The following is a 57,671-nucleotide window of genomic DNA, read 5'->3' as shown; positions in this document are numbered from 1 at the left end:
CTCGAACAGCAGTTCGGCATCGGCCGGTGCGGTCAGCCAGCTGTTCTCGCCCAGTTCGTATTCCAGTTGGCCGGCGCCCCAGCCGGCGCAGCCCAGCGCGACCACCGCGTTGCGCGGCCCCTCGCCGCGCGCCATCGCCTCGAGCACGTCGCGCGAGGTGGTCAGGTACAGGCCGTCGGCGAACGCCAGGCTGGAATCCCAGCCGTGCGCGCCGTCGTGGATGACGAAGCCGCGCTCCGGATGCACCGGCCCGCCGCTGAGCACCACCTGCTCGCGCAGCGTGGCGTCGATGGTCTCGATGCCCATCTGCTCCAGCACTTCGCCCAGGGTGTATTCGGAGGCGCGGTTGACCACCACGCCCATCGCGCCGTTCTCGTCGTGCTGGCAGATCAGCGCCACGCTGCGGGCGAAGTTGGGATCGGACAGCGCCGGCAGCGCGATCAGCAGTTGGTTGGCCAGAGGCGTGGGCAAAGCGGACATGGCCCCATTCTATCGTCCCTCCCGCGTGCGCGCTGCCCGGGCTGCGGCGGGCTGCCATAATCCGCCCGACCGCGGCCGCGACCGGTCGCCCAGGAGCACGCACGCATGGACACGCCCCCCGACCTGCCACGCCAGACCCGCGCCTTCATCGTGCTGGTGGCCCTGCTGCAGGGCGCGCTGCTGTACCTGGCGCAGCGCGGCGCCGAGCGCGGCCTGTGGCCGTTCGGCTCCCTGGGCGGCCAGGTGTGCTGGTACACCCTGGTGCTGACCGTGCCGACCATGACACTGCTGTCGGTGCGGCACCTGGGCGCGCTGCGCCTGTGGCAGCACACCGTCGCGGTGGCGGTGCTGGTGGCGGCCCTGTCCGCCTGGGCGGTGTGGAACGCCACCGGCGCGCCCGGCCTGCGCGCCGGCCAGGTGCTGGGCCCGTTCGCTGCGACCGTGGCGCTGGCGATGTTCGTGCTGCTGCCGTGGCTGCAGTGCCGGCTGCAGCACGGGCGCTGGCAGGCGCCGTACCGCGACCTGTTCGAGCATGCCTGGCAGAACGCGCTGACCCTGGCGCTGGCGCTGCTGTTCGTGGGGATCTGCTGGCTGGTGCTGTGGCTGTGGGGTGCGCTGTTCGCGCTGGTCAAGCTGACCCTGTTCCGCGACCTGTTCCGGCAGACCGCCTTCGTCTACCTGGCCACCGGCACCATGTTCGGCCTGGGCATCCTGATCGGCCGCACCCAGCAGCGCGCGGTGCAGGTGATGCGGCAGATCCTGTTCGCGATCTGCACCGGATTGCTGCCGCTGCTGGCGTTCGTGGCGGTGCTGTTCGCGCTGAGCCTGCCGTTCACCGGCCTGCAGCCGCTGTGGGAGACCCGCGCGGCGGCCAGCATCCTGATCGCCGTGGTGGCCACGCTGGTGGTGTTCGTCAATGCGGTGTACCAGGACGGCACCGCCGACGCGCCCTACCCGGCCTGGCTGCAACGGGTGATCGACGCCGGGCTGCTGAGCCTGCCGCTGTACGCAGGGCTGGCGCTGTACGCGCTGTGGCTCCGAATCGCGCAGTACGGCTGGAGTACCGAGCGCTTTGCCGGCGTGCTGGTCGCGGTGGTCGCCTGCGGCTACGCATGCGGTTATGCCTGGGCGGTGCTGCGCCCGGGCGCGCGCTGGCTGCAGCCGCTAGCGCCGGTGAACCGGGTGTTGTCGTGGGTGGTGATCGGCCTGGCGCTGGCGACCAGTTCGCCGCTGCTGGACCCCTACCGCCTGGTCGTCGGCGACCAGTTGCAGCGCCTGGCCGATGGCCGCACCAGCGCCGCGCAACTGGACCTGGCCTACCTGCGCTTCGACAGCGGCCGCCGTGGCTATCGGGCGGTACAGGCGCTGCGCGAGGTGCCCGCGTTCGCCGACGATCCGGTGCAGCGCGAGCGCCTGCAGCGGATGCTGCAGCGCCAGCAGCGCTGGGGCGGCGACAACGAGGATGCGCCGCGCAGCACCGATCCGCTGCAGGTGCGCCAACGCATCGTGCCGGCCGCCGGCAGCGCCGAGCCCGACGCCGCCTGGTGGCAGGCGCTGCTGGCCGGCAAGATCGAGGACGGCAATTGCCGGCGCGAGGGCGCGCAGTGCGTGGCGCTGCGCCGCGACCTGGATGGCGATGGCCACGACGACGTGCTGCTGTGCAATGCCAGCGCCGGCTACGGCGTCGAATGCCGGATCCACACCGACCCGGGCAGCGGCTGGCGCGACGTGGCGCGGACGCATTTCTTCCCGCGCCACGGCGACAACGCCGAGGCGCTGTACCAGGCACTGCGCGACGGCAAGCTGCAGGTGCTGCCGCGGCGCTGGCCCGACCTGCAACTGCCCGGCACCCAGCGGACCGAGCTGTACCCCGCCGACCCCAACGACCAGATCGACTGACGGACACCCGCCGCATGAGCAGCTACTGCGATATCGCCCCCGGGCACCCGGTGCACGGCCACTACCACGACCACGAGTACGGCGTGCCGCAACGCGCCGAAGCCGACCTGTTCGAACGGCTGGTGCTGGAGATCAACCAGGCCGGGCTGAGCTGGGAGCTGATGCTGAAGAAGCGCGCCGGCTTCCGCGCCGCCTACGCCGGGTTCGACGTGGACACGGTGGCGGCCTTCGGCGAGGCCGACGTGCTGCGCCTGCTCGGCGATGCCGGGATCATCCGCAACCGGCTCAAGGTGCAGGCGGCGATCCACAACGCGCAGGTGATCCAGCGCCTGCGCGCCAGCCACGGCAGCTTCGCCGCCTGGCTGGACGCGCAGCATCCGCGCAGCAAGGCCGAGTGGATCAAGCTGTTCAAGCGCACTTTCCGCTTCACCGGCGGCGAGATCACCGGCGAGTTCCTGATGAGCCTGGGCTACCTGCCCGGCGCGCACCGCGAAGACTGCCCGGCGTTCGCGCGCATCGCGCAGCTGGATCCGCCGTGGATGCGCAGCGCATGAACGGCGCCGCAGCGCCTGCTGCGCCTGCGCGCTTCGCCGCCGCACCACGGTGGATGCCACGGATACGGCCGACATCGTGGGCGACGGCGGCGCTGCTCGCACTGGCCGCATGCCCGGCGCCCGCGCATGCGGGCGCCCCCGGGACGGCGACGCTGCCGCAGGTACTCGAGCAGCTGCGCCGCGAGATCGAGGCCGAACCGGCCAGCAACCCCACGCCGATCGACACGGTGCTACAGCGCCATGAGGACACCACTGGCGTGAGCTTCGACCTCGCCGCAGCGGGCGCCGCAGCCGCGCCACTCGTGCAACCGGCCGGTGTCACCGCAGACGAATGGCAAGCGGTGCGCACATACATGGGTGACGCCGGCACCGCGCAGGACGACGTTTCCGAAAACGGCGACGACCACTACACCCTGCTCGATCTGGACGAAGACGGGCAACGCGATCTGGTGATCACATCCTATGTCGGCGGCACTGGCCTGTTCACCGAGATCACGGTGCTGCGCCGCGACCCCGTACACGGCTTCCTTGCCCTGCCCAACACCGCACCCGACACAGCGCCGGCGACAGGCACCTTCAGCATCAACGGCCGCGGCAGCGATCAGACCCTGTACTGGCTGCGCATCGACGGCCGCAGCTATGCCGCCTATCGCGACGGCGACTACTTCCAGGACACGCTGACGCTGTCGCGCCCGCTATCGCCGCTGCCACAAGAGCACAGCAGCTCCCGCGTGCTGCAGGTGCGCTACCGCTATCGGCATACGCTGGCGCCTGCGCCAGATACTGCGAACGCCACGACCGAGGAGCAGGACGCCGCACGCTGGCTGACGCAGCACCCGCAACTGCGCGCGGTCGCGGACCGGGAGTTGCAGCGCCTCGGCTTCGACGCACAGGGCCGGCAACGCCGGCCGAACCCGGACGCGCGCTGCCCGGTTCCAGCAGCGACCAGCGACCCCGAAGAACGCGCGCAATGGCCGTGGCACGGGCCCGGTCACTATACGTTCGACTACGTCGCCGACATACGCCTGCGGCAAGGATCGGATTGCTACAGCGCCAGCATCGTCGCCTTCCGCAGCAGCAACCTGACCTCCTACGCTGCCTGCTGTGCGCTGTGGCTGTACGCCGCGCCCGGCGAGCAGGCGGTGACCTTGCCGCTGCTGTCCAAGCGCGAGCGCAGCAGCGTCAGGCTGACCGCGGCGGCTCCGCCCGCGCAGTGAACGTGGGCGGATTACCGCGGCTCCGTCGCCACCTGCTCGCGCGCGATGCAACGGAAATGCGCCCCCGCTGGGTCACGCCGGAAACGGCGGCGTTGGCACGCGAGCACGGATGGTGCGGGGGGCAGCCCCATACCGCCGGCAAGTGGTTGGCGTTGAAGGAATCTGAGCGCCGGCGTCCTCTACCGCTCGCGCACGGCGTGGCGGTCGGCATCACCCCGCCAGCCGCGCCTGCCAGAACGGCGCCTGCGCCCAACGCCGCTCGCGCGCGTACAGCGCCCCGCGTTCGCGCAGGTAGGCGCGGAAGCGCGCGAACACGCCCTCCTGGTACGCTGCCAGCGGCGCCGGGCCAGCTCCCTGCAGATGCGCTGCCAGTGCGTGCGCGGCGGCCTCGCCGTCCTGCAGGGCCTTGACGATGCCGTGCGCGGTCAGCGGATCGTAGGCGCTGGCCGCGTCGCCCACTGCCAACCAGTCGGCGCCCACCACGCGGCTGAGAATCGCCGACGGCCCCAGTGCGGCGATCAGGCCATCGGCCTCCGGCGCGCGGGCCGCGCCCTGCGCCAACCATTGCGCGACGTGCCGGGTCGTTCGCGCCGCTGCCAGCCACACGTCGCGGTCCAGGTACTGCCGTTGCCGGCGCGGCTCCAGCGCCAGGGCCAGCATCAAGCGCTCATGCGGCAACTTCGCCGCATACCACCAGCCGTCGGCGCAGGCCTCCAACAAGGCCTGCGACGGAATCGCCTCGGCCTGCTCCAGCGCGAACACACCGGCGACGAAGGCCAGGCAATCCACCTCGTTGCGGGCAACGCCCAGCCGCCGCACCGCCGCGGCGGCGATGCCGCTGGCGTCCACCAGGAACCCGGCGCGCAGCCGGCGCACGCCGCCCTGCTCTTCGTGCAGTTCCAGCACGTGATCGCCATCGGCGGCGCGGCCGACCGCGCCCAGGCGCAGGCCGCGCAGCAGCGTACCGCCCTGCGCCGGCACCGCCGCGGCCAGCATCGCGTCGAAGGCGGCGCGGTCCACGTGCCAGCCCTTGCCGTGGCCGGCGACGATGAAATCGTTGTAGCCCAGCTCCGGCCGGCCCCAGCTGGCGCAACTGCCGGCCGAGGCCAGCGGCCGCTGCGCCAGGAACGCGTCCCACACGCCCAGCCGCTGCAGCGCGGCACTGGCGGTCGGCGCCAGCGCCTCGCCCAGCCGCCAGCCTGCGGCGCGGCCCATGTCGACCACGACCACGTCCCCGACCCCGCGCGCGGCCAGCGCCAGCGCCGTGGCGCAGCCGGCCGCGCCGCCGCCGACGATGGCGACGGTGCAGCGGTCGTGCGCGCTCATCGGCGTGTCCCGCCCAGAGACGTCCATATGCTCCCGAGGTGCGTGCTCATCACACCTTCGGATCGACCGGCATGTTCGCCATCGGCCACGGCGCCACGAACTCCTGGCCCGGATCGAACTGGCTCGCCACTTCGAGGAACAGCTCGGCCGGGTACGGCGGCTTGCCGGAAACCTGCGCGATCTGCGCGCCACTGATGACGAAGCCCACCTTGGACCAGTTGGCGACGAAGTCCGCGTACGCCTGGAAGCGTCCGGCCCTGGTCGGATACGGACTGTCGGTGCCGACGCCGCGGACCGAGTACACCTGCGGCCCCAGGTACCAGGTGTTGTCGTCCGGATCGACCTGGCACAGCGCCGCCGGGTAGACCGCGAACGGCCGCTCGGCCGGCCACGACCAGAACAAGGTGTTGTTCGGATTGACGGTCTGCTGCCCCGGATTGGGATCGGGCAGATGGGTGGCGCAGGAGTTGTAGTCGGTGTGCCAGGGCACCGACATGAACTTGGACAGGTCGCCCGGCTCCACCAGGTGCTGCTGCAGCGGCACATAGCCGAAGCTCAGGAACGCGCTGCCCTGGTTCGCCTTGCTGTAGTCCAGCGGCGCCTGGTTGATGCGGAACGGTCCGCAATCCTGGGCCTTCCAGTCCTGCACGTAGAGGTTCACGTCGCGGATCGGGAACGACACCTCGATGCCCGGGCTGTAGCGGCCGCCGAGGCAGTTCTGCAGGGTGACGCGGTCCAGCGCTTCGCCAGGGCCCAGCACAGGTGCGCCGCCCTGCACGTAGTTCTTGCCGTGCCACTGGCTCAGCAGGAAGTATTGGGTGGAACTGACGCTGAGAAAGCTCTTCTGCGCATCGCCCAGCGACAGCGGCATCATCGGCGAGCCGGTCTCGGTGTCGGCGGCGGAGGCCGGGTCGCGGATCAGCGTCTTCAGGTTGGGAATCTTCGCGCTCGGATCGTCGGTGGGCTGGATCTGCCCGATCATGTCGTGGCCCTTGACCGCTCCCGACGGCAGATTGGTGTTCCAGCGCTGCAGCATCGCCGCGTGGAAGATCGGCTGGATGTCGTCGCTGAAGGACGGCTGGTAGGTGGCGACGAATGCGTTGTTGGCGTACAGCGACGGCACAAGGCCCAGTGCGCGCACCCACACGTCGTAGACGTCGTCCCAGGTGGACACCACGTTGCGGGTCTGCGGCGCATAGCCCGGATCGCCGGTGACGTACCAGGCACCCTGCACGCTGGCGGTGGATCCGTCGTTGAAGATCAGCACGGCATTGACCGGGCCATCGGCCGCGTCGTCGTACCACAGGCCGTTCTCGGTCGCGTCCTCCAGCGGCGGATAGCTGCCATCGGCCCCGATCACCGCCGAGGTGCGGGCGAAGCCGCCGGCCACGATCAGCGCGCCGTTGGCCTCCACGCGCATGTCGCCCAACGAATCGAGCTTGCCGAGCGGTTCGTGCAGCGTATGGAACATCGAGGGAAAGCTGACCGGATAGGCCGGCTGCGGGTGGATCGTGCCGCTGGCATCGGCGTAGCTGGCGGTGCTGGTCATGTCGAAGCCAACCACGGCGCTGCCCGCGGCGGCGGCGCTGAGCGCGCGCGGGCCTGCATCGATCACCAACTGCCGCAACCGTGTCGGATCGTTGGGATCGCTGGGATTTGCGGCATCGGGATAGTTCGGGTTGCGCAGTTCCAGCAGCCCGGGCTCCTCGTAGGCGCCGATGCCGCGAAACTGGCCGCCCTGGCTCACCGTCGAATAGTTGTTGAGCTTCTTGTTGGCCAGATGCACGGTCCACACGATGTCCTTGACCGTCTTGCCGTCGATCGAGCTGCCGACGTCCACGCGCACGCCGCCGCCGTTGGGATACGTGCCGGAACTGCCGCTGGGATAGGCGTAGATGTGGAAGCGCGCGGCCTGGCGCTTGACGTTGCCGGCGGCGTCGCGGAACTGCTCGGCGATGATCGGCGTGGACTCGGTGCCGGGCTGCACCGGCAGCCCGCCCATCAGCCCGTCGGCACCGCGGGTGCCGGCCGCGGTCACCGGTGCGAGATAGAACTCCTGGCTGTCGCCAACGCGGCCGATGCCGATTGCCGGATGCACGCGAAACACGTTGCTGGTCATGGTGACTTGCTCCTGATCCGGATGAGAGGGGCGCGCCTCAGCGCGGCGTGGCCGGCCGCGCCGCCGGTGGGGCCTTCTGCGGCAACTGCGCCTGGAAGTAGTCGTTGATCACCACATGGCTGATGTTGACGTTCAGCCCCGGCAACGACTGCGCGCGCGGATCGGGCGAAATCACCTGGGTGGTGTTGTGGCAGGCGAAGCAGTTGTTCTGCGTGCTCTGCACCTGGGTGAAGGTCTCGATGGTGGAATTGGACAGCTTGATCGAGCCGGTGAGCAGCGGCGGCGCACCTTCGGGTGTCGGCGAGGGAATGCATTCCAGGGCCGAACCCGGCTGGAACGTGCAGTTGGGCGCCAACGCATCCTTGGCCACGAACCAGATCGCGCCGACCTCGAAGTAGTTCTTCCACACGTCGTTCAACTGGCTCTGCACCGAGGTGTTCATCGACTGGATGTTGGCGATGTTGCAGTCCTGGCCGCTCGGGCACGGCTTCTGCCCGCCGTACGGCACCATGCGGCAGACCTGGGTCACCGGACTCAGGGTCTGGGTCTGCGCGTTCAAGGTCAGCGCACCGGCACCGGCGGCGTTGACGTTGCACTGTTCGATCGGGGTACCGGCCTTGTAGAAGGTCCAGTCCTTGTCGGAGACGGGCTGGCCCGGATTGAGCGACGTGTCCACATCCGGTGCATTGTCGCGGTGCTCGAACGTGGCCCAGATCATCTCCGGATGTCCGGCGACCGTGCCGCCGATGTGGAAGCCGACCAGCGCCACGGTCTGGGTTTCGGTGTCGCCGGTGGCGATGATCTTGCCCTTGCGCATGCCCAGCTTGGCGATCTGCGCCTGGCGGGTATAGAACGTGGATACGTCCTCGCCCGGCTGCACCACTTTCCACGCCGCCTTCAGGGTCATGCTGCCGACCGGAAATGCCGCCTTCGGATCGAAGGCTCGCAACGCCTTCGGATCCTGCAGGTGATTGCTGGCGATGAACTGGCCGAACACGTCGTTGGAATGGATCGAGTAATAGACCGCGCGCCCATGCCGATCCACCAGCACGCCGTCCGGGCCCGCCTGATCGATCAGTTCGACGGTGCGCGCCTGCTGCGAGCGGCCGATCAACGGATCGAGGACGCCGTCGGCCACGCCGCCGATGCCATCGCTGGACATGCTCAGGAAGCGCGGCTGCCCGCCCACGTCCTGGGTCAGCCACAGGAACGTATTCCACGACCACTGATGGAACTCGCAATTGCTGCTGGACGCGAAGCCCGCCGAATCCGGCGCCGGCGTTTGCGCATGCGGGAACCACGACGGCGCCGGCGGCCCCGGCGGCGTGCAGGCCGCTGCGCTTGGCGCGGGCCCCGATCCGGATCCCGCCACGGGCGTGGGGGTCGGCGTGACCGTCCCGCCACCGCTGCCGGGCTTCGATCCCGACCCAGGATTCACGGCAGAGCACGCCGCAACCACCACACAGACCAATGCTGCGAATCCCATCGCACGTTTCATCGCACTGCCCCTCGTTCCGTGGAAAAGCTGTAAGCGCCGGCATCCGTCGCGGCGCGCCGGACAGGCAGCGCCGCGCCGCCGCGCAGGCGCGGCGTCGAACATCATGGTGAACGTCATGCAGGTGGGATCGCGCTCCCCGCGACCGCGTTGCGCCGTCCGTGCGCACTCATCCTTTCTTCGACAGCAGCATGCGCTGCGTCACACTTGGACAGCAAGGCTGTTTCGTAGACACCGCGGCAATTCCGTAGACACTTGCCGTCATGCACGGGCGACGCCGTGCCCAGCACAGTGCAGCGGCACGCCGATGGACGGCGGGCATTGCATGCATGTCCTGCATGACCAAGCGCAACACGGGCGGATCGCGCGACGTTCGCGCCCCCGCAAGGAACCCCTGCGTACTGCGACGCGCGCGTCGCCGATCGCGCGACGGCGACCGGCGGCGGACCTCACACGCCCATGTAGCGGCCGGCGCGGTGGTTGAACATCAGCACCAGGCTCAGCACCACCGCGCCGATCGCCGAGTACAGCACCTGCTGCGGCGCCAGCAGCCAGAACGCCACCGCCATCAGCGCCGCGTCGAAGCTCATCTGCACCTTGCCCGCGCTCCAGCCGCGGCTGCGTTGCAGGTAGACCGCGAGGATGCCGACGCCACCGAGGCTGGCGCGGTGGCGGATGAAGAACAGGATGCCCAGGCCGACCAGCGCGCCGCCGACCAGTGCCGAGAACAGCGGCGTCATCGTCGCCCACTGCGCCCAGCGCGGCAGCAGATCGGTCAGCAGGCCGCAGGCGGCGACCGCGACGAAGGTCTTGAGCGTGAATTCCCAGCCCATGCGCCGCACCGCCAGCCAATAGAACGGCAGGTTGACCAGCACGAACATCAGCCCGAAGTTCCAGCCCAGCGCGTAGTGCAACAGGAAGGCCACGCCGGCCATGCCGCCGATCATCAGCCCGCCATGGGCGAACACCGCCAGCCCCAGCGAGGCCACCAGGGTCGCCAGCAGCATGCCCTGCACGTCCTCGGCCACGCTGTGGCGCAGCGCGCGCGCATCCTGCACGGTGCCGGCCGAATCCGGCGGCGGGGTCAGCGGTCCGGCGGTGACGACGGTGCCGTCGTCGGGCAACGGGTCCAGGTCCGGACGCAGATCGGAATCGGGAAGGCTCACGGGAGGGGCACAGCGTGGGGGGCGGTATTAGACACCAGCCAGGCAGTGGTTGCACATGAAACTTTGACGACTCGCAGCGGCTCGTGCCTGCGACGTGTCGGTAGCCGGATGCCGACCCTGTGGCCTCCCCCGATTCCGCTCAGCGTTCGTGACCTATCGCTGTGGCAGAGCGATGTGGACGGGGAGGCCGACGGTCACCGCCCTCACCATCGAGATCACCACCAGCAGCACCACCGGCCCGGCGATGGCCAGCCACGTCCACGTCCAGGCGTTGAACCGCTCCGCCGCGCCGCGCGGCAGCCCGCGCGCCTGCTTGAACCGCGCCAGGCGCTGGTTGACCAGCACGACCGGCGTCCACGTCAGCAGCGTCAACAGCGACAACGCGGAGGGCCACGCGCCCAGCAGGCTCAGGCAGACATAGGCCAACGCCGGCCCCAGCCAGCCGACCAGTGCGCCACGCTGCGCGCCGATGATGCGTTCCAGCCCGCGAAAGCAGGCGAATACCCAAAGCAGCGAGAACACCGAGCGCCACACCGGCGAGATGCGTCGTCGCCCGGACAGCAGGCGCAAGGCGCGCCAGTTGCGGTAGAACCAGTACAGCGCATACCAGCCGAAGCTGGTCGCGCACAGCAGCGCCAGCTTGGCCGCCGAGGGCGCGAACAGCGTGGACAGCGGGTCGGCGGGTGCCGAGGCGCTCTCGGTGTCGGGCAGCGTGGCGACGGGAGCGGCGTAGGGGTTGTCTGTTTGCATGGCTCGCATTCTGGCGCACCGTCCCCTCATCCGCCCCTTCGGGGCACCTTCTCCCGAGGGGAGAAGGGAGCAAAAAAGCCCCTCTCCCACCGGGGCGACAGGGTGCGGCCTGCGCGCCACTGGCGCGCGCACCCTGGAGCGCCCGCGCCGCAAGCGCGGGCCGGGGCGCGGAGCGGGGGTTGGGGTGAGGGTCCGACGCGAAGCATCTCGCGGAGTTCGAGTGCATGAGGCTGCGCCCGTACCCTCATCCGCCCCTTCGGGGCACCTTCTCCCGAGGGGAGAAGGAACAGCAAAGCCCCTCTCCCACCGGGAGAGGGGTTGGGGTGAGGGTCCGGCGCGAAGCGCCCCGCCGAAACAGAAACACGAGACTTCGCCCGTACCGTCATCCCCCTTCGGGGGGCACCTCCCCCCGAGAGGGCGCCATGGTTACGACGGGAAACGGAGAACACTTAGCGCACAGCCACCGCGCGGCGCTGCCGCTTGTCCGCGTACATCTCCGCATCGGCGCGTTCGAGAAGTTCCTCCAGCGCCTCCGCGTCCAGATCCCGGCGGTGGCACAAGGCCAGGCCGAAGCTGGCCGACAGTGCGGTTGCGAATCCGTCGTCGTCGCCGGGCTTGGCAAGCGCACCGCGCAACGCGTCGATCAGCCCCTGCGCCCTCTCCGGCGTAGTCAGCGGCAGGTAGAGCGCGAACTCGTCGCCGCCCCGGCGCCCCAGCAACTGGCCCGGCCGCAGGCAGCGCCGGCAGCGCTTGACGAAGGCACGCAGCGCCGCATCCCCGGCGGCGTGTCCGAACTGGTCGTTGATCGCCTTGAGGTTGTCCATGTCGGCGACGATCACCGCCAGCGGACGCGGGTCCTGCGCGGCCAGTTGCAGATCGTTGAGCACCTGCTCCAGGAATCCGGTGCGCGACAGCGCCGCGGTCACCGGATCGCGCACCAGCGCATGGCGCAGCCGCGTGTTGTCGGCATAGAGCCCGGGGACGGCCAGGCCGAAGTAGCTGTTCGCCGCCAGGCTGATCATGGCGAACTGCAGCGCGAGCGCCTGCGCCTCGAGCCGCAGCAACGGCGTGGCGACGGCGATCAGCAGGCTGAAGGCCGCGATCGCCACCAGCGCCTGCAGCATCCCGTGGGTATGCACGATCCACAACTGGATCACCACCACCACGAACAGCGCGAACACCACGGCGGGCTGCCGCGGCAACGCCGCCGCCAGCGCCATCACCACCAGGGTGACGCCGAGCAGCAACGCGAGCTTCACCAGGTAGGCAGAGACGCTTCCGGCCGGCGCGACCATCCCCGACAGGCGCGGGATACCCGGCTGCGGCACGATCTGCAGCCACTCGGCCAGGCGCAGCACCCCGACGATCGCCAGCGGGCCGAGCGCCAGCAGGCCGGCGTAGTCGCCGATCGCCCATGGGATCAATTGCGCCAGCATGCTCGGCAAGTCGATCGCGCCGGTGACGGCCAGCCCCGCGCCGCCCAGGCAGGCAGACAGCAGCGACGCCACGCCGCCCCCCAGGATGAAGCAGGTAACCACACGTGGCAGGCTGCTCGAGGACACCCCGCGGCCGACCAGGCGCAGCAGCCAGGCCAGCCCACCCCAGACGCAGAACTGCTGGGCGGTGAACAACAGCGCGTATCCCAGCACCGCCTGACCGGGGACCACGGGGTGGCCGCTGGTGCGATAGAAGCTGAGCAGCGTGGCCAGCACGCAGGCGCTGGCGATCGCCGGCGCACCGCGCCAGCCCAGCACCATGAACGTGGCCAGCGTCACCGCCACCGGCGGGAACCACAGGCTCGCATGCGGCTGGTAGTCCAGGACCCGCGCCAACTCGAAGACCGCCAGCCACGCCACCACCAGCACCACCGACAGCACCAGCAGCGCGCCGGGACGGCGCGGCGCCGCGACGCGCGTACGCAACGGCGCCTCGGCGTCCCGGCCTGTCATCCATCCGACTCCGCGCGGCCACGGCCGATCGCCGAACCGGGGCCGGCGAAGGCGGTGACCGCGCTGTCGTCGCTGCCGCCCACCACTACCGTGGCACCGCTGTTCAGACGGATCGGCCAGCTCATGTTGTCCGTGCCATAGGACCATTGCAGCGTGCCGTCGTTCGCGTTCCAGAGGGTGAACGCGCCGGGCGTCCCGTCGGGATGGCCATCGGCCAGCCCCAGCCACTGCCCGTCCGGGTCGAACGCCAGGTCGTTGGGCGAGTGCGCGCTGTGCGCGGTCCACTGCGGCGTGGCGGCGGTACCGGCATCGGCGTACACGGCGACGACGCCACCGCCCTTGAGATTGCCGGCGATCGCGACCTTGTTTCCAGCGCGATCGCAGGCCACCCCGTAGATGGTCGTGGCGCCCTCGGGCACCGTCTCGGTCCAGGCCGGCCCAGGCGTTTTCTGGAACGCCGCCACGTCGAACGCGTACAGCGTGCCGTCGCTGGCACCGGCATAGGCGCGACGGCCATCGCCCGACAGCGCCGCGGCATGGACGCGGGCCTGCTTGGGCAACTGCCAGCGCGTCAGCGTCCCCGGCTGTCCCGCTGCGATCGAGAACAGGATGATCTCGCCCTGTGCGCTGGCAACCAGTCCGATCGTGCCATCGGCAGCGAGGCCGGTGGCGATGACGCTGTCGGCGCTGTCGCCGGTGCCACCGGCGCTCAGCGCGATGCACACGGGCTCACCGAAGGACGCGTCGCTGTCGCGGCAGAACAGATAGCCCTGCTCGGCACCGGCCAGCAACGTGCGCCCACGCGCATCCAGCGCCACCATGTTGCCGCGGACGGGGAGCGCATGGGACAGCAGCTCCTTTCCGCCCGGGACCGCCCAGGCACTGATGAAGCCCGCATACGGTTGTTGGCTCTTCCAGCCGCAACTGGCCACGGTGCTCCCGTCCGCTGCCACGTCGACCCAGTACACGCCCTGCCAACCTTGGAATTCCTGCGTCAGCAGGCGGTTGCCGGCGCGATCCCACGCATAGGTGCCGAAGCACCCCTGCTGGTCGTCGCCCACATCGCTGCGCGTGGCCGCGGGTGCGATGCGTTCGAAGATCTTGCGTTGCTCGAGCGGCACCGCATCCAGCCCAGGAACCTGCGACAGCCCGCCGTACTGGTGGAAAAAGGTGCCGGCGACGATGACATTGCCATCGTCTGAGACCGCCACGGAATTGATGTAGTAGCCGGCATGCGGCTGTGTCGACCAAAGCACCTCGGGCACGTCGTTCATGGCGGCTTCCTTCTCTTCGGCTGAACAGTCCGCGATGGATCTCGGCGGACAGTTGACTGAAAACACGACACCCGTGGACGCAACTGAAGCAGCCGCTACGACGTAGCCCCCCTCACCGCATCCCGCGCCCCACCTTGCGCTCGCCTGCCAAGCCGGCTCAGCGCACCTCGGCGATCTCGACCCCGTCCAGGCCCTGCGCCAGGGTGCGCGCGTCGCCGCCCTGCGCCAGCTTGATGCGCAGGCGCACCTCGTTCTGCGAATCGGCGTGGCGCAGCGCATCCTCGTAGCTGATCTCGCCGGCCTGGTACAGCTCGAACAGGCTCTGGTCGAAGGTCTTCATGCCCAGGTTGGTGGACTCCTTCATCACGTCCTTGAGCTTGTGAATCTCGCCCTCGCGGATGTAGTCCTGCACCAGCGGCGTACCGAGCATGATCTCCATGGCCACGCGGCGGCCCTTGCCGTCCGGGGTCGGGATCAGCTGCTGCGCGACCACGCCGCGCAGGTTCAGCGACAGGTCCATCAGCAGCTGGCTGCGGCGGTCCTCGGGGAAGAAGTTGATGACGCGGTCCATCGCCTGGTTGGCGTTGTTGGCGTGCAGGGTGCACAGCACCAGGTGGCCGGTCTCGGCGAAGGAGATGGCATGGTCCATGCCCTCGCGGGTGCGCACCTCGCCGATCATGATCACGTCCGGCGCCTGGCGCAGGGTGTTCTTCAGCGCGTTCTCCCAGCTGTCGGTATCGATGCCGACCTCGCGCTGGGTGATGATGCAGCCCTCGTGCTTGTGCACGAACTCGATCGGGTCCTCGATGGTGATGATGTGCCCGGTGGAGTTCTGGTTGCGGTAGCCGATCATCGCCGCCAGCGAGGTCGACTTGCCGGTGCCGGTGGCGCCGACGAAGATGATGATGCCGCGCTTGGTCATCGCCAGGGTCTTGATCACCGGCGGCAGGTTCAGCTCGTCCACGCTGGGAATGCGCGTCTCGATCCGGCGCAGCACCATGCCGACCTGGTTGCGCTGGTAGAAGCAGCTGACGCGGAAGCGCCCGACCCCGGCCACGCCGATGGCGAAGTTGCACTCGTGGGTCTTCTCGAACTCCTCGCGCTGCGCCGGCGTCATCACGTTCAGCACCAGGTCGCGGCTCTGCTGCGGGGTCAGCGGCGTCTGCGTGATCGGGGTGATCTTGCCGTGCACCTTGATCGCCGGCGGCATGCCCGAGGTGATAAACAGGTCCGACGCCTTCTGGTGCGCCATCAGTTTCAGGAAGGAGGTGAAGTCGATGGTGCTCATGGTCGGCTCCTTCGGAGCTGAGAATCGGGAATGGAGAATCGGGAATCGCAGCAGCGGGCATCCGGAAGCGGGAAGGATGGGGCGGTTGCTCTTCCCATTCCCGATTCCCTATTCCCGATTCCCGGCCTCACTCGAACAACCGCTTGTCCTTGGCGTACTCGCGGGCCTGGTTGCGGGTGATCAGGCTGCGCTTGACCAGGTCCTGCAGGTGCTGGTCCAGGGTCTGCATGCCGTTCTGCTGGCCGGTCTGGATCGCCGAGTACATCTGCGCGACCTTGTCCTCGCGGATCAGGTTGCGGATGGCCGGGGTGCCGACCATGATTTCCCAGGCCGCGGTGCGGCCGCCGCCGACCTTCTTCAGCAGCGCCTGCGAGATCACCGCGCGCAGCGACTCGGACAGCATCGAACGCACCATCGGCTTCTCGCCGGCGGGGAACACGTCGATGATGCGGTCGATGGTCTTGGCCGCCGAGCTGGTATGCAGGGTGCCGAACACCAGGTGGCCGGTTTCCGCCGCGGTCAGCGCCAGGCGGATGGTTTCCAGGTCGCGCAACTCGCCGACCAGGATGATGTCCGGGTCTTCGCGCAACGCCGAGCGCAGCGCCTCGTTGAAGCCGTGGGTGTCGCGGTGCACCTCGCGCTGGTTGATCAGGCACTTCTGCGAGGTGTGCACGAATTCGATCGGATCCTCGACGGTGAGGATGTGGCCGTATTCGTTCTTGTTGATGTAGTCGATCATGCCGGCGAGCGTGGTCGACTTGCCCGAGCCGGTCGGCCCGGTGACCAGGATCAGGCCCTGCGGCTGGTCGATCAGCTGGCGGAAGATCGGCGGGCAGCCCAGGTCTTCCAGGGTCAGCACTTCCGAGGGAATGGTACGGAACACCGCGCCGGCGCCGCGGTTCTGGTTGAACGCGTTGACGCGGAAGCGCGCCAGGCTGGGAATCTCGAAGGAGAAGTCGACCTCGAGGAATTCCTCGTAGTCGCGGCGCTGCTTGTCCGACATGATGTCGTAGACAAGCGCGTGCACCTGCTTGTGGTCCAGCGCCGGAATGTTGATGCGGCGGACGTCGCCATCGACCCGGATCATCGGCGGCAGGCCCGCGGACAGGTGCAGGTCGGACGCCTTGTTCTTGACCGAGAACGCCAATAGTTCAGCGATATCCATACGCTGCTTTTCCCCTTGGGCTGCGACTGGAAGGATGATTCCCCGGCCGGCAGTATAGCGCCCTTCCCTTTGCCGGAACGCCGCCGTGCCCCTCTCTCCGCTGCAACAGATTCGCCTGGACATGGACCGCGCCGCCGACGCCGCGGGGCGCCCGCACGCGCAGTTGCTGGCGGTGTCCAAGACCCAGCCGGCCGAGGCCGTGGCGGCGCTGGCCGCGCAGGGGCAGCGCGCCTTCGGCGAGAACTACGTGCAGGAAGCGGCGGCCAAGATCGCCGCGCTGGCCGAGGCCGGACTGGAATGGCATCTGATCGGCCACCTGCAGTCGAACAAGGCCGAACAGGCGGCGACGCTGTTCGACTGGGTGCAGACCGTGGACCGGCCCAAGCTGGTCGCCGCCCTGGCCAAGGGCCGCGCGGCAGCACCCGAACGCGCGCCGCTGAACGTGCTGATCCAAGTCAACATCGACGACGAGGCCAGCAAGCATGGCTGCCAGCCCGACGCCGTGGACGTGCTGGCCGCGGCCATCGCCGCGCAGCCGGCGCTGATGCTGCGCGGGCTGATGGCCATTCCCGCGCCATGGCCGGAGGCCGAACGCCGCATCGACGCGTTCGCGCGCATGCACGCCCTGTTCGCGCGGCTGCGCACCGCCCACCCGCAGGTCGACACCTTGTCGATGGGCATGAGCGGCGACTTCGCCGACGCCATCGCCGCCGGCGCCACCATGGTGCGGGTCGGCACCGCCCTGTTCGGGGCGCGCGGTCCGCGCGCTTCCGGCTGAACCCCCTGCTGCCGCGCCGCATTACCGCAGTGCCCGTGACACCGTGATGATTTGTCTACGGCCGCTTCAAAATCGATTCACCAACATCGGAATTCTGTCGTAAGCGATCTTGTTGAAAACCATAGAGTTTCGGGATGAATGAAAGGTTCGCGCCGACAGTGCTTCCTGAACCATGCGACACGGTTGCAAACCGTTAATTCAGTCACGTTTCAGACGCACGCGCTTCGCTTCCATGGCGGCCGACCGCGGGTCCTCCGCAGTCCATTGCCGAATGCGCTCGGCTCGAACGAGGTCACAGATGCAAGCATCCACCCGATTGCTGTTCGCCTCCTGCGTCATTGGTCTGCTGCACGTCCCCGCGGCGATGGCCGCGCCGACGGCGACGCCGGCCTGGACCAACGAAGAAGCGATGATGTCGCCCGCGGAAGTCCAGGCACGCACCGCCTGGCGCGAAACCATGGCGCATCAACCGACGCCGGCGGAAGGCTGCTTCCATGCCAACTTCCCCGATACGCAGTGGCAAACGGACGTCTGCAAGACCCTGACCCGCCGCGTGCATCCGATCCCGCACAAGATCCTGTTCGGCGCCACCGAGACCACCGGCAACGGCTACGACTACGCGCTGCGTTCCAGCAGCTTGATCAGCAAGGTCGTGGGCAGCTTCCCGCAGGTGACCGGCGTGACCTCGGAGAAAGGCGTGGGCGTGGCCTCCTTCGGCGGCGGCGGCATCCTCGGCCCGAACGAGTACTCGCTGCAGATCAACTCCAACTACAACGCCACCACCAGCGTCTGCGGCGGCCGCTCCGGCTGCACCGTGTGGCAGCAGTTCGTCTACGCCACCGACTACGAGACCCAGGGCCAGGCCGCGGTGTTCATGCAGTACTGGCTGATCGGCTACGGCAGCAGCTGCCCGAGCGGCTGGATGAGCGGCGGCGGTTCGGACTGCTACCGCAACAGCAATGCGGTCAGCGCGCCGGACGTGCCGGCCACGCAACTGGCCAACCTCAAGCTGACCGGTTCGGCCACCGCCAACGGCAACGACACCATCACCTTCACCAACAACGGCACCGCCTACAGCGTCAGCGCCAAGGACAGCGTGGTCAAGCTGGCCACCGTGTGGAAGGACGCCGAGTTCAACGTGGTCGGCAACGCCGGCGGTTCCAGCGCCAACTTCAACTCCGGCTCGTCGATCACGGTGAAGGTGGCCGCCACCAACGGCTCCACCGCCGCCCCGACCTGCGCGGCCAATGCCGGCAGCACCGGCGAGACCAACAACCTCAACCTGGGCAGCTGCTCGACGGCCGGCGGCAGCACGCCGTCGATCACCTTCACCGAGTCCAACTGAGGCCGCCGCGCCGGTCCGCATGGCGGCCGGCGCGTTCTTCCGCAGCGTGACCCGGACTCCGCCGCACCGCAGCAACGCGGCGCGGCGCAGCCGCTACCATGGCGCTCCCTCTTTGCGACGGTGCGCACATGGCTTCCGCTTCCCCCGATTCCCACGCCGCCGATATCGCCTTCATCGGCGGCGGCAACATGGCGCGCAGTCTGATCGCCGGGCTGGTCCGGCAGGGCGCCGATCCGCGCCGCATCCGTGTGGCCGAGCCGGTGGCGGCGCTGCGCGAAGCCCTGGTCGCCGAGTACGCCGTCCACGCCGTCGCCTCCGCGGCCGAAGCCGCCGACGGCGCGGCGCTGTGGATGTTCGCGGTCAAGCCGCAGGTGCTGCGCGGGGTCTGCACCGAACTGGCCACGCTGGCGCAGGCGCAGCGGCCATTGCTGGTGTCCATCGCCGCCGGCATCACCACCGCGCAACTGGACCGCTGGCTCGGCGGCGGCCACGCCCTGGTCCGCGCGATGCCGAACACCCCGGCCCTGCTCGGCGCCGGCGTCACCGGCCTGTTCGCCAGCGCCGGCGTCGACGCCGGCCAGCGCGCCCACGCCGAGCGCGTGCTGGCCGCGGCCGGGGTCACCGTGTGGGTCGAGGACGAGGCGCTGATCGATGCGGTCACCGCGGTGTCCGGCAGTGGGCCCGCCTACGTGTTCCTGCTCGCCGAGGCGATGGAAGCGGCCGGCATCGCCCAGGGCCTGCCCGCCGACACCGCGCGTACCCTGACCCTGCAGACCGTGCTCGGCGCGGCGCGCATGCTCACCGAATCCGGCGAGGCGCCGAGCGAACTGCGCCGGCGGGTGACCTCGCCCAACGGCACCACCCAGGCCGCGATCGAGACCTTCCAGCGGGGCGGCTTCGAGGCGCTGACTGAAGCCGCGATCGCCGCGGCGGCGCAACGCGGCCGTGCCCTGTCCGCCGCCAACGACGACTGAGCGCGGCGGGCACCAGACGGGCACGGACGGTACTCGGCATCGGCATCGCCCCCCCGTACACTGCGACTCCTGCGCGCCGTCCGTATCCCCCCGGGCGACTGCGTAAGACCTGTTGTTCGCCACGCCAACCCGGAGAACGCCGATGCGTGTCCTGCCCGTTGCGCTGCTGTGCCTGGCCCTGGCCGCCTGCTCGGACCAGGACACCCCACGCCCGGCGACACTGCTCGCCGCCACCCCGGCGCAGGCCGATTTCGGCACGCTGCGCGTGCACTACAACGCCTTGCCCACCCTGGCGATGAGCGAAGACGTGGCGCGCCGCTACGGCATCGCCCGCGAGGCCGACACCGCGTTGGTGATGATCGCGCTGCGCACCCTGCATGGCGGCGAGGAAGCACCGGCGGTGGGCACGGTGGAGGCGGTGGCGACCGACCTCAGCGGCCAGCGCCAGCCGGTGGCGCTGCGCGCGGTCCGCACCGACGCCTACACCGACTACGTCGGCACCGTACGCAGCAGCGCCCACGACCAGTTGCGCTTCGTGGTGCAGGTGCGCAGCGCCGACGGCACCGGCACGGTGCGCTTCACCCGTAATTTCTAGCGCGTAGCGCGCGTCCGCGTTGCGCAGGCAACACAAACCGCAGTAGGAGCGGCTCTTGTCCCCTGTTTGGGATCAGCCGCGACTGGCATTACCGGGAATCCCCGGTCGCGGCTGCAACCGCGCCTACGGAAAGATCGATAGACCGACCGGCGCACAGCGAGCGCGGTCAATTGTGGGAGGGACTTCAGTCCCGACGCGGTCGCGGTGGACGGGGCGGCGTTGCCGCTTGTGTGTCGCCGGACGGTGGATGCAGTCGGGACTGAAGTCCCTCCCACATCGTCTCGATCGCACATCATGGCGCCATCGCGTGTCGTGGAAGCGGCTTTTGTCGCCTGTTTGGGAACAGCCGCGACTGGCGTTATCGGGAATCCCCGGTCGCGGCTGCAAGCGCGCCTACGGAAATATCCATAGACCGACCGGCGCAGAGCGAGCGCGGTCAATTGTGGGAGGGACTTCAGTCCCGACGCGGTAGCGGTGGACGGGGCGACATTACACGCGGCGGCTGCGCACACACGCAGCGCTCACTCCTCCGCCCAGCGCTGCGGGCCGTCGCCGTGCGCGGCCAGGGTGTCGGCCGGGTTGCTGAGCCGGCAGCGGCGCAGCGACAGGCAGCCGCAGCCGATGCAGTCGGTGAGCTGGTGGCGCAGGCGGGTCAGTTGCAGGATGCGCGCGTCCAGTTCCTCGCGCCACACCGCCGACATCCGCGCCCACTCGGCGCGGGTCGGGGTGCGCGCGTCGGGCAACTGCGCGAAGGCGGCCCTGACGCTATCCAGTGGCACGCCGACGCGTTGCGCCACGCGGATCACCGCCAGCCGGCGCAGCACGTCGCGCGTGTAGCGGCGCTGGTTCCCTGCGGTACGCATGCTGCGGATCAGGCCCTTGCTCTCGTAGAAATGCAGCGCCGACACCGCCACACCGCTGCGCGCGGCGACCTGCCCCACGCTCAGTTCCTCCTGCATCGCTTGACCTCGAGTCCGGTTGAGGTTGCATGCTGCACGGGCTGCACGCGCCCACGCAAGTCGCCGCCGGCAGACGTCCACCCTTTTTCCCAGGTTCGCCGATGCAAGACCACGCCACCACCGCCGCTGCTCCACCCGCCCCTGCCGCTGCCGGCTCCGTGCTGGCGCCGGCCTACCGCGCCACCACCGTCGGCATGGTCGCGCTGGTGTCGCTGATCGCCTTCGAGGCGCTGGCGGTGGCCGCGGCGATGCCGACCGTGGCCCGCGAACTGGACGGCCTGCGGCTGTACGCGCTGGCCTTCGGCGGCACCCTGGCCACCAGCGTGATCGGCATGACCGTGGCCGGGCGCTGGAGCGACCTGCACGGGCCGGCGACGCCGCTGTGGACCGGCCTGGCCTGCTTCGTCTGCGGGCTGCTGCTGGCCGGCTTCGCCCCGTCGATGGGATTCCTGCTGGCCGGCCGGCTGGTGCAGGGCCTGGGCGCCGGCGCGATCTCGGTGGTGTTGTACGTACTGGTCGCGCGGCTGTATCCGCAGGCGATCCGCCCGCGCATGTTCGCCGCGTTCTCCGCCGGCTGGGTGGTGCCGTCGCTGATCGGCCCCAGCATCAGCGGGTTGATCGTCGAGCACGTCGGCTGGCGCTGGGTGTTCCTGGCGGTACCGCTGCTGGCGCTGCCGGCGGCGGCGCTGCTGTGGCCGGCGCTGCGGCGCCTGCCGCCCGCCGCGAGCGCGGACGGCGCCAGCGGTGCGGCGCGGCGGTGGTCGCTGGGCGCCGCGGCCGGCGTCTGCCTGCTGTACCTGGGCGGCCAGCAGCGCGGGCTGTGGGCGGCGCTGCTGCTGCCGTCGGCGCTGGCGCTGTTGGCGCTGTGCACCTGGCGGCTGCTGCCGGCCGGCACCCTGCGCGCCGCGCGCGGCCTGCCCAGCGTGATCGCGCTGCGCGGCATCGCCGGCTCGGCGTTCTTCGGTTGCGAGGCGTTCCTGCCGCTGCTGCTGTCGCGCGAGCGCGGGCTGTCGCCGGTGTGGGCAGGCGTGGCGCTGAGCGCCGGCGCGCTGGGCTGGTTCGCCGGTTCCTGGTACCAGGGCCACTACGGCCGCGATGCCACCCGGCTGCGGCGGCTGCGGCTGGGCTGCACGCTGATGGCGCTGGGCATCGCGGCCACGGCGCTGGCGCTGCTGCCGGCAGTGCCGGCAGCGCTGGCGATCGGCGGCTGGACCGCGACCGGCCTGGGCATGGGCCTGATCTACCCGACCCTGGCGGTGCTGACCCTGACCCTGTCGCCGCCGGCGCGGCAGGGCCGCAACAGTTCGGCGCTGCAGTTGAGCGAGGCGATTGCGGTGGCGACCACGCTGGCGGTCGGCGGCTCGCTGTTCGCCGCGCTGCTGGCGTACTCGGCCGCGGCGGCCTACCTGTCGACCTTCGCCGTCGCCGCACTGATGGCCTTGCTCGGCCTGGGCATCGCCGGCCGTACCCAGCCGGCGCCGGGCTAACGGAATCGTCGCGTCCGGCGCCCGCCGCGGCGTGGTGGCGTGCGCGACAAGGAGGATCGCTGAGGCGGCGATCCGTCCATGGCCGCACGACGACGCGGCCATGCATGCGCGTTGCGCACGTTCGGATGGTGGCCTGGCAGCCCCGCCCTAGCGAGCGCCCACGCCCCTGGCCCAGGCCTGGATGATGTCGGCGATGGCGCGCACGCCGTCGGTGAGCGCGGCCGGCCCCGGCTGCAGGATCAGCGGCGACTTGATCTCGAACAGCTGCCCGTCGCGCACCGCCGGAATCGCCGCCCAGCCCGGCCGCGCGGCGACGCGCTCGGGGCGGAAGCGCTTGCCGCACCAGGAGCCGAGGATGATGTCCGGCGCGCGCCGCACCACCTCGTCGCCGTTGGCCAGGATCCGCGCCTTGGCCAACGGCTGCACCGACAGCTCCGGGAACACGTCCTCGCCGCCGGCGATGCCCACCAGTTCGGCCACCCAGCGGATGCCGGTGATGATGGGCTCGTCCCATTCCTCCAGGTACACGCGCGGCCGCCGCGGCAAGGTGGCGGCCTGCGCGGCGATGGCGTCGAGGCCGCGCTGCAACTCGTCGGCGTAGGCCTCGGCGCGCGGCCCGGCGCCGACCAGCGCGCCGAGCCGGCGGATGTAGTCGAGGATGCCGTCGACGCTGCGATGGTTGGCGATCCACACCTCCACGCCGTGCCGTACCAGTTCGGCGGCGATGTCGGCCTGGATATCGGAGAAGCCGATGGCGAGGTCCGGCTGCAGCTTGAGGATCTCGCCGATCTTGGCGCTGGTGAAGGCGCTGACCTTGGGCTTGTCGCGGCGCGCCTGCGGCGGGCGCACGGTGAAGCCGCTGATGCCGACGATGCGCTGCTGCTCGCCGAGCGCGTACAGCGTCTCGGTCGGCTCTTCGGTCAGGCAGACGATGCGCTGCGGGCCCACGCTCAGTGCGCCTCGCCCGAGCACGCGCGCACCGCGGCGGCGGTGCCGCGGCAGGCGGGGCCGGCGCCGCTCACGGGAACAGCATCCGCTTGCTCCAGTGGCCGGCGGCGTCGGCCTCGTAGCGCCAGCGCTCGTGCAGGCGGTACTTGGCGCCGTACCAGAACTCGAAGCTGCGCGGCACCACGCGGAACCCGCCCCAGCCGTCCGGGCGCGGCACCTCGCGGCCCTCGAAGGTGGCCTCGGCCTTGGCCACGCGTTCCTCGAATTCCTCGCGCGAGGCCAAGGTGCGCGACTGCGCCGAGGCCCAGGCGCCGATCTGGCTCATGCGCGGGCGCGAGGCGAAATAGGCATCGGCCTCGGCCGCGGCGACCAGTTGCACCTCGCCGTCGATGCGCACCTGCACCCCGTCCTCGCGCATGCGCCGCCACAGGAACAGCAGCGAGGCCTGCGGATTGGCCTGCAGCTCGCGGCCCTTCTGGCTGTCCAGATGGGTGTAGAACACGAAGCCGCGCGCGTCGTAGGCCTTCAGCAGCACCACCCGCGACGACGGGCGCGCCTCCAGCGTGGCCGAGGACACGACCATGGCGTTGTATTCGGCCTCGTCGCTGGTGCGCGCCTCGGCGAACAGGTCGGCGAACGTGGACAGGGCTTCGGCGTAGAGATCGGGCATGGCGACAGGCACTCGGCGGACGATGCGCCATTGTCGCGCCATGCACCGCGCGACGCACGCTTCGCCGCGCAAGGCCCCGCGCACGCGCCTGCGCGGCGCGCGGGGCGGCACCGGCGTCTGCTAGCATCGGCGGATGAATCCCGCCCCCAACCTGGTGCTGGTCGGCCCGATGGGCGCCGGCAAGAGCGTCATCGGTCGCCGCCTGGCCGAGCGCTTCGGCCTGGTCTTCGTCGACAGCGACCAGACCATCGTCGAGCGCACCGGTGCCAGCATCGCCTCGCTGTTCGAGCACGCCGGCGAAGCCGGTTTCCGCGAGCACGAGCGCGCGGTGCTGGAAAGCATCCTGAGCACGCCCGGCCACCTGATCTCCACCGGCGGCGGCGCCGTGCTCAATGCCGACAGCCGCCGCGAGATGCGCGAGCACGGCTTCGTGGTGTACCTGCGGGTGGGCGTGGCCGCGCAACTGCAGCGCCTGCACCGCGACCGCAGCCGCCCGCTGCTGCAGCGTGGCGACCGCGAGCAGGTGCTGCGCGACCTGCACGCGGTGCGCGAACCGCTGTACCGCGAGGTCGCCGACCTGATCCTGGACACCGACCACTTCACCCCGGCCGAGGCCACCGCGCAGCTGGTCGTGCGCCTGGCCGCGTCGTGGAAACTTCCGGAACCCACTGCATGACCGCAGCATCGCGCACGGTCGAGGTCGCTGGCGACCCGGCCTACACCATCCACATCGGCCCCGGCCTGCTCGACGACGGCGCCGCCCTCGCCGCGCACGCGCGCGGCCGCCACGTCCTGCTGCTCAGCGACAGCCAGGTGGCGCCGCTGTATGCCGCGCAGGTTCGCAGCGCGCTGCTGGCGGCACGCCCGGAGTTGCAGATCGGCGACTTCGTGATCCCCGCCGGCGAGGCCTCCAAGACCCTGGACCACTTCGCCGCGGCGATCGCCGCGCTGGCCGCCCTGGGCGCCACCCGCGACGCCTGCGTGCTGGCGCTGGGCGGCGGCGTGGTCGGCGACCTGGCCGGCTTCGCCGCCGCCTGCTGGATGCGCGGCGTGGATTGCGTGCAACTGCCGACCACGCTGCTGGCGATGGTCGACTCCTCGGTCGGCGGCAAGACCGCGGTGGACATCCCGCAGGGCAAGAACCTGGTCGGCGCCTTCCATCCGCCGCGCGCGGTGCTGGCCGACACCGCCACGCTGCGCAGCCTGCCGCCGCGCGAACTGCGCGCGGGGCTGGCCGAGGTGATCAAGTACGGCGCCATCCGCGATCCGCTGTTTTTCGAATGGCTGCATGCCGAACGTCGCGCGCTGCTGGCCGGCGAGCCGGCGGCGCTGGCGCAGGCGATCGCGCGCAGCTGCGAGCACAAGGCCGAGATCGTCGCCCGCGATCCGCTGGAAAAGGGCGAGCGCGCCCTGCTCAACCTCGGCCATACCTTCGGCCACGCCATCGAGACCGAACAGGGCTACGGCGCCCCGGACAACCCCAACCTCAACCACGGCGAAGCGGTGGCGGTGGGCATGGTGCTGGCCGCCGAACTGTCGGCGCGGCTGGGCATGGCCAGCGCGCAGGACACGGCGCAGCTGCGCGCGCTGCTGCACGACTTCGGCTTGCCCACCGCGCTGCCGGCCGGCCTGGCGCCCGAGGCGCTGCTGGCGCGCATGCGGCTGGACAAGAAGAACCTGGCCGGACGCCTGCGGCTGGTGCTGTGGCGCGGCATCGGCCACGCCGAGATCGTCCCCGACGTGGACGAGGCCGAAGTGCTGGCGGTGCTGGCCGCCGGCTGAGCGCGCAGGCCGCCGAGCGCGTGTCCGCGCGCGCCCGGCCACCCGCGACTGCCCCCCGCTCAGCGCGCCTGCCGCCACGCGCGCGGACTCTGCCCGACCTGCGCCTTGAACACACGCGACACCGCGGCCTCGCTGCCGTAGCCCACCTCGTCGGCAAGCTGCTTCAGCGGCCGTCCTTCACGCAGGCCGCGCTGCACCAGGGCGATGCGCCAGTCCTGCAGGTATTGGCCCGGCGTGCACCCGAGCGTCTCGCGAAAACTGCGCGCGAACGCACTGCGCGACATGCCGGCACGCGCGGCCAGGCTCTCCAGCGTCCACGGCTGCGCCGGGGCGTCGTGGATACCGATCAGCGCCAGCCGCAGCCGCGCGTCGGCCATGCCGGCGAGCATGCCGCCATCGGCCAGCCCCTGCTCCATCAGTTCGCGGATCACGTGTACCAGCACTACCTCGAACAAGCGATTCAACACCGCCTGGCGCCCGCAATGCTGCGCGAACGCTTCCTCGAACAGCAGGTGCAGCAGCGTCTCACCCTGGCGCAGCGCGTCCAGCGGCAGGCAGATGCAGGCCGGCAAGGCGCGCACCAGCGGATTGGCCGCACCGCCGCCGAAGCGCAGGTGCGCGCAGGCGAAATCCGCACCGCGTTGCGCATCGGTCTCGAAGCGGTGCGGCATGGCCTGCGGGTACAGCAGCAGGCTGGGCCGGTCGATCCGCAGCACGCTGCCATCGCCGTTGTGGACGACCACGCTGCCTTGGCGCAGCAGGTGCAGTTGCCCGCGGTCGCCGTCGTCGAGCCGGTGCAGCCCGCACAGCGTGCCAGCGTGGAAGACCTCGGCGCTGACCGAGAAGTGGGTCAACAAGGCGGCCAGGCGATCGGCCATTTGGCACTACAGGTAAAGTTTTAAGGACGATTTACCACCTATCGTATCGCATTGGCGCGCAAAGTCACTCCTGTCGCCGGCACACCGCCCGGCATGTCCCAGGAAACCGCCATGAAGACCCTGCTTCCCTTGCTCGCCACCTCGATGCTGGCCGGCGCGATCGGCACCGCCACCGCCGCAACGCCGGCCGACCAGCCCGCGCCGTTGCGCCCGGTCGCGACGTTCCTCGATGCGCTCAACGGCAGCGGCGGCAAGCCGATCGAACAGCTCACCCCGTCGCAGGCGCGGCAGGTGCTGCGCGATGCCCAGGCCAATACGCCGTTGCCGCCGGCCGAGGTCAGCCGCACCACCATCCAGGCCGACGGCAAGCCGCTGAACCTGGTGATCGTGCGGCCGCCGCACACGGACGGCCAGGTGTTGCCGGCCTTCATGTTCTTCCACGGCGGCGGCTGGGTGCTGGGCGACTTCCCGACCCACGAACGCCTGATCCGCGACCTGGTCAACGCCTCCGGCGCGGTGGCGGTCTATGTGGACTACACGCCGTCGCCGGAAGCGCAGTATCCGGTCGCCATCCACCAGGCCTATGCCGCCACCCGCTGGGTCGCCGAGCATGGCGCGCAGATCGGCGTGGACGGCAAGCGCCTGGCACTGGCCGGCAACAGCGTCGGCGGCAACATGGTCGCGGCCGTGGCGCTGCAGGCCAAGGCGGCCGGCACCCCGGCGCTGCGCTACGACCTGATGCTGTGGCCGGTGACCGACGCCCGCTTCGACGATGGGTCGTACCAGCAGTTCCAGAGCGGCTACTTCCTCACCCGCAACATGATGACCTGGTTCTGGGACAACTACACCACCGATCCCAAGGCCCGCGCCGAGATCACCGCCTCGCCGCTGCGCGCCACCCCTGCGCAACTCGCCGGCCTGCCGCCGACACTGATCCAGACCGCCGAGCTGGACGTGCTGCGCGACGAGGGCGAAGCCTTCGGCCGCAAGCTGGACCAGGCCGGGGTGACGGTCACGGTGACCCGCTACAACGGGCTGATCCACGATTTCGGACTGCTCAATGCCCTGCGCGACGTGCCGGCGGTGCGGACCGCGATCCAGCAGGCGGGCGACGGCCTGCGCGAGCACCTGAAGTAAGCGCAGCACCGGCGGCACGTCAGGCAGCGCGTCCTGGCTGCGGCGTGCCGCCCTACCCGCCCCAACGCACTCAGGGCTGGGCGCGCTCCAGCGACGCGTCCCCGCCCAGGGTGCGATACAGCGTCACCCGATTGGTGGCCGCGGTCAGTTCCACCGCGACCAGACTGCGCTGCGCGGCGTAGTAGCTGCGCTGCGCATCCAGGTTGGACAGCGCGCTCTCCACGCCCTCGCGGTAGCGCTGCGCGCTGGCGTCGTAGGTGTTGGCGGCATCGGCGAGGAGCGCGCGCTGCGCCTGCACCTGCGCGTCGATGGTGCCGCGCCGGGCCAGGGCATCGGCCACTTCGCCGAAGGCGGTCTGCACGGTCTTTTCGTAACCGGCCACCGCGGCATCGCGCTGCGCCTCGGTGTAGCGCACATTGGCGCGCGCCGCGCCGCCATCGAACAGGGTGTAGGCGACGCCGGCGCCAAGCGATGCGGTGCGCGCGTCGTGGGTGAACAGCTGCGACAGCGCGGTGCTGGTCAGGCCCAGCAGGCCGCTCAGGCTGATGCTGGGAAACAACGCGGCACGCGCCGCACCGATCTGGGCGTTGACCGCGCGCAGTTCGTATTCGGCCTGCACCACGTCGGGCCGCCGCAACAGCACGCTGGTGTCCAGGCCGGCTGGCGGATCGCCGATGCTGGCCGCGACCTCCTCGATCGAACCCGGCAACAGCGCCGGATCGACCGGAGCGCCCACCAGCAACTGCAGCGCATTGACGTCCTGCGCCAGCGCCGTGGTCTGCGCGGCCAGGTCGGCCTGCGCGGCATGCAGCACCTGGTTGGCCTGGTCCAGGTCCGAGTGCGGCACGATGCCGCCGTCCACCCGCTGTGCGGTCAGCGCCACGCTGGCGCCGGCGCTGCGCACGGTGTCCTGCGCGAGCGTCAGCAGGCTGCGATCGCTGGCATAGGTCAGCCAGGTCGTGGCGATGTCGCCGACCAGGGTCAGGCGCGTGGCCCGGGCCGCGGCTTCCTGTTCCAGGTAGCGCTGCTGCGCGGCCGTGCTCAGTGCGTGCAGCCGGCCGAACAGGTCGAGTTCGAACGCGGTGACGCCCACCCCCAGGTCGTAGTTGCTGGCATAACCGGCAGCCGGCGCGGCCGCTGCGCTGCCGCCCTGGGTCGTGTCGTTGGCCGGCGCCGCGCCCTTGCCGCGATAGGAGCGCGTGTAGGTCGCGCTGGTCCCCACCTCCGGCAGCAGGGCCGCGCGCTGGATCCGGTACTGCGCGCGCGCCTGGGCGATATCGGCGAGCGCGATCCGCAGGTCGCGGTTGTTGTCCAGCGCCTGCGCGATCAGCGCCTGCAGCCGCGGGTCGGCGAACACTTGCCGGTAGCTCAGCGACGGCAGCGTGGCCTCGTGCTGCGCCAGGTAGGCGTCGCCCACCGGCCACGACGGCGGGATCGGCGCGGCGGGACGCACATAGGCCGGGGTCAGGCTGCACGCCGACAGCAGACACGCGGCGCCAAGCGCGAGCGCGCGCATCAGGCCGGCTCCGGCAGCGTCGGCGCCGATGGCGGCGCGGTGCCGTTGCGACGTGCGCGGCGGCGCGCCAGCCACTCGGCCATCGCGATGTGGAAGGCCGGGGTCAGGTACAGGGTCAACGCCTGCGAGAACAGCAGGCCGCCGACCACGGCGATGCCGAGCGGGCGCCGCGCCTCGGCGCCGGCGCCGAAACCCAGCGCGATCGGCAACGAGCCCAGCACCGCCGCCAGGGTGGTCATCATGATCGGGCGGAAGCGCACCGTGGCCGCTTCCAGCATCGCCGCACGCGGCTGCTGCCAGCGTTCCTCGCCCGAGCGCTCCAGGTCCAGCGCGTAATCCACCATCATGATGCCGTTCTTCTTGACCAGCCCGACCAGCAGGATCAGGCCGACGAAGCTGAAGAGATTGAGCTCCTGGCGGAACAGCACCAGCATCAGGATGGCGCCGAACCCGGCCAGCGGCAGCGAGGTCAGGATGGTGATCGGGTGCAGCGCGTTCTCGTACAGGATCGCCAGCACGCCATAGATCAGCAGCACGGTGATCAGCAGCAGCATCGGCAGCGTCTTCATCGAATTCTCGAAAGCCTGCGCCGAGCCGGCGAACTGGCCGCTGATGGCGCGCGCGTCGTCCTTGCCCAGGGTCTGCGCCATCAGGTTGCCGATGCCGGCGGCGGCCTCGCCCAGCGACACGCCCGGCGCCAGGTTCATCGACAGCGTCACCGCCGGCAGGCCGGCGTAATGGTTGATCGCCACCGGCCCCACGCCCATGCGCACGTCGGCCACCGCGCGCAGCGGCACCATCGGACCGCCGGCCGCGGTCAGCACCGCACTGGTGCCGGAGCTGCTGTTGGAGGTCTGCGTGCCGATCGCGGTGATGCCGGGATTCTGGTTGCCGTTGAACGACAGTGCATCCAGGCCGTTGAGGTCGGCCTGCGCCGCGGGATCGACCTGCAGCAGCACTTCGTACTGATCGGTGTCGCCGTAGATGGTGCTGATCTTGCGGCCGCCGTAGGCGCTGGCCAGGGTGTCCTGCAGGCCGGCGGCGGTGACGCCCAGCGCGGCGGCCTGTTCGCGGTGCAGCACCACCTCGATCTCCGGGTTCTTGAGCTGCAGGTCGCTCTGCGGATCCTGCACGTCGCGCAGTTGCCGCAGGCGCTGCAGGATGCTGTCGGACTGCGCGTACAGCGCCTTCTGGTCGGTGGACTGCAGCACGTACTGCAGCGACCCATTCGAGGCCGTCGGCCCCATGTCGATCGCCGGCGGATTGCGCATGTTGAGGGTGATGCCCTGGATCGCGGCGACCTGCTTGCGCACGTCCTGGATCACCTCCTCGGCGCTGCCGCTGCGCTCGGACAGCGGCTTGAGCCCGATCAGCAGGCGCCCGCTGTTGCTGAGCGAATTGTCCGAGCCGATCACCGACTCCACGTTGGCCACGTTGGGATTGCGCTGGATGATCTTCACCACCGCCGCCTGCTTGGCGACGAAGTCGGCGAAGGCGGTGCCCTCGGGCACGCGGGTGTCGCCGTCGATCTTTCCCGAATCCACCTGCGGGATGAAGCCCTTCTCGACCACGGCGTAGACGCCGGCGGTGCCGACCAGGGTGGCCACGCCGATGACGCACATCAGGCCGATGCGCTCGGTCGCCCAGGCCAGCGAGCGCGCGTAGCCGCGTTCGCTGGCTTCGACCAGCCGATCGAAGCGCTCGAACACCCAGCCCGTGCTCTTCTTCGGGTCCAGCCAGCGGCTGGCGAGCATCGGCGTGAGGGTCAGCGAGACGATGCCGGACAGGATCACCGCGATCGCGATCACCATGCCGAACTCGGAGAACAACCGCCCGACCAATCCGCCCATGAACACGATCGGCAGAAACACCGCCGACAGCGACACGGTCATCGACAACACGGTGAAGCCGATCTCGCGCGAGGCGGCGATGGCCGCGTCCATCCGGCTGGCGCCCTGCTCGGCATGGCGGACGATGTTTTCGATGACCACGATGGCATCGTCCACCACGAAGCCGACCGACAGGGTCAGCGCCAGCATCGAGATGTTGTCCAGGCTGAAGTGCAGCAGGCGCATCACCGCGAAGGTGCCGATCAGCGAGGTCGGCAGCACCAGCGCCACGATCAGGGTCGCCATCCAGCTGCGCAGGAACAGCAGGATCACCACGATCACCAGCACCAGCGAGCCGACCAGGGTCCACTCCACGTCCTCCACCGAGGCGCCGATGTAGTCGCCGCGGTCGTAGAGCACGTCGAGCTGCGCGTCGCCGGGCAACTGCGCGCGAATCCCGGGCAGCGCCGCCTGGATGCCCTGGGTCACCGACAGCGTGTTGGCGCCCGGCTGGCGGTGGATGTTGATCTCGATCGCGCGCTGGCCGTTGAGCGAGGCGGCGGTCTGCAGGTTCTCGACGCTGTCCTCGGCATGGCCGACGTCGCGCAGGCGCACCGGCGCACCGTCCGCGTAGCTCAGCACCATGGCGTCGAAATCGGCCGCGCGCTTGAGCTGGCCGTCGGCGCGCACGGTGTAGGACCGCGCGCGCCCCATCAGTGTGCCGGCCGGCGCGTTGCTGTTGCCCGCCTGCACCGCCGACACCACCTGGTCGAAGCCCAGGTGGCGGGCGGCGAGCAGGTGCGGATTGACGAACAGGCGCACCGCGTACTTCTGCGCGCCGTTGACATCGATCTGGCCGGCACCCGGCACCGAGGCCAGGCGCAGCGCCACGCGGTCCTTGGCGAACTGGTTGAGCAGCGGCAGCGCGATGGTCTTCGAACGCAGGATCAGGTGCATGATCGGCGCGGCGCTGGGATCCTCCTTCTGGATCTGCGCGGGGTTGATCTCGCGCGGCAGCAGGCCGGCCGCCTGCGACACCGCGTTCTGCACGTCCTGCGCGGCGGCATCGACATTGCGGCTCAACGCGAACTGCAACACGATGCGGGTACTGCCGACGCTGCTGGTCGAACTCATCGTGTCCAGTCCGGGCAGGCCGCTGAACTGGCGCTCCAGCGGCGTCGCCACGGCCGCGGCCATGGTCTCGGGATTGGCGCCGGGCAGCGACATGTTGACGGTGATGGTCGGGAAGCTGACGTCGGGCAGCTCGCTGACCGGCAGCGCGAAGTAGGCCATGCCGCCGGCCAGCACCAGCGCGATCATCAGCACCGAGGTCATCACCGCGCGGCGGATGAACAGCGCCGACAGATTCACGCAGGCCGTCCGGTCGCCGCCGCGGTCGGCGTGGCGTGCGGGTTGCCGGATTGCACCGCGGTGCCGTCGCGCAGTTCGTTGGGCACGGTGAGGATGACGCGATCACCCGCGCGCAGGCCCTTGGCGATCACCGCCTGCCCGTCGACCATCCGCGCCACGGTCAGCGGCCGCGACACGGCATGGCCCTCGACCACGCAGTACACGTACGGCCCCTGCTGTCCCTGCTGCAAGGCGCTCTCGGGCACCGACAGCGCCTGCGGGTCCTCGGCCAGGATCACCCGCACGGTGACGAACTGCCCCGGCCACAGCGTGGCGCCGGCGTTGGCGAAGCGTGCGCGCAGCTCCAGCGTGCCGCTGCTGGTGTCGAAGGCATTGTCGAGGAACGCCACCTCGCCGCGCTCGAGCAGCGTGCCGTTCACCGCATCCAGCGCAAGTACCGGCAGCCCCAGGCCCTGGTGCCCCAGCGGCGCGGCGCGCACCGCATCGACCTGCACATGCGCCAGCGCGAAACGCACTTCGATCGGCGTGCTGACGTTGAGCGTGACCAGCGCGGTGCTGGACCCGCTGGACACCAGGTTGCCCGGCTTGACCGCGATGGCGCCGGCGCGGCCGTCGATGGGCGCGCGGACCTGGGTGTAGGCCAGCGACAGCTGCGTCTGCTCGACCTGCGCCTGGTCGGCGGCGACGGTGCCGCGCAGCGAGCGCAGCGTGTCGGCCGCGGTGGTGTAGGTCTTGGGATCGACCGCGCCGGTCCTGGACAGCTTGGCGTAGCGCGCCTCGGTATCGGCCGCATCCGCCGCCAGCGCCTGGTCGCGGGCCAGGGTGGCGCGCGCCTGCGCCAACGCCGCCCGCAGCGGCCGCGGATCGATGGTGAACAGCAGTTGCCCGGCGTGGACCTGCTCGCCGTCATGGATCAGCACCGACTGCAGCACCCCGTCGGCCTGCGCGCGCACCTCCACGGTCTGCGGCGACAGCAGCGTGCCGGAGGTCTCGATGATGTCCGGCACCCGGTGCGGCGCGACGGTCATGGTCTGCACGCGCAAGGGCTCGGGCGCCGGCGCGGGCTGCTGGCGGTGTGCGCGCCAAACCCAGCCGCCGAGGATCAGCAGGCACAGCACCGCCAATCCGGCGAAGACAGTGACCCGACCCAGGCCGCACGCCCTGCGTGGCGTTTGATAAGCGCTCGCGCGACGACGTGGCGCGCGCAACGACATGACGTCGTCGGAAATGGCAGCAGGCCGCGCGGGATCCCGTCCCGCGCCGACCTCGGGGTGCTGCCCAGGGAACCGCCCATTGCTCTGGCTTCGCATACCGGCCGCGTCCGCACTCGTGGTGAATGGCGATGCCGTGACACCAGGATCTCTGTGCGCACGCAGCGGCATAGCCTGTCCCAATGACGCCAGATCGCCAGTGATGGCTCCGTGATAGAACGCACATCAGAACGCGCAGTGTGCGTCGCCCTGTACACGCGTCATCGACGGCGGCACGTCCCGGGCGCTATCGAAGCCCCCGCCGGTCAGGAGCGGATCCCGAACGCTCACGGACTGCCGTCGCGCTCCACCACCAGCACCCGCGCCGGACCCTGCGGGTGCGCCACATGCTCGGTGCCTTCCGGCGCATGGAACACGTCGCCGGCTTGCAGCAGCGCCGCCTGCTCGGTGCCGTGCGCGCGCCAGCGCATCTGCACCTGCCCATCCAGCACCACGAATACTTCCGCCCCGTCGTTGACGTGCCAAACGTACGATTGGTCGGTCCAATGGATGCGCACGCCGATCCCGTCCAGCAGCGCCACCGGCAGCGCCTCCCAGGCGCGGCTGCCGGTGAACTCGCGCGCACGCAGCACCCGCGGCATGCCGCTCATGCCAGGTCCCGCGCGCGGCGGTTGGACTGCAGCACGTTGTCGCGCGGCAGCGGCTGCCCTGCCTGCACTGCCGCGATCCACTGCGCGGTGTCGGCGACCGCGGCGAAGTTGCTGTGGAACACCACCCCGAACACCCGGTGGATCTCCTCGGCGCTGGCCTGGCCGGCGGCGTTTGCATACGGCAGTGCGCCGCTGGCGTCGCCCAGCACTTCCACCGCCAACCCGCGGTGGAAGGCCTCGTACACGGTGGAGGCGTTGCAGTTGTGGGTCATGTAGCCGGCCACGGTCAGGGTGTCGATCGCCTGCGCCTGCAGCCAGGCGGCCAGGTCGGTGTCGGCGAACACGCTCGGCCGGGTCTTGCGCAGCAGACGCGCATGCGGCCGCGCGGCGACCTGCGGGTGCAACGCCCAACCGGCGCTGCCGTCGGCGAACGCCGGTGCCTGCGCCGGCGCGGTGTGCTGCACCACCAGCACCGGCACGCCGTGCGCCTGCGCCGCGTCCATGGCCTGCAGGATGTTGGGCAACGACTGCGCCACCGGCGGATGCGCGATGGGCAGTGCGCCATCGAAATACTCGTTCTGGACATCGATGACCAGCAGGGCGCGGCGGGGAGAGGACATGCGGTGGCTCCAGGGCGAAGAGGCGGCCAGTGTCGGCGGCCGGAGGCGCGGCGACGAGTGGCCCGAAACACCGTTTTCGCTAAAATCGGGCCATGTCGCCGCATCGCCTCGCCGTGGTCGCCTTCGATCGCATCAGTCCCTTCCACCTGGCGGTGCCCTGCCAGGTCTTCGAAGCGCGGCCGGACACCGACCTGCCGGCCTTCGACCTGCGCGTGTGTGCCGCCGAGCCGGGACTGCTGCGCACCGATGCCGGCTTCGCCATCCAGGTGCAGCACGGCCTGGAGGCGCTGGACGACGCCGACACGGTGATCGTGCCGTCCTGGCGCGATGCCGCCGAGCCGGCACCGGCGGCGCTGTGCCAGGCGCTGCGCCGCGCCCACGCCGCCGGCGCGCAGGTGGTCGGGCTGTGCCTGGGCACCTTCGTGCTGGCCGATGCCGGCCTGCTCGACGGCCGCCCCGCCACCACCCACTGGGCGGCGCTGGCGCGCTTCGCGCAGCGCCACCCGCAGGTGCGGCTGCAGCCGGACGTGCTGTACGTGGACGACGGCGACGTGCTGACCTCGGCCGGCACCGTCGCCGGCATCGACTGCTGCCTGCACCTGGTGCGGCGCCGCCACGGCGCCGATGTCGCCAACCGCATCGCCCGGCGCCTGGTGGTGGCGCCGCACCGCCAGGGCGGGCAGGCGCAGTACATCGAACAGCCGCTGCCGGCCAGCCGCCGCGACGCCCAGTTGGGCCCGACCCTGGACTGGATGCTGCAGCGCCTGGACCAGCCGCTGCGCCTGGACGCGCTGGCCGCGCACGCGCGGATGAGCCGGCGCAGCTTCACCCGGCAGTTCCGCCAGGTGACCGGGACCACCGTGGTGCAGTGGCTGGCGCACCAGCGCCTGGTCCGCGCCCAGCAATTGCTGGAAAGCACCGACCTGGCGCTGGAGCGCATCGCCGCCGACTGCGGCTTCGGCAGCGCCGGCGCGCTGCGCCTGCAGTTCACGCGCGACCTGGGGTTGCCGCCGTCGGCGTATCGCCGCGGCTTCCGTGCCGGCTGAGCGGCCGCTGCGTTCCGCCGACCGGGCCACGTCGCCTGCACCGGCACCCGCTACAATCGGCGCATGCGCGTCTTCCTCCAGCAACGCCCCGACGGCAACGAGCCGCCACGCTACCTGCAGCTGACCCTGCAGCCGGACCTGCTCGGCGGCTGGGAACTGTTGCGCGAGAGCGGCCAGATCGGCGGCCGCGCGCAGCTGCGGCGCGAGCTCTACCTGCAGCAGGAAGACGCCAACGCCGCCTTCGAGAAAGCCCGCGACGCCCAGCTCAAGCGCGGCTTCCAGGTCATGTTCACCCGTGGCGCCGACGCGCCGCGCTAAGGAATCCCCCATGCTCAAGAACGACCGCCTGCTGCGCGCGCTGCGCCGCGAGCCCGTGGACCAGACCCCCGTGTGGCTGATGCGCCAGGCCGGGCGCTACCTGCCCGAGTACCGCGCCACCCGTGCCCGCGCCGGCAGCTTCCTGGCCATGGCCAAGACCCCGGAACTGGCCTGCGAAGTGACCCTGCAGCCGCTGGCGCGGTTCCCGCTGGACGCGGCGATCCTGTTCTCGGACATCCTCACCATTCCCGATGCGATGGGCCTGGAGCTGTACTTCGTCGAAGGCGAAGGCCCCAAGTTCCGCCACCCCGTGCGCGACGCCGCGGCGATCGCCCGGCTCGGCGTGCCGGACATGGAAACCGAGCTGCGCTACGTGATGGACGCGGTGCGGGTGATCCGCCGCGAACTGGACGGCAGCGTCCCGCTGATCGGCTTCTCCGGCAGCCCCTGGACCCTGGCCTGCTACATGGTCGAGGGCGGCGGCAGCGACAACTACGCGCGGATCAAGGCGTTGGCGCTGAACGAACCCGCGGCGCTGCACCAGCTGCTGTCGGTCAACACCGACGCGGTGATCGCCTACCTGGCGGCGCAGCGCGCGGCCGGTGCGCAGGCGCTGCAGGTGTTCGACACCTGGGGCGGCGTGCTGAGCCCGGCGATGTACCGCGAATTCTCCCTGCCCTACCTGCAACGCATCGCCCGCGAACTGGCGCGCGGCGACGGCGCCGAGCGCACCCCGCTGATCCTGTTCGGCAAGGGCAATGCGCCCTACCTGGAAGAGCTGGCCGGCTCCGGTGCGGAAGGTGTGGGCGTGGACTGGACCATCGACCTGGCCGACGCCGCGCGCCGCACCGGCGGCCGCGTCGCCCTGCAGGGCAACCTGGACCCGGCGATGCTGTACGGCGCGCCGGAGGCGATCGACCGCGAAGTGCAACGCGTGCTGCGCAGCTATGCCGACGGCAACGGCGGCTCGCTGGATGGCCACGTGTTCAACCTGGGCCACGGGCTGTCGCCGGACATGCAGCCGGAGCATGTCGGGGCATTGGTGGCGGCGGTGCAGCGGCATAGTCGGCGCGCTTAAGAGCCGGGATTGGGGATTAGGGATTGGGGATTCCAGTCTCGCGCACGGTCGGCGATCTGACCGTGCGCTCGATCTCTTGCGCTTTCGCGTAGGAGCGGCTTCAGGGCGCCGTCCATACCTGCGTCGACAGCGCTGATCGCTGAGTGCGCGCTGCATCGCAAGCGCGCAACGCGCGCAACTGCACGACACGGCGACGCGATCTGCGCGATCCTATCGCCCCCCTCGCGTCGCCCCTGCGTGCCGATGTCCGCGCCCTCCTCCGATCCGATCGCCGTTCCCGACGCGCGTAGTTTCCGTCCGCTGCTGTGGCTGGTGTCGCTGGCCATCTTCATGCAGATGCTGGATGCGACCATCGTCAACACCGCGTTGCCGGCGATGGCGCGCAGCCTGGGCGAGAGCCCCTTGCAGATGCAGTCGGTGGTGTTCAGCTACGCGCTGGCGGTGGCGATGTTCATTCCCGCCTCCGGCTGGATCGCCGACCGCTACGGCACCCGCCGCACCTTCCTGGCCGCGATCGTGCTGTTCACCCTCGGCTCGCTGCTGTGCGCGGCGGCGCCGCGGCTGCCGTATCTGGTGGCCGCGCGGGTGCTGCAGGGGATCGGCGGCGCGATGCTGCTGCCGGTAGGCCGGCTGGCGGTGATGCGCTCGGTGTCGCGCGCGCAGTTCCTCAGCGCGATGAGCTTCATCGCCATCCCCGCGCTGATCGGGCCGCTCGTTGGCCCGACCCTGGGCGGCTGGCTGGTGCAGGTGGCGTCCTGGCACTGGGTATTCCTGATCAACCTGCCGATCGGCGCGATCGGCTTCGCCGCCGCGCTGAAGATCATGCCGGACTTCTACGGCGAGCAACGCACCCGCTTCGACCTGATCGGCTACGCGATGCTGGCCTTCGGCATGGTCGCGCTGTCGCTGGCGCTGGACGGCATCTCCGAGCTGGGCCTGCGCCACGCCTTCGTGATGCTGCTGGCGATCGCCGGGCTGGCGGCGCTGATCGGCTACTGGCTGCACGCGGCCAACGCGGCGGCGCCGCTGTTCCCGCTGCATCTGTTCAAGGTCGCCAGCTTCCGCATCGGCATCCTCGGCAACCTGTTCTCGCGCGTGGGCAGCGGCAGCATGCCGTTCCTGATCCCGCTGCTGCTGCAGGTGGGCCTGGGCATGAGCCCGATGAACGCCGGGCTGATGATGATCCCGGTGGCGCTGGCCGGCATGGCCTCCAAGCGCGCGGCGGTGAAGCTGGTGGAGCGCTTCGGCTACCGCCGCGTGCTGATGACCAACACCGTGCTGGTCGGCACCGCGATGGCCAGCTTCCTGCTGTTCGACGCCGGCCAGCCGCTGGGCTGGCGGCTGCTGCAGCTGGCGCTGTTCGGTGCGGTCAACTCGCTGCAGTTCACCGTCATGAACACGGTGACCCTGCGCGACCTGGACCGCGACCAGGCCAGCGCCGGCAACAGCCTGCTGTCGATGGTGATGATGCTGGCCACCGGCTTCGGCGCCGCGGCGGCCGGCAGCCTGCTGGCCGCGTTCAACACCCATCTCGGCGACACCCACGGCGCCACCGCGGCGCTGCATGCGACCTTCGTCTGCGTCGGCGCGATCACCCTGACCTCGACCCTGATCTTCTGGCAGCTGCCGGATACGCGGCCGCTGCCGAAGCAGGTGGAGGAAGTGGCGGAGTGAGGCCGGGACCCGGGACCCGGGACCCGGGACCCGGGACCCGGGACCCGCAAAAGCCTAGAACGGAGCGCTTTTGGCTGTAAGGGCGAAGCCGCTCCTGTAGCGACACCGCACCGCACACCGGCTACGTGCGCTCGCCGTTGCCGCCGCTCTCTCCGGGTCCCGGGACCCGGGACCCGCAAAAGCCTAGAACGGAGCGCTTTCGGCTGTAAGGGCGAAGCCGTTCCTGTAGCGAAACCGCACCACGCACCGCCTACGTGCGGTCGCCGTTGCCGTCGCTCTCTCCGGGTCCCGGGTCCCGGGTCCCCGGTCCCGGCTTCCCTTCCACCGCATCGGCCAGCATCTCGCCCGTCACCGGCTTGCGCAGGAATCCGCTGAAACCGGCGGCACGCGCCTGCGGCTCGGCGTCGGCGTCGGCACGGGCGGTGACCGCGATCAGCGGCATGCCGTAGCCGAAGGCGCGCAACTGCCGCGCCAGCGCCAGGCCGTCCAGGCCGGGCAGGTCCAGATCGAGCAGGGCGATGTCGAACGTGCTGGCCGCCGCTTCGGTCAGCGCGGCCAGCGCGTGCGCGGCGTGGGTGACGTGGTGGCCGCGTGCGCGCAGCAGGCCGCCGACCACTTCGGCCACGGTCGGATCGTCTTCGACCAGCAGGATCCGCCGCGGCGCCGCGGCACTGGCGGACGCGCGGGCGTCGCGTGGCGCCTGCGGCAGCGGCTCGGGCACCCACGGCAACGGCAGGTCGACCACGAAGCGCGTGCCGGCGCCGAGGCGGCTGCGCAGTTCGATGCGCCCGCCCATCGCCACCGCCAGTTCCTGGCTGATCGCCAGGCCCAGGCCGCTGCCGCCGTAGCGTGCGGCGGTGCGCGGCCCGTCGGCCTGCTCGAAGCGCTGGAACAATCGCGCCTGCTGTTCGGCGTTGATGCCCGGCCCGGTGTCGGCGACCTCGAAGCGCACGCCCTGCTGCGGCTGCAGCGGCGCCACCCGCAACTGCACGCTGCCGTGCTCGGTGAACTTGATGGCGTTGTTGAGCAGGTTCAGCAGGATCTGCCGCACCCGCGTGGCGTCGCCGCGCGCGGTGACCTGCGGCGGCATGGCGTTGTCCAGGGCGAACACCAGCCCGCGGCTGCGCGCCATCGGCCCCATCATCGCCTCCAGTTCGGCGATCAGCCGGCCCAGGTCGAACGGCTGCTGTTCCAGTTCCAGGCGCCCGGCCTCGATCCGCGCCAGGTCCAGCGCATCGTTGACCAGGCGCAGCAGGTGCGAGCCCGCGTCGCGAATCGATTCGGTGTAGCGGCGCTGCCTGGTGTCCAGCGGCGTGGACAGCAGCAGTTCGCTCATGCCCAGCACCCCGGTCATCGGCGTGCGCACCTCGTGGCCGAGCGTGGCCAGGAAGCGGGTCTTGGCCAGCGAGGCCTGCTCGGCCACCTCCTGCTTGTGCACCGCCAGTTGCCAGGCGGCGCGCCGGCGCAGCCGCCGCCGGTACAGGTACGCGAGCAACCACAGCGCCAGCACCGCCAGCACCGCCAGCCCGGCGATGCCCCAGGGGCTGCGCCACCACGGCGGCAGGACGCGGAAGTGCAGACTGACCACGTTCGACCAGACCTTGTCGGCGGTACGCGCCTGCATCTCCAGGGTGTAGTGGCCCGACGGCAGCCGCGAGAACAGACGCTCGCCGCTGGCGCCCACATCGACCCAATCCGGGTCGTAGCCGCTGAGGCGGAAGCGGTAGGTGTTGGCGTCGGTGTCGGAGAACGACAGCAGGCGCGCGACCACGTGCAGATCGCGGTCGCCTTCCTGCAGCACGATGCGGTCGGCATGCAGCAGGTCCAGCCCGCGCTCGCCGCGGCGCACGCCGATGCGCTCGATCACCAGCGGCGGCTGCCGCCGCGACGGCACCACCTGCGACGGCTCGAACAGCACCACGCCGTCCGGGGTGCCGCCGAGGATCTGCCCGCTGCGCGCCTGCACCAGGGTACGGATCTGGAACTCCTGGTTGGGCAGGCCATCGTGCACGCCGTAGGAGCGGATCGCCTTGCTCGCCGGATCGACCCGGATCAGCCCGCGCACGCTGCTCAGCCAGGCCACGCCGCTGGCATCGACCACCAGGCCGTTCGGCGCCAGCGCCGGGAACTCCTGTTCGGCGTCGATGCGGTCGAGCAGGCTCAGCCGGCTGCCGTCCCACAGATAACGCTCCAGGCAGCCGACGCTGGCCAGCCAGACCACGTTGCCGTCGCTGATCGCCAGGGCGCTCAGCGGGCGCTGCGGTGCGCCGGGCACCGCTTCGAACCGCGCGCGCTCCGGGCTCCAGGCGAGCAGGCCGTGCTGCCCCAGCAACCAGGGCTGGCCCTGCGGCCCGAGGCTGGCCTCCTGCACGGTCAGATCCGCAGGCAGGCCGGCGCTTCCCGGCGCCATGGTGCGCAGCACGTGGCCATCGAGGTCGCGCACCTGCACGCCGGTGATGTCGCTGAAGATCCAGACGTGGCGGTCGCTGCTGAAGACGATCCGATCCACCTGGTCCATCATCGGCGCATCGGCCCCGGCGTCCTTGCCCCAACGCCGGACCTCGCCGCTGGCCGGGTCGTAGCGCAGCACCGCCCCCGCGGCCGCCGCCCACAGCCGGCCCTGCGGGTCTTCGGCGATCGCCCGCGCCCAGTCCAGACCGAACATCGCGCGCATGTGCCGATGCACGGCGCCGGTGGCCGGATCGAGCTTGTCCAGCACGCCACGCGTGCCGGCCAGCCACACGCCGCCGTCGCGGGAAGCGGCGGTGGCCAGCACGTAGGGGTTGCCCATCGACTCCGGGTCGTCCACCCGATAGGACAACACCGAGAACTGCTGCCAGTTGGCCGGCAGGTGCCACAGCCCGGCATTGCCGCTGGCGAACCACAGGCCGCCCTCGCGATCCTCGAAGGCCAGCGACCAGTTCGGCTTGACCAGCCCGTGCGCGGAATTGCTGTACAGCGGCACGTTGCGGATCACCCCGGACTCGCTCTCGCGGCCCAGCCCGTCCATGGTGTCGAACCAGCGCGTGCCGTGACGGTCGTGGACCAGCATGCCCAGCACGCTGTCGCCGGGCATGTTGCGCCAGTACGGCTCCACCACGCTGGCGTCGGCGCGCAGCAGGCGCACCCCGCCCAGGGTGGAAACCCACAGCGTATCGTCGCGCTCGGGCGTCAGCCCCTGCACTTCAGGCCGCGGCAGCGCGTCGGCGGCGACGCGCCGGAAATCGTGGCCGGTCCAGCGCGCCAGGCCGCCGCGGGTGCCCACCCACAGGGTGCCGTCCGGCGTGGTCGCCAGATGGGTGACGCTGGCCGAAGGCAGGCTGCGCGCGTCGCCGGGGATCGGCATGAAGCGGCGCAGGCGGCCGTCCGGCTGCAACCGATGCAGGCCGCCGGCGGAGGTCCCGAACCAGACGCTGCCGTCCGGCGTGGACGCGATGGACCACACGGTGGTGGAGCCGATCTGCGGATAGGTGCTGCGATCGTAGTAGCGGAACTGCCGGCGATCGGCCGAGAGCATGCCCAGGCCGGCGCCGTCGGTCCCGAACCAGACCCGGTTCTGCGCATCGACGTGCACCGACCAGATCTTGTTGTGGTGCAGGCCGTCCTCGATCCGCCAGATGCGGTAGCCGCGTCCGTCGAAGCGCGCCAGGCCGTCGCTGCTGGCCAGCCACAGGTAGCCGAGCTTGTCCTCGGCGAAGCCATTGATGCTGTTGGACGGCAAGCCGTCGGCCACGGTCAGTTGGCGCGGCTGCGGCGTCGGCGGCACTGCCGCGCCGGCGACCGCGGACCACGCCAGCAGCAGCCATCCCAAGATCCGTCTCGACCGCATCGCCTTTGTCTCCCCGACAGGCATCCGTCCCGCGCCACCGACGCCATCGTCGGCGATAAGCGCCGGCGCTGGCAACCGCGTCCCGCATCGACTCAGAGCGGCGGTGGCGCCCCGTCCAGCACCGCGTCGATGGCCCCTTCCAGCATCTGCCCGGTGACCGGCTTGCGCACGAACCCGGCGAATCCGGCGGCGCGCGCGGCGGCCTCGGCCTCGCCGTCGGAGCGCGCGGTCACCGCCAGCAGCGGGAAGCCATGGCCCAGCGCACGCAACTGCCGCGCCAGCGCCAGGCCGTCGAGCGCCGGCAGATCCAGGTCGAGCAGGCCGATGTCGAAGCTGCCCTGGCTGGCTTCGGTCAGCGCCTCCAGGCCGTGCGCGGCCCAGGTCACCTGATGGCCGCGGCCGCGCAGCAATTCGATCATCACCTGGGCCACGGTCGGTTCGTCCTCGACCAGCAGGATGCGCAGCGCGGTGCGCGCGCGCGGTGCCGGCACCGGGACCGCCGCCGGTTCCTGCGCCGGACGCCAGCGCAGCGGCAGGCCCACGCGAAAGCGCGCGCCATGCCCCAGCCGGCTCTCGACCTGGATGCGCCCGCCCATCGCCATCGCCAGTTCCTGGCTGATCGCCAGGCCCAGGCCGCTGCCGCCCTGGCGCACCGCGGTGCGCGGGCCGTCGCCTTGTTCGAAGCGCTGGAACAGCCGCGCCTGCTGCTCGCTGCCGATGCCCGGGCCGGTATCGGCCACCTCGATGCACAACCCCTGGCCGTCCTGCCCCGGCGCCACCTTCAGCGCCACCGAGCCGCTGCTGGTGAACTTGATCGCGTTGCCGAGCAGGTTCAGCAGGATCTGCCGCACCCGCAGCGCATCGCCTTCCACCGTGGTCGCGCCGGGCATGCCGTCGTGCAGATCGAAGCGCAGCCCGCGCGCCTGCGCCAGCGGCGCCATCAGGTTGACCACTTCGGCGATCAGCGCCTGCAGCGCGAACGGCTGCGACTCCAGGCGCAGGCGCCCGGCCTCGATCCGCGCCAGGTCCAGCGCATCGTTGACCAGGTGCAGCAGGTGGGTGCCGGCGCGGCGGATCGACTCGGTGTACCCGCGCTGCTTCGGATCCAGCGGCGTGGCCAGCAGCAGTTCGCTCATGCCCAGCACCCCGGTCAGCGGCGTGCGCACCTCGTGGCCGAGCGTGGCCAGGAAGCGGGTCTTGGCCAGCGAGGCCTGCTCGGCCAGTTCCTGCTTGTGCAGGGCCAGTTCCCAGGCGTGCTGGCGGCCCAGGCGGCGCCGGTAGGCGCGCAGCGACATCAGCAGCAGCAGGCCGGCCGCGGCGAGCAGCCCGACGATGCCCCAGACGCTGCGCCACCACGGCGGCTGCACCCGGAACGGCAGGCGCAGCGTCGGCGACCAGGCGCCGTTGCGGGTGCGCGCCTGGATCTCCAGCACCTGCGCGCCATCGGGCAGTTGCGGCAGGGTGCGTTCGCCGCTGGCGCCGGTGCTGACCCAGTCGCGGTCGTAACCCGGCAGGCGGAACCGGTAGACGATGTGTTCCGGATCGATGTAGGACAGCAGCCGCACCGCCACGCGCAGGTCGCGGTCGTCCGAGCGCAGGGTGAAGTCGCCGCGCGTCGGCAGCGTCAGCAGCTGCGGACCGCGCCGCACCTGCACGCTCTCCATGCTCAGCGCCAGCGGCACCGGCACCGGATCCGGCTGCTGCGTGTCCAGCAGCGCCACGCTGCCGTCCGCGGCGGCCGCCACCAGCACGCCGTCGGCAGTCATCAGCAGGCCGCGTCGCACCAGTTCCTGACTGCCGAGCCCGTCGCGGGTGCCGAACGCGCGCACCGCCGGCGTGCGCCGCGGATCGACCCGGAACAGGCCACGGCGCATGCCCAGCCAGGCGCGCCCCTGCGAATCGGCGACCAGCGCGCTGGACTCGGTGGCCGGCAGCCCGTCGGCCACCGCGTAGCGCTGGCTGCGCTGCCAGTGCGCGCCGGTGCGCCGCCACAGTTCCAGCCCGGACAGCCGGTGCACCCACAGCGTGCGCGCGTCGGCGAAGGCGAACGACTGCACCTTCTCGCCGGCCAGCTCCGGCGGCGTGCGGAACTGCCCGGCCGCGCCGTCCCAGTGCTGGAACTGTTCGGCGGCGACCCACGGCGTGCCGTCCGGCGCCATCGCGAACGCCGCGATGTCGGTGCCGGCCAGGCCGTGCTGGCCGCCGGGGAGGTTCTGCAGCACATGGCCGTCGCCATCGCGCACCTGCACGCCGTAGCCCGGCGCGGCGATCCACAGCCGCTGGCGTGCGTCCAGTTGCAGCCAGGCCAGCATGCCGTCCGGGATCGGATCGGCCTCGCCGGCGGCGCGGGTCCAGCGCTGCAGGCGGCCGCCGTCCAGCGGGCCACGCAACAGCACGCTGCTGCCGCCGATCCACAACGCGCCGCGCGGGTCGTCCAGCACCGACAGCGTGCGTCCGCTGGGCGCGCCGTTGGACCAGTGCGGCGCGCTCAGCGCACCGCTGGTGGTATCGAGGCGGAACACGCTGGCGCCGGCGCCGAGCAGCCACACGCCGCCGGCGCGCGCCGGCGCCAGGCCGACGTACTGGTCGGCGGGCAGGCCTTGCGCGGTGCCCAGCACCGCGAGGCGGCGCCAGTCCGGACGCAGGTAGCCCAGGCCGCGCGTCGGCAGCGGCACCCACAGGCCGCCCTCGCGGTCGCGCAGCACGGTCTCCACCACGCTGGCGCCGGACACCGCCGCGCCGCCGGTGTCCACCCGCCGCGCTGGCCCATCGGCCGGCTTGTGCCACAGGCCTTCGCCGTTGCCGAGCCAGTAGCCGCCGGCGCCGTCCTCGGCGATCGCGTTGGCCGCGCGATGCAGCGCACCGATCCAGTCCGCACGCAACCAGCGCCCGGCACGATCGCGCCGGAACAGGCCGGTGTTGCCGCTGAACCACAGGCCATCGCTGAGCCGGGTGATCGACATGATCACCTGCTCCTCCTGCGGCATGCCGTCGTCGATGCGGTAGGCGCTGGCGTGGCGGCCGTCGTAGCGCACCAGGCCCTTGAAGGTGCCCACCCACAGCACCCCGGCATCGTCGAAGGCCAGGGTCAGCACGGCGCTGTCGAGCAGCGCGTCCACCGCCGGATCGCCGGCGCGGATGCGCTGCACGCGGCCGTCGCCGCCCAGTCGGTACAGGCCGCCGCGGTAGGTGCCGAAGTACACCGCGTCGCCGCGGCTGGCGATGGCGAACACGTCGTCGCTGCGCATCGCCGGCTGCGTGGCCATGTTGAAGTGGCGGAAGCCGCGCCGGTCCGCGCCGAGCATGCTCAGGCCGCCGCCCTCGCAGGCCACCCAGATGCGGTCGCGCGCATCGATGTGCAGGTCCTGCACGTAGTTGCAGCGCAACGAGGCGGGATCGGCCGGATCGTGGCGCCAGACCCGGAACTCGCGCCCGTCGTAGCGGGCCAGGCCGTCGCCGCTGGCAATCCACAGATAGCCGTCGCGGTCCAGCTGCAACCTGGAGATATCGCTGGACGGCAGCCCCTGCTCGCCGGAGAACACCCGGAAGCGCGGCAGTTCCGGCACCCCGGCGCTGGCATCGGCGCACACGGCGGCCAGCGCCAACAGGCAGGCCAACCCCCAGCAGCGCCACCGGCGTGGGGGATGCGGGATGGGCATGGACATCGGCTCCGGCAAAGGACGTCGGCGGATGAACACCGGCGCACTGCCGGGGCCGGACGCGCGGCGCGCCCGCTCCGTGTGCCGCTCGCCGCGGCAGCGTTCTTATACCCCGCGGCCGCGGAAAAATCACACCTGCCACCGCGCGCAACGAACCGTTACGCGCCGCAGGTACGCAGCCGGCCCGGACTGTGACTAGAATCCGGCGACCTCCCAGCGCGGCCCCGCTCCATGTTCAGACCCTCTCTCGTGGCCCTCCTGCTGGCCTTGCCGGGCGCCGCCCTGGCCGCGCCGGCGCAGTACGCGCTGGACCCGGTGCACACACGGGTGCTGTTCGCGATCGAGCACGCCGGATTCTCCAAGGCGCTGGGCACCGTGTCCGGCAGCACCGGCACCCTGGTGTTCGACCCGGACGACTGGCGCAGCGCACGGCTGCAGGCGCGGGTGCCGTTGCAGCGGCTGGACCTGGGCGACGAGAAGTGGAACCGCGCCGCGCTGGCGCACAACCTGCTCGACGGCGAGCACTACCCGGAAGCGCAGTTCGTCTCCACCCGCGTCGAGCCGATCGACGCGCAGCACGCCAAGGTGATCGGGCAGCTGACGCTGCACGGCGTCACCCGCGAGGTGACCCTGGACGTGACCCTGAACGCAGTGAAGCGTCATCCGCTGCCGCCGTTCCGTCGCACCGCCGGCTTCTCCGCCACCACCACGCTGCAGCGCGCCGACTTCGGCATCAGTTCCTGGCCGTCGGTGATCGGCGGCACGGTGGAGCTGCGCATCGAGGCCGAGGCCACCCGCGAGGGCGCCGCCAAGGCCGAACCGGATCCGGCCCCGGGCACCCCGCCTGCCGCTCCCACCGACACCCCCACCGCGCCGGCGGCGCGGGACGGCACGCCATGAGCGCCCGCAACACGCCCGACCGCTGGGGCAGCGTCAGCCAGACCCTGCACTGGCTGATCGCCGCCCTGATCCTGCTGCTCGGCGTGGTCGGCCTGAGCATGGGCGAACTGCCGAAGACGCCCAAGTATTTCTGGGTCTACACCGCGCACAAGTCGCTGGGCCTGACCGTGCTGGCGCTGGTGATCGTGCGGCTGGGCTGGCGCCTGTACGCCGGCGCGCCCAAGCCGGTGCCCGGCACCCCCGGCTGGCAGGAACGCATCGCCGACGCCACCCATGCACTGCTGTACGTGATGATCTTCGCCATCCCGCTGTCCGGCTGGCTGTACGACTCCGCCAGCGGCCTGCGCCCGTTCCGCTGGTTCGGCCTGGTCGCGGTGCCCAAGCTCAGCGCCCCGAACGAGCACCTGCGCGATCTGTCGCACACCGTGCACGAATGGGGCTTCTGGCTGCTGATCGCGGTGGTCCTGGCGCATGCCGGCGCGGCCTTCTACCACCACCTGTTCCAACGCGATGCCACCCTGGCGCGGATGTTGCCGCGCGGCTGGCTCACCCCCAAGTCCTGAGGAGCTGTTTCGATGTCGACCCGTTTCGCGTCCCCCGCCGCCGTCGCCGCCAGTCTGGTGGCCCTGCTCGCCGCTGCCCCCGCGGTGCAGGCCGCGGACTATGTGCAGGCCCCCGGCTCCACCCTGGTGTTCGCCAGCAAGTACGACGGCGAAGTGTTCACCGGCCAGTTCCCCGGGTTCGACACCAAGCTCAGCTTCGACCCGGCCAACCTGGCCGGCGCCAAGCTCGACGTCACCATCCCCCTGGCCGGCGCCAAGAGCGGCAACAACGACCGCGACTCCACCCTGCAGGGCGCGGATTTCTTCGACGTGGCCAAGTTCGCCACCGCGCACTACCGCGCCGACAAGTTCCGCGCGCTGGGCAACAATCAGTTCGCCGCCGACGGCACCCTGGAACTGCGCGGCGTGTCCAAGCCGGTGACCCTGACCTTCACCTGGACCCCGGGCGCGCAGCCGGTGCTGGCCGGCAAGGCCACGGTCAAGCGCCTGGACTTCGGCGTGGGCGGCGGCGACTGGGCCGACACCAAGACCATTCCCAACGAAACCGCGATCAGCACCAAGGTGGTGTTCAAGGCGAAGTGATTCGCCACAGGCCGCGGGCGCGCGGCCGCTGAGCGGCGGATTTCCTCGTCGGGTCCGCCGCTTTTTTTATGCGCGGCTCACGCGCATTCGGCCGACGCCGCCAGCCAGGCGCGCACGCCGGCAACATCGAACGGCCAGTCCAGCTCGCGCCCGTCCGCAGCGCGCAGCACCGGCACGCGCACCCCGTAGCGCGCCTCCAGCGTCGCGTCGTCGTCGATGAACACGCTGTCCGGCTCGGCCACGCGCGCCTGCGCCAGCACCTGCAGAGCCTGGTCGCACAGATGGCAGTCGTCGCGCTGGTACAGGGTCAGGGACATGCTCGCGTCCTATGCTGCGCTGCGGACCTGGGCCGCGCGCCGGAAGCATAGAATAGACGGTCTTTCGCCCACCCCCTCGGCACGCGCATGGCTGTCAGCACCTTCGACCTGTTCAAGATCGGCATCGGGCCGAGTTCCTCGCATACTGTGGGGCCGATGCGCGCCGCCGAGCGCTTCGTGCACCGCTGGCTGTTCGACCAGGGCCGCCTGCAGGACGTGGTGCGCCTGCGCGCCGAAGTGTTCGGCTCGCTGGCCCTGACCGGGCGCGGCCACGGCACCGACAAGGCGGTGCTGCTGGGCCTGGAAGGCCAGCGCCCGAACCTGATCGATCCGGACATCATCCCCGGTGCGCTGGAGCGCATTCGCAGCAGCAAGCGCATCAACCTGCTCGGCCGGCACGAGATCGCCTTCGACGAGAAGCGCGACCTGGCGATGAACAAGCGGCAGAAGCTGCCTTACCACACCAACGGCATGCGCTTCACCGCCTATGCCGCCAACGACGAAGTCATCGCCACGCGCGACTACTACTCGGTCGGCGGCGGGTTCGTGGTCAACCAGGACGACGCCGCCGACGACCGCATCGTCGCCGACGAGACGCCGCTGCCCTACCCGTTCAAGAGCGGCGACGAGCTGTTGGCGCAGGCCGCGCGCAGCGGCCTGAGCATCGCCGCGCTGATGTTCGAGAACGAGAAGTGCTGGCGCAGCGAGGACGAGATCCGCGCCGGCCTGCGCGAGATCTGGGGCGCGATGCAGGCCTGCGTGACCCGCGGCATCCGCGAGGAAGGCACCCTGCCCGGCGGCCTGCACGTGTCGCGGCGCGCGCCGGCGCTGTACCGCGAGCTGTCGTCCAAGCCGGAAGCGGCGATGCGCGATCCGCTGACCACGCTGGACTGGGTCAACCTGTACGCGCTGGCGGTCAACGAAGAGAACGCCGCCGGCGGTCGTGTGGTCACCGCGCCCACCAACGGCGCGGCCGGGATCATCCCGGCGGTGCTGCACTACTTCGACCGGTTCTGCCCCGGCGCCGACGAGCAGCGCGTGTTCGACTTCCTGCTCACCGCCGCGGCGATCGGCATCCTGTACAAGGAAAACGCCTCCATCTCCGGCGCCGAGGTCGGCTGCCAGGGCGAGGTCGGCGTGGCCTGCTCGATGGCCGCCGGCGGCCTGGTCGCCGCGCTCGGCGGCAAGCCGGGGCAGATCGAGAACGCCGCCGAGATCGGCATGGAGCACAACCTCGGCCTGACCTGCGACCCGATCGGCGGCCTGGTGCAGATCCCGTGCATCGAGCGCAACGCGATGGGCGCGGTCAAGGCGATCAACGCCAGCCGCATGGCCATGCGCGGCGACGGCAAGCACAAGGTGTCGCTGGACAAGGTGATCCGCACCATGCGCGACACCGGCCGCGACATGCAGGACAAGTACAAGGAAACCAGCCGCGGCGGGCTGGCGGTGAACGTCATCGAGTGCTGAGCCAGCCCGATGGACGCTGGCCCAGGTGATCACCGGCGTCCTCGCTGCCGCGCGCATCAAGATCCGCGCGGCGATGCCGCTAACGACAGAGACGTCGGCCGATCCGGCATGGGCATGCGCTTGCGGTTTCCACACGCCTCCTGGCGCCTGCTGGCGCTACAGCTGGCCATGCTCTCGACAGCGTGGAGCGCATGCGTGCCGCAGGCGTGGGCACTGCAGCCGGACAAGCAATTCCATCACTACGAGCGCGAAGGCTGGGGGCTGGACCAGGGCCTGCCGCAGCTGAGCTTGCAGGCGTTCGCCCAGGACCGTCAGGGCTATCTGTGGATCGGCACGATGGGCGGGCTGACCCGCTTCGACGGCGTGCGCATGATCTCGTTCAACGAGGGCGCGCCGGCGCATCTGCCCGGCAACCTGATCAAGGCGCTGCACGTGGACGCCGCCGGCACGCTGTGGATCGGCACCTACCGCGGCCTGTCGCGCTACCGCGACGGACGCTTCACCACGCTGCTGCCGCAGGACCCGCAGGCGCCGTTGCTCAATATCGAGGCGATCGCGACCGACGCGCACGGCAGCGTGCTGGTCGCGGCGCAGGATGGCGTCTACGCGGTGCAGGGCGATCGCCTGCAGCTGCGCCACCGCATCGCCGGCGGCGCCTACACGCTGCTGCCGCGCGCCGACGCGCTGTGGGTGGGCACGCGTGGCGCGGTGCTGCGCTTCGTCGCCGGCCAGGACGCGCCGGAGTCGCTGGCACTGCCGCAGGAGGCCGGCGCGACGCCGGTGCAGCATCTGCTGGAGGCGCAAGGCACGCTCTGGGCCGGCACCCGCGACGGCCTGCTGTTGCGCCGCGACGGGCGCTGGCAATGGCTGCCCGATACCGCCGCGACGAGCCGGCGCGCGGTGCAGGCCCTGTTCGAGGACAGCGACCACAATCTGTGGGTGGGACAACCCGGCGCGCTGCTGCGCGTGCGCGATGGCGCCATCGTTGAACGCACCCCGGAAAACAAGCCGAACGTCGGCGTCAACGCCATCTTCGAGGACCGCGAGCGCAACCTGTGGCTGGGCAGCAGTTGGAACGGCGCAACCCGGCTGTGGAACGGCTGGACCCGGCGCTACAGCACCCACGAGGGCCTGGACGACGCGCTGGTGTGGACCCTGGCGCGCGATCCGGACGGATCGCTGTGGGTCGGCACCGACAGCGGCCTGTCGCAGCTGCGCGATGGCCGCTACCAGCCGCGCCTGAATCTGGCGCAGTTGCACAACCAGGCGCCCTACACCTTGCTGGCCGAACCCGGTCAGCTGTGGATCGGCACCCGCCATGGCGCCGCCCTGTACCGTGACGGCCGGCTCAGCCAGCCGGACTGGCTGGCGCCGCTGCACGACCTGCAGATCAGCGGCATCGCCCGCGACCGCGCGCAGCGACTGTGGTTCGCCAGCGACGACGGCCTGTTCCGCGCCGACGGCACGCGGCTGCGCCGCTACGGCACGGCCGAGGGTCTGCGCGATCCGCGCATCCGCCTGATCCACGAGACCCGCGACGGGCGCCTGCTGGTCGGCGCGCAGTCGGGCCTGTACGCGCTGCGCGACGAGCGTCTGGTCGCGCTGGCGCCGGCGGGCTCGGCGCTGGCCAGCGCCGATGTCACCGCGATCCACGAGCTGCCCGGCGGGCAATGGCTGGTCGGCACCCTCAACGAGCAGTTGTGGCTGTTCGACGGCGCGCACTGGTACGCGTTCGGGGAACAGGACGGGCTGCCGGCGAACGCCGCGTTCTTCATCGCCGACGACGGCCGCGGCGCGATCTGGGTGGCCGGCCTGCGCGGTGTCTACCGCGTGCGCCTGGCCGACCTGCTGCGCCATGCGGCGTCGCCACAGGCGCCGCTGAACGCCGAACTGATGCTCACCGAGCGCGCGCAGCGCCATGGCGGCGTGCAGGGCATGTGCTGCAACGGCGCCGGCAACGGCAAGGGCTTCATCGAGCACGGCGCGCTGTGGCTGCCCAGCCGCGACGGCGTGGTCGCGCTCGACACCGCCGGCATCGTCAAGAATCCGGTGGCGCCGCAGCCGGTGGTGGAGCGGGTGCGTGCGCTGGGCCAGTGGCTGACGCCGCAGGCGCTGCCCGCACCGCTGCCGGAAGGCGCGCGCGACCTCGACTTCGAGTTCACCGCCGCCTCGTTCCAGGCGCCGCAGAACGTCGAGCTGCGCTACCGCCTGCTCGGCTACGACCGCGGCTGGCGCACCCTCGACGACATCCGCCAGCGCACGGTCAGCTACACCAACCTGCCCGGCGGCGACTACGTCTTCGAAGTCACCGGCAGCAACAACGCCGGCGTGTGGGCGGCCGCGCCGGCGCGGCTGCCGCTGCGGATCGCGTTGCGCTTCCAGGAGACGCCGTTCTACAGGCTGCTGCTGACGCTGGGCGCGTTCGCCCTGCTGCTGTGCGCGGTGGCCCTGGCGCGGCTGCACAACCGGCGCCAGCGCGACATCCTCGAACGCCAGGTGCGCGAGCGTACCCAGGCATTGCAGGCGGCCAACCAGCGCCTGCAGGAGGCCAGCTTCACCGACGAACTGACCCAGTTGCGCAACCGCCGCTACCTGTCGCTGCACATCCCCAGCGACATCGCGCTGTACCGGCGCATGGCCGCCAACGACGAGGACATGCTGTCCTCGGGCATGCTGTTCGCGCTGATCGACATCGACCACTTCAAGTCGATCAACGACAGCGGCGGCCACCACACCGGCGACGCGGTGCTGCAGCAGATGGCGCAGTTGCTGGTGCGGCTGACCCGCGAAAGCGACTACGTGGTGCGCTGGGGCGGCGAGGAGTTCCTGCTGGTGCTGCGTTCGGCGCCGCGCGAGAACCTCACCATGGCCGCCGAACGGCTGTGCCGCTCGGTCGCCGCGCACCCCTTCGTGCTCGACCACGGCCGCCAGGGCCGGGTCACCTGCTCGATCGGGCTGGCGGAATTCCCGTTCGTGCACGACCCCGACAACCTGCTCGGCTGGGAACAACTGCTGGTACTGGCGGACCGTGCGCTGTACCAGGCCAAGGCCAAGGGCCGCAACGGCTGGGCGGCGTACCGGCCGGTGCTCGGTGCGCAGGCCGAACAGGTGCTGGCAGCGCTGCAGGAACCGCTGGCGCGGATGCAGCACCACGCCTGCCTGACCCTGGTGCACAACGGCGGCAGCCTGCCGCCCGTGTAACGCGTTGACGCCTGGCAAGCGCAGGCCGGGCTAAGGTCGTGGTCCATCACGCCTGTCGCCCTGCTCCCATGCGCCACTGCCTGCTGCTCGCCGCCCTCGCCCTGTCGCCGCTCGCCTCCGCCTCCGCCACCGATGCGGCGCCGCGCTACGGCGCGCAACTGGAAGGCTTCGCCTATCCCTATCCGGTGCACTGGTACCGCTTCGACTCGCAGCGCCAGCCGCTGCAGATGGCGTACATGGATGTGGCCCCGACCGGCACGCCGAACGGCCGCACCGTGGTGCTGCTGCACGGCAAGAACTTCTGCGCGGCGACCTGGGAATCGACCATCGCCGCGCTGGTGGCACAGGGCTACCGGGTGCTGGCGCCGGACCAGATCGGCTTCTGCAAGTCGAGCAAGCCGCAGGCCTACCAGTTCAGCTTCGCGCAACTGGCGGCCAATACCCATGCGTTGCTGCAACAGGCCGGCGTGACCCGCGCCGCGATCGTCGGCCATTCGATGGGCGGCATGCTCGCCGCGCACTACGCACTGCAGTACCCGCAGGACGTGAGCCAGCTACTGCTGGTCAACCCGATCGGGCTGGAGGACTGGAAGGCCGCCGGCGTGCCGTGGCGCAGCGTCGACGACTGGTACGCCAAGGAGCGCAAGACCGACGCGGCTTCGATCAAGCAGTACCAGCAGACCGTCTACTACGGCGGACAGTGGAAGCCCGAGTACGACCGCTGGGTGAGCATGCAGGCCGGCCTGTACGCCGGCCCCGGCGGCGACCGCGTGGCCTGGAACCAGGCGCTGACCTCGGACATGGTGTTCAACCAGCCGGTGGTGCAGCGCTTCCCGCAACTGCGCGTGCCGACCACCCTGTTCATCGGCCAGCGCGACCGGACCGCGATCGGCAAGGACCTGGCGCCACCGGCGCTGGCGGCGACCCTGGGCGACCACCCGGCTTTGGGCAAGCGCGCGGCTGCGGCGATTCCCGGCGCGCGCCTGGTCGCCTTCGACGACCTCGGCCATTCGCCGCAGGTGGAAGCGCCGCAACGCTTCAATGCGGCCTTGCTGGAGGCGCTGGACACGGCGCCCTGAGCGCACGCGCCCGCAACAGGTCCGGTGACTGATCCTGCACGGCGGCGCGAACGCGTCTTGCCGAGAATCTCTCGGGTCGTCGCGGCGCCACCGCGGCAGCACCAACAAGCAGCGCGCGCTGCACGTATCCGCTCGGCGGTGTGCCTCCCGCCCTGCACCACGCACGCTTCGGTGCACTCGACACACCCGCACTGCACCGCAGCATCGAACAATCATGAAAACGTTGTCATCGCAGCAATCCTGGATCTGTCTCGCATTCGTCGGATTTGTCGGTTGACAACGTTGTCTTCTTGTTCGGACCCTGCGCGTGCCCGGTCCGCGTGCGAGTCAAACGACGTCGGCGCCACGCGTCTCCAAGCCCCCGGGTGATCGGACTCAAGGAACCAGATAGCGGCTCACCGCCGCTCCTCAGTCGCGCTACCTACCGCATCGGAGGCGTCACCATGAACACGAAATCCGCCGGATCGTGGTTGCTGTTCTGTTGTCTCGTCCTGGCCGGCCTCGTGCCCGGCCAGACCTGGGCCGCCGCGTGCAGCGGCGTCGCCGCCTGGAACCCTGCCACCATCTACGCCGCCGGCGACACCCTGACCTACGCCGGCCACCTGTACCGCGCCAACGGTCCGATCTGGAACACCGCGCCGACGTACTGCACCAGTTGCGGCTGGTACCAGGACCTGGGCACCTGCGATGGCAGTTCGAGCAACCAGCCACCGAGCGTGACCATGACCGCGCCCACGACCGGCACCCGCTTCGTGGTCGGCACCACCATCACCTTGCAGGCGTCGGCCAGCGATCCGGACGGCAGCGTGGCGCGGGTCGAATTCTTCCGCGGCAGCACCTCGCTGGGCAGCGTCGGCGGCGCGCCGTACACGCTGTCCTGGAGCGGCGCGGCGGCCGGCGACTACAGCCTGACCGCGGTGGCCACCGACAACGCCGGCGCCCGCACCACCTCGGCCGCGGTCGCGATCAGCATCGCGGCACCGTCGACCGACACGACCGCCCCAAGCGTGCCGACCGGCCTGGCCGCCGCCACGCGCGCCAGCAACGCCATCACCCTGACCTGGAATGCCGCCTCCGACAACGCCGGCGGCAGCGGCCTGGCCGGCTACGACATCCTCCGCGACGGCAATCGCGTGGGCACCTCCAGCACCACCGGCTACACCGACTCGGCGCTGATCGCCGACACCGCGTACGCCTACGCGGTCCGTGCCCGCGACAACGCCGGCAACGTCTCGGCCAGCAGCGCCACGCTGAGCGTGCGCACCCTGCCCGCCAGCGCCGGCGGCGGCAAGCGCGTGATCGGCTACTTCACCCAGTGGGGCATCTACGGCCGCAACTACCAGGTGCGCGACATTCAGACCAGCGGCGCCGCCGGCTACCTGACCCACATCAACTACGCCTTCGGCAATGTCCGCAACAACCGCTGCGAAGTCGGCGTCACCCAACCCTCCGACAGCAGCACCGGCGCCGGCGGCGATGCCTTCGCCGACTACACCAAGGCGTTCTCCGCCGCGCAAAGCGTGGACGGCGTGGGCGATACCTGGGACCAACCGCTGCGCGGCAACTGGAACCAGTTGAAGAAGCTCAAGGCCGCACACCCGGGGCTGAAGGTGCTGATTTCGCTGGGCGGCTGGACCTGGTCGCGCGGCTTCTCCAGCGCCGCGCGCGCCGAGAACCGCCAGGCCTTCGTCGCCTCGTGCATCGACGCCTACATCCGCGGCAACCTGCCGGTCACCGACGGCGCCGGCGGCGCAGCGGCCGCGGCCGGCGTGTTCGACGGCATCGACATCGACTGGGAATACCCGGTGGCGTGCGGCATCGCCTGCGGCAGCGCCGAGGACCGGCAGAACTTCACCGCGTTGCTGGCCGAGTTCCGCCGCCAGCTCGACCAGGTGCGGCCGGGGCTGCTGCTGACTGTGGCGGTCGGCGCCGGCATCGACAAGATCCGGGTCACCGACCCGAACCTGTACGCGCAGTACCTGGACTACCTCAACGTGATGACCTACGACTTCCACGGCGCCTGGGATCCGCAGACCAATCACCACTCCGCGCTGTTCGAGTCGTCGGCCGATCCGTCCAGCGGCGACCAGCGTTACTACAACAGCAACGACGCCATCCAGGCCTTCCTCGATCGTGGCGTGCCCGCCACCAAGCTCAACCTCGGCATCGGCTTCTACGGGCGCGGCTGGACCAACGTGCCCAACGTCAACCACGGCCTGTACCAGAGCGGCAGCGCCGCACCGGGTACCTACGAGGCGGGCATCGAGGACTACAAGGTGCTGCGCGGCCGCGCCGGCACCAGCTATGTCGACGCGCAGGCGCATGCGCACTGGAAGTACGACGGCAGCACCTTCTGGAGCTACGACAACCCGGCGCTGGTCACCGAGAAGATGAACTACGTCAAGACCCAGGGCCTGGGCGGCGCGTTCTTCTGGGAATTCAGCGGCGACTACCAGGGCGAGTTGCTGAAGACCATGGGCCAGGGTCTGCACTGAGCTGCGGCGCGGGCGGCGGGGAACCCGC

General features: G+C 70.9%; 44 protein-coding genes and 1 pseudogene (1 of these 45 running past the window's edge). 23 read left to right on the top strand and 22 right to left on the bottom strand.

Going from position 1 to position 57,671, the window contains the following annotated elements:
• Positions 1 to 480 carry the 5' portion of a YqgE/AlgH family protein gene (locus ACHWVH_RS08435; RefSeq protein ID WP_010344126.1) on the bottom strand. It extends 87 nt beyond the left edge of the window, so the window shows 480 of its 567 coding nt (coding positions 1-480); it begins with the start codon at positions 478 to 480; its stop codon lies beyond the left edge, outside the window.
• 105 nt (positions 481 to 585) lie between these two features.
• Between ACHWVH_RS08435 and ACHWVH_RS08430 the strand changes: the two genes are divergently transcribed.
• The 3 genes from ACHWVH_RS08430 to ACHWVH_RS08420 are packed head-to-tail and all read left to right on the top strand — an operon-like array spanning position 586 to position 4,150.
• Positions 586 to 2,379: a DUF4153 domain-containing protein gene (locus ACHWVH_RS08430; RefSeq protein WP_394686986.1), complete on the top strand. Its 1,794-nt coding sequence runs from the start codon at positions 586 to 588 to the stop codon at positions 2,377 to 2,379.
• Between the two features lie 14 nt (positions 2,380 to 2,393).
• Positions 2,394 to 2,933, top strand: coding sequence for a DNA-3-methyladenine glycosylase I (locus ACHWVH_RS08425; RefSeq protein WP_043095742.1), 540 nt, complete (start codon positions 2,394 to 2,396; stop codon positions 2,931 to 2,933).
• Positions 2,915 to 4,150 (top strand): hypothetical protein, encoded by a 1,236-nt coding sequence (locus ACHWVH_RS08420; RefSeq protein ID WP_394686985.1) that lies wholly within the window; start codon positions 2,915 to 2,917, stop codon positions 4,148 to 4,150. The genes ACHWVH_RS08425 and ACHWVH_RS08420 overlap by 19 nt, the downstream gene beginning before the upstream one ends.
• A 210-nt stretch (positions 4,151 to 4,360) precedes the next feature.
• On the opposite strand, the gene ACHWVH_RS08415 is transcribed toward ACHWVH_RS08420, so the two are convergent.
• The 9 genes from ACHWVH_RS08415 to ACHWVH_RS08375 form a co-directional block, all read right to left on the bottom strand.
• The gene (locus ACHWVH_RS08415) at positions 4,361 to 5,476 is read right to left on the bottom strand and encodes an FAD-dependent monooxygenase (protein ID WP_394686984.1); all 1,116 of its coding nucleotides are present in this window, start codon (positions 5,474 to 5,476) and stop codon (positions 4,361 to 4,363) included.
• A 49-nt stretch (positions 5,477 to 5,525) separates the two neighbouring features.
• Positions 5,526 to 7,595: a LodA/GoxA family CTQ-dependent oxidase gene (locus ACHWVH_RS08410; protein ID WP_394686983.1), complete on the bottom strand. Its 2,070-nt coding sequence runs from the start codon at positions 7,593 to 7,595 to the stop codon at positions 5,526 to 5,528.
• Positions 7,596 to 7,632: 37 nt separating this feature from the next.
• Complete coding sequence (locus ACHWVH_RS08405) at positions 7,633 to 8,967, bottom strand: hypothetical protein (protein WP_295923532.1); 1,335 nt, start codon at positions 8,965 to 8,967, stop codon at positions 7,633 to 7,635.
• A gap of 572 nt (positions 8,968 to 9,539) precedes the next feature.
• Positions 9,540 to 10,214, bottom strand: a complete 675-nt coding sequence (locus ACHWVH_RS08400) for a YitT family protein (protein ID WP_017913917.1) — start codon at positions 10,212 to 10,214, stop codon at positions 9,540 to 9,542.
• A 195-nt stretch (positions 10,215 to 10,409) separates the two neighbouring features.
• The gene (locus tag ACHWVH_RS08395) at positions 10,410 to 11,006 is read right to left on the bottom strand and encodes an MFS transporter permease (RefSeq protein ID WP_295923534.1); all 597 of its coding nucleotides are present in this window, start codon (positions 11,004 to 11,006) and stop codon (positions 10,410 to 10,412) included.
• Between the two features lie 449 nt (positions 11,007 to 11,455).
• Positions 11,456 to 12,955, bottom strand: a complete 1,500-nt coding sequence (locus tag ACHWVH_RS08390; protein ID WP_295923536.1) for a diguanylate cyclase — start codon at positions 12,953 to 12,955, stop codon at positions 11,456 to 11,458.
• Entirely contained in the window at positions 12,952 to 14,295 is a 1,344-nt protein-coding gene (locus tag ACHWVH_RS08385; protein ID WP_295923538.1) for a WD40 repeat domain-containing protein, read from the bottom strand. The genes ACHWVH_RS08390 and ACHWVH_RS08385 overlap by 4 nt, the downstream gene beginning before the upstream one ends.
• A gap of 91 nt (positions 14,296 to 14,386) precedes the next feature.
• Positions 14,387 to 15,517, bottom strand: a complete 1,131-nt coding sequence (locus tag ACHWVH_RS08380; protein ID WP_010344137.1) for a PilT/PilU family type 4a pilus ATPase — start codon at positions 15,515 to 15,517, stop codon at positions 14,387 to 14,389.
• A 127-nt stretch (positions 15,518 to 15,644) separates the two neighbouring features.
• Positions 15,645 to 16,682: a type IV pilus twitching motility protein PilT gene (locus ACHWVH_RS08375; RefSeq protein WP_010344138.1), complete on the bottom strand. Its 1,038-nt coding sequence runs from the start codon at positions 16,680 to 16,682 to the stop codon at positions 15,645 to 15,647.
• A gap of 121 nt (positions 16,683 to 16,803) precedes the next feature.
• Between ACHWVH_RS08375 and ACHWVH_RS08370 the strand changes: the two genes are divergently transcribed.
• The 4 genes from ACHWVH_RS08370 to ACHWVH_RS08355 all read left to right on the top strand — a co-directional run bounded on the left by ACHWVH_RS08370 (position 16,804) and on the right by ACHWVH_RS08355 (position 20,374).
• Positions 16,804 to 17,460: a YggS family pyridoxal phosphate-dependent enzyme gene (locus ACHWVH_RS08370; protein ID WP_017909917.1), complete on the top strand. Its 657-nt coding sequence runs from the start codon at positions 16,804 to 16,806 to the stop codon at positions 17,458 to 17,460.
• 316 nt (positions 17,461 to 17,776) lie between these two features.
• Positions 17,777 to 18,805, top strand: coding sequence for a hypothetical protein (locus ACHWVH_RS08365; RefSeq protein WP_318526801.1), 1,029 nt, complete (start codon positions 17,777 to 17,779; stop codon positions 18,803 to 18,805).
• A 128-nt stretch (positions 18,806 to 18,933) separates the two neighbouring features.
• The gene (proC, locus tag ACHWVH_RS08360; protein ID WP_394686982.1) at positions 18,934 to 19,779 is read left to right on the top strand and encodes a pyrroline-5-carboxylate reductase; all 846 of its coding nucleotides are present in this window, start codon (positions 18,934 to 18,936) and stop codon (positions 19,777 to 19,779) included.
• 142 nt (positions 19,780 to 19,921) lie between these two features.
• Positions 19,922 to 20,374, top strand: coding sequence for a DUF4426 domain-containing protein (locus ACHWVH_RS08355; RefSeq protein WP_267092570.1), 453 nt, complete (start codon positions 19,922 to 19,924; stop codon positions 20,372 to 20,374).
• 521 nt (positions 20,375 to 20,895) lie between these two features.
• On the opposite strand, the gene soxR is transcribed toward ACHWVH_RS08355, so the two are convergent.
• On the bottom strand, positions 20,896 to 21,333 hold the full coding sequence (gene soxR / locus ACHWVH_RS08350) for a redox-sensitive transcriptional activator SoxR (protein WP_267085740.1): 438 nt from the start codon (positions 21,331 to 21,333) through the stop codon (positions 20,896 to 20,898).
• Positions 21,334 to 21,434: 101 nt separating this feature from the next.
• On the opposite strand from soxR, the gene ACHWVH_RS08345 reads away from it, so the two are divergent.
• A complete protein-coding gene (locus ACHWVH_RS08345) occupies positions 21,435 to 22,820 on the top strand; it encodes an MFS transporter (RefSeq protein WP_394686981.1) in 1,386 nt (461 codons plus the stop codon).
• A 147-nt stretch (positions 22,821 to 22,967) separates the two neighbouring features.
• Here the strand turns inward: ACHWVH_RS08345 and ACHWVH_RS08340 are convergent, their stop codons facing one another.
• Together ACHWVH_RS08340 and pdxH are read right to left on the bottom strand one after the other, a co-directional pair.
• Positions 22,968 to 23,768, bottom strand: a complete 801-nt coding sequence (locus tag ACHWVH_RS08340; protein ID WP_394686991.1) for a cobalamin-binding protein — start codon at positions 23,766 to 23,768, stop codon at positions 22,968 to 22,970.
• Between the two features lie 70 nt (positions 23,769 to 23,838).
• Positions 23,839 to 24,438, bottom strand: coding sequence for a pyridoxamine 5'-phosphate oxidase (gene pdxH / locus ACHWVH_RS08335; protein ID WP_017910874.1), 600 nt, complete (start codon positions 24,436 to 24,438; stop codon positions 23,839 to 23,841).
• A gap of 133 nt (positions 24,439 to 24,571) precedes the next feature.
• Between pdxH and ACHWVH_RS08330 the strand changes: the two genes are divergently transcribed.
• Together ACHWVH_RS08330 and aroB are read left to right on the top strand one after the other, a co-directional pair.
• Positions 24,572 to 25,114 (top strand): shikimate kinase, encoded by a 543-nt coding sequence (locus tag ACHWVH_RS08330; RefSeq protein WP_017910873.1) that lies wholly within the window; start codon positions 24,572 to 24,574, stop codon positions 25,112 to 25,114.
• Complete coding sequence (gene aroB, locus ACHWVH_RS08325; RefSeq protein WP_394686980.1) at positions 25,111 to 26,220, top strand: 3-dehydroquinate synthase; 1,110 nt, start codon at positions 25,111 to 25,113, stop codon at positions 26,218 to 26,220. The genes ACHWVH_RS08330 and aroB overlap by 4 nt, the downstream gene beginning before the upstream one ends.
• Positions 26,221 to 26,279: 59 nt before the next feature.
• Here the strand turns inward: aroB and ACHWVH_RS08320 are convergent, their stop codons facing one another.
• A complete protein-coding gene (locus tag ACHWVH_RS08320) occupies positions 26,280 to 27,098 on the bottom strand; it encodes an AraC family transcriptional regulator (RefSeq protein WP_267122208.1) in 819 nt (272 codons plus the stop codon).
• Between the two features lie 111 nt (positions 27,099 to 27,209).
• Here ACHWVH_RS08320 and ACHWVH_RS08315 point away from each other — a divergent pair, with 111 nt between their 5' ends.
• A complete protein-coding gene (locus ACHWVH_RS08315) occupies positions 27,210 to 28,235 on the top strand; it encodes an alpha/beta hydrolase (RefSeq protein WP_267099192.1) in 1,026 nt (341 codons plus the stop codon).
• Positions 28,236 to 28,305: 70 nt separating this feature from the next.
• Here the strand turns inward: ACHWVH_RS08315 and ACHWVH_RS08310 are convergent, their stop codons facing one another.
• The 5 genes from ACHWVH_RS08310 to ACHWVH_RS08290 all read right to left on the bottom strand — a co-directional run bounded on the left by ACHWVH_RS08310 (position 28,306) and on the right by ACHWVH_RS08290 (position 35,432).
• Positions 28,306 to 29,751 (bottom strand): efflux transporter outer membrane subunit, encoded by a 1,446-nt coding sequence (locus ACHWVH_RS08310; RefSeq protein ID WP_394686979.1) that lies wholly within the window; start codon positions 29,749 to 29,751, stop codon positions 28,306 to 28,308.
• Positions 29,751 to 32,951, bottom strand: coding sequence for an efflux RND transporter permease subunit (locus ACHWVH_RS08305; protein ID WP_295923556.1), 3,201 nt, complete (start codon positions 32,949 to 32,951; stop codon positions 29,751 to 29,753). The genes ACHWVH_RS08310 and ACHWVH_RS08305 overlap by 1 nt, the downstream gene beginning before the upstream one ends.
• Positions 32,948 to 34,069 carry an efflux RND transporter periplasmic adaptor subunit gene (locus tag ACHWVH_RS08300; RefSeq protein ID WP_295923559.1) on the bottom strand — a complete coding sequence of 374 codons (1,122 nt, stop codon included), beginning with the start codon at positions 34,067 to 34,069 and terminating at the stop codon, positions 32,948 to 32,950. Before ACHWVH_RS08300 ends, ACHWVH_RS08305 begins: the two co-directional genes overlap by 4 nt.
• Before the next feature lie 419 nt (positions 34,070 to 34,488).
• Positions 34,489 to 34,812: a cupin domain-containing protein gene (locus tag ACHWVH_RS08295; RefSeq protein ID WP_148827680.1), complete on the bottom strand. Its 324-nt coding sequence runs from the start codon at positions 34,810 to 34,812 to the stop codon at positions 34,489 to 34,491.
• Positions 34,809 to 35,432, bottom strand: coding sequence for a cysteine hydrolase family protein (locus ACHWVH_RS08290; protein ID WP_394686978.1), 624 nt, complete (start codon positions 35,430 to 35,432; stop codon positions 34,809 to 34,811). Before ACHWVH_RS08290 ends, ACHWVH_RS08295 begins: the two co-directional genes overlap by 4 nt.
• Positions 35,433 to 35,524: 92 nt before the next feature.
• On the opposite strand from ACHWVH_RS08290, the gene ACHWVH_RS08285 reads away from it, so the two are divergent.
• The 4 genes from ACHWVH_RS08285 to mdtD all read left to right on the top strand — a co-directional run bounded on the left by ACHWVH_RS08285 (position 35,525) and on the right by mdtD (position 39,548).
• Complete coding sequence (locus tag ACHWVH_RS08285; protein WP_394686977.1) at positions 35,525 to 36,478, top strand: GlxA family transcriptional regulator; 954 nt, start codon at positions 35,525 to 35,527, stop codon at positions 36,476 to 36,478.
• 63 nt (positions 36,479 to 36,541) lie between these two features.
• Positions 36,542 to 36,796 (top strand): WGR domain-containing protein, encoded by a 255-nt coding sequence (locus ACHWVH_RS08280; protein ID WP_010344159.1) that lies wholly within the window; start codon positions 36,542 to 36,544, stop codon positions 36,794 to 36,796.
• Positions 36,797 to 36,806: 10 nt separating this feature from the next.
• On the top strand, positions 36,807 to 37,874 hold the full coding sequence (gene hemE / locus ACHWVH_RS08275) for a uroporphyrinogen decarboxylase (RefSeq protein ID WP_267107060.1): 1,068 nt from the start codon (positions 36,807 to 36,809) through the stop codon (positions 37,872 to 37,874).
• Between the two features lie 243 nt (positions 37,875 to 38,117).
• The gene (gene mdtD, locus ACHWVH_RS08270; RefSeq protein ID WP_267092580.1) at positions 38,118 to 39,548 is read left to right on the top strand and encodes a multidrug transporter subunit MdtD; all 1,431 of its coding nucleotides are present in this window, start codon (positions 38,118 to 38,120) and stop codon (positions 39,546 to 39,548) included.
• A gap of 250 nt (positions 39,549 to 39,798) precedes the next feature.
• Here mdtD and ACHWVH_RS08265 read toward each other — a convergent pair whose 3' ends face one another.
• Entirely contained in the window at positions 39,799 to 43,401 is a 3,603-nt protein-coding gene (locus tag ACHWVH_RS08265; protein WP_394686976.1) for an ATP-binding protein, read from the bottom strand.
• Between the two features lie 68 nt (positions 43,402 to 43,469).
• A complete protein-coding gene (locus ACHWVH_RS08260) occupies positions 43,470 to 47,036 on the bottom strand; it encodes an ATP-binding protein (protein ID WP_394686975.1) in 3,567 nt (1,188 codons plus the stop codon).
• Between the two features lie 231 nt (positions 47,037 to 47,267).
• On the opposite strand from ACHWVH_RS08260, the gene ACHWVH_RS08255 reads away from it, so the two are divergent.
• Genes ACHWVH_RS08255 through ACHWVH_RS08245 form a run of 3 tightly spaced genes read left to right on the top strand, consistent with a single transcriptional unit; the run spans position 47,268 to position 49,081 of the window.
• Complete coding sequence (locus ACHWVH_RS08255; protein ID WP_394686974.1) at positions 47,268 to 47,936, top strand: YceI family protein; 669 nt, start codon at positions 47,268 to 47,270, stop codon at positions 47,934 to 47,936.
• Positions 47,933 to 48,499 carry a cytochrome b gene (locus tag ACHWVH_RS08250; protein WP_295923578.1) on the top strand — a complete coding sequence of 189 codons (567 nt, stop codon included), beginning with the start codon at positions 47,933 to 47,935 and terminating at the stop codon, positions 48,497 to 48,499. Before ACHWVH_RS08255 ends, ACHWVH_RS08250 begins: the two co-directional genes overlap by 4 nt.
• Before the next feature lie 12 nt (positions 48,500 to 48,511).
• Positions 48,512 to 49,081, top strand: a complete 570-nt coding sequence (locus ACHWVH_RS08245) for a YceI family protein (RefSeq protein ID WP_152181815.1) — start codon at positions 48,512 to 48,514, stop codon at positions 49,079 to 49,081.
• 77 nt (positions 49,082 to 49,158) lie between these two features.
• On the opposite strand, the gene ACHWVH_RS08240 is transcribed toward ACHWVH_RS08245, so the two are convergent.
• Entirely contained in the window at positions 49,159 to 49,398 is a 240-nt protein-coding gene (locus tag ACHWVH_RS08240; protein WP_017913647.1) for a glutaredoxin family protein, read from the bottom strand.
• An 87-nt stretch (positions 49,399 to 49,485) separates the two neighbouring features.
• On the opposite strand from ACHWVH_RS08240, the gene ACHWVH_RS08235 reads away from it, so the two are divergent.
• The 5 genes and pseudogenes from ACHWVH_RS08235 to ACHWVH_RS08215 all read left to right on the top strand — a co-directional run bounded on the left by ACHWVH_RS08235 (position 49,486) and on the right by ACHWVH_RS08215 (position 57,643).
• A complete protein-coding gene (locus ACHWVH_RS08235) occupies positions 49,486 to 50,868 on the top strand; it encodes an L-serine ammonia-lyase (RefSeq protein ID WP_017913648.1) in 1,383 nt (460 codons plus the stop codon).
• A 195-nt stretch (positions 50,869 to 51,063) separates the two neighbouring features.
• A complete protein-coding gene (locus ACHWVH_RS08230; RefSeq protein WP_394686973.1) occupies positions 51,064 to 54,069 on the top strand; it encodes a diguanylate cyclase in 3,006 nt (1,001 codons plus the stop codon).
• 68 nt (positions 54,070 to 54,137) lie between these two features.
• The gene (locus tag ACHWVH_RS08225; RefSeq protein WP_394686972.1) at positions 54,138 to 55,148 is read left to right on the top strand and encodes an alpha/beta fold hydrolase; all 1,011 of its coding nucleotides are present in this window, start codon (positions 54,138 to 54,140) and stop codon (positions 55,146 to 55,148) included.
• Between the two features lie 443 nt (positions 55,149 to 55,591).
• Positions 55,592 to 56,053, top strand: a pseudogene (locus tag ACHWVH_RS08220) (Ig-like domain-containing protein); the annotation flags it as partial.
• Between the two features lie 345 nt (positions 56,054 to 56,398).
• Complete coding sequence (locus tag ACHWVH_RS08215; protein WP_394686990.1) at positions 56,399 to 57,643, top strand: glycoside hydrolase family 18 protein; 1,245 nt, start codon at positions 56,399 to 56,401, stop codon at positions 57,641 to 57,643.
• The last annotated feature ends 28 nt before the right edge of the window (positions 57,644 to 57,671 follow it).

The organism is uncultured Xanthomonas sp. (genome assembly GCF_964278005.1).
Taxonomy (GTDB): Bacteria; Pseudomonadota; Gammaproteobacteria; order Xanthomonadales; family Xanthomonadaceae; genus Xanthomonas_A; species Xanthomonas_A sontii.
The sequence above is the reverse complement of the archived record's forward strand: the minus strand, read 5'-3'. Positions and strand labels throughout refer to the sequence as shown.

Excerpts from the sequence above, each read along its gene's own strand:
- ACHWVH_RS08430 (WP_394686986.1), top strand. The coding sequence starts at position 586 with ATGGACACGCCCCCCGACCTGCCACGCCAGACCCGCGCCTTCATCGTG.
- ACHWVH_RS08425 (WP_043095742.1), top strand. The coding sequence starts at position 2,394 with ATGAGCAGCTACTGCGATATCGCCCCCGGGCACCCGGTGCACGGCCAC.
- ACHWVH_RS08415 (WP_394686984.1), bottom strand. The coding sequence starts at position 5,476 with ATGAGCGCGCACGACCGCTGCACCGTCGCCATCGTCGGCGGCGGCGCG.
- ACHWVH_RS08410 (WP_394686983.1), bottom strand. The coding sequence starts at position 7,595 with ATGACCAGCAACGTGTTTCGCGTGCATCCGGCAATCGGCATCGGCCGC.
- ACHWVH_RS08395 (WP_295923534.1), bottom strand. The coding sequence starts at position 11,006 with ATGCAAACAGACAACCCCTACGCCGCTCCCGTCGCCACGCTGCCCGAC.
- ACHWVH_RS08390 (WP_295923536.1), bottom strand. The coding sequence starts at position 12,955 with ATGACAGGCCGGGACGCCGAGGCGCCGTTGCGTACGCGCGTCGCGGCG.
- ACHWVH_RS08380 (WP_010344137.1), bottom strand. The coding sequence starts at position 15,517 with ATGAGCACCATCGACTTCACCTCCTTCCTGAAACTGATGGCGCACCAG.
- ACHWVH_RS08375 (WP_010344138.1), bottom strand. The coding sequence starts at position 16,682 with ATGGATATCGCTGAACTATTGGCGTTCTCGGTCAAGAACAAGGCGTCC.
- ACHWVH_RS08370 (WP_017909917.1), top strand. The coding sequence starts at position 16,804 with ATGGACCGCGCCGCCGACGCCGCGGGGCGCCCGCACGCGCAGTTGCTG.
- proC (WP_394686982.1), top strand. The coding sequence starts at position 18,934 with ATGGCTTCCGCTTCCCCCGATTCCCACGCCGCCGATATCGCCTTCATC.
- ACHWVH_RS08355 (WP_267092570.1), top strand. The coding sequence starts at position 19,922 with ATGCGTGTCCTGCCCGTTGCGCTGCTGTGCCTGGCCCTGGCCGCCTGC.
- soxR (WP_267085740.1), bottom strand. The coding sequence starts at position 21,333 with ATGCAGGAGGAACTGAGCGTGGGGCAGGTCGCCGCGCGCAGCGGTGTG.
- ACHWVH_RS08345 (WP_394686981.1), top strand. The coding sequence starts at position 21,435 with ATGCAAGACCACGCCACCACCGCCGCTGCTCCACCCGCCCCTGCCGCT.
- pdxH (WP_017910874.1), bottom strand. The coding sequence starts at position 24,438 with ATGCCCGATCTCTACGCCGAAGCCCTGTCCACGTTCGCCGACCTGTTC.
- ACHWVH_RS08330 (WP_017910873.1), top strand. The coding sequence starts at position 24,572 with ATGAATCCCGCCCCCAACCTGGTGCTGGTCGGCCCGATGGGCGCCGGC.
- aroB (WP_394686980.1), top strand. The coding sequence starts at position 25,111 with ATGACCGCAGCATCGCGCACGGTCGAGGTCGCTGGCGACCCGGCCTAC.
- ACHWVH_RS08320 (WP_267122208.1), bottom strand. The coding sequence starts at position 27,098 with ATGGCCGATCGCCTGGCCGCCTTGTTGACCCACTTCTCGGTCAGCGCC.
- ACHWVH_RS08315 (WP_267099192.1), top strand. The coding sequence starts at position 27,210 with ATGAAGACCCTGCTTCCCTTGCTCGCCACCTCGATGCTGGCCGGCGCG.
- ACHWVH_RS08310 (WP_394686979.1), bottom strand. The coding sequence starts at position 29,751 with ATGCGCGCGCTCGCGCTTGGCGCCGCGTGTCTGCTGTCGGCGTGCAGC.
- ACHWVH_RS08295 (WP_148827680.1), bottom strand. The coding sequence starts at position 34,812 with ATGAGCGGCATGCCGCGGGTGCTGCGTGCGCGCGAGTTCACCGGCAGC.
- ACHWVH_RS08290 (WP_394686978.1), bottom strand. The coding sequence starts at position 35,432 with ATGTCCTCTCCCCGCCGCGCCCTGCTGGTCATCGATGTCCAGAACGAG.
- ACHWVH_RS08285 (WP_394686977.1), top strand. The coding sequence starts at position 35,525 with ATGTCGCCGCATCGCCTCGCCGTGGTCGCCTTCGATCGCATCAGTCCC.
- ACHWVH_RS08280 (WP_010344159.1), top strand. The coding sequence starts at position 36,542 with ATGCGCGTCTTCCTCCAGCAACGCCCCGACGGCAACGAGCCGCCACGC.
- hemE (WP_267107060.1), top strand. The coding sequence starts at position 36,807 with ATGCTCAAGAACGACCGCCTGCTGCGCGCGCTGCGCCGCGAGCCCGTG.
- mdtD (WP_267092580.1), top strand. The coding sequence starts at position 38,118 with ATGTCCGCGCCCTCCTCCGATCCGATCGCCGTTCCCGACGCGCGTAGT.
- ACHWVH_RS08265 (WP_394686976.1), bottom strand. The coding sequence starts at position 43,401 with ATGCCTGTCGGGGAGACAAAGGCGATGCGGTCGAGACGGATCTTGGGA.
- ACHWVH_RS08260 (WP_394686975.1), bottom strand. The coding sequence starts at position 47,036 with ATGCCCATCCCGCATCCCCCACGCCGGTGGCGCTGCTGGGGGTTGGCC.
- ACHWVH_RS08255 (WP_394686974.1), top strand. The coding sequence starts at position 47,268 with ATGTTCAGACCCTCTCTCGTGGCCCTCCTGCTGGCCTTGCCGGGCGCC.
- ACHWVH_RS08250 (WP_295923578.1), top strand. The coding sequence starts at position 47,933 with ATGAGCGCCCGCAACACGCCCGACCGCTGGGGCAGCGTCAGCCAGACC.
- ACHWVH_RS08245 (WP_152181815.1), top strand. The coding sequence starts at position 48,512 with ATGTCGACCCGTTTCGCGTCCCCCGCCGCCGTCGCCGCCAGTCTGGTG.
- ACHWVH_RS08240 (WP_017913647.1), bottom strand. The coding sequence starts at position 49,398 with ATGTCCCTGACCCTGTACCAGCGCGACGACTGCCATCTGTGCGACCAG.
- ACHWVH_RS08235 (WP_017913648.1), top strand. The coding sequence starts at position 49,486 with ATGGCTGTCAGCACCTTCGACCTGTTCAAGATCGGCATCGGGCCGAGT.
- ACHWVH_RS08225 (WP_394686972.1), top strand. The coding sequence starts at position 54,138 with ATGCGCCACTGCCTGCTGCTCGCCGCCCTCGCCCTGTCGCCGCTCGCC.